The sequence below is a fragment of the Actinokineospora spheciospongiae genome (assembly GCF_000564855.1).
In the GTDB taxonomy this organism is placed as follows: domain Bacteria; phylum Actinomycetota; class Actinomycetes; order Mycobacteriales; family Pseudonocardiaceae; genus Actinokineospora; species Actinokineospora spheciospongiae.
Window position 1 is genome coordinate 1 of sequence record NZ_AYXG01000004.1, and the last position, 57,671, is coordinate 57,671.

The window sequence follows — 57,671 nt, forward strand, 5'->3', positions numbered from 1 at the left end:
GAAAGGTCTGAGTGGGATGACCGGTATGGCGGATCGGCTGATGGACGCGTGGGGTGATTACATCGTCGCCCTGCGGTCGAACGAGGGCTTCAAGGAGGACCTGTACGACAGGTTGGTCTCGGTACTGCGCGACTGCGCACCGGAGTGGCGCGACGCCGAGGCCATTCCCAAGCTGGCTGTGAACGTGCTGGTGGACATCGTGTCCGTGAGCCAGGCCGTGGCCGAGTCCTACTCGGAGCCGGTCCGGCAGCGGGTCTACGAAGCCAATTTCGAGCTCTACGACCTGATCGTCGAATGCGTGGGGGCGGCGCCGAGCTGATGCGCCTGTCGGGGACCGAAGGGGTGAGTACGAGACGAGGGGTGCTGGCCGGGCTGGGGCCCTGCTGACGGCGGCGGCGTCGGTGGTGGTGCCCGCGGGCGTCGGGCACGTCGGGGTTGCCGTTGTCCGGGTTCGGGGATGTGGTGGTCGATGCCGCGCACCGGCAGGTGTTCGTGTCCGGGGGGCCGTCGTCGAACAGTGTCGTGGTGGTCGACTTCAACGGGTTGGCGCGGAGGACGATTCCGAACCAGGCGGGGACCGACGGGCTGGAGTTGAGCGCCGACGACTCCCCGGCTGTTCGTGGCCCTGTCACCCGGCAACGCGCACGTGGTCACCGGCACCTCCGCCACCGACCTCCTGATCTACCCGACAGGCGGCGCCACCCCGACCCGCACGATCACCCTCGACGGCGGCGAGGCACTGCTGCCACGCGGCCTCGCCTGGTCAGCGGACCAGGAGTACCTGGCCGTGGTCAGCCGCTACGGCAACGAAGCGCAGCCGCGCCTGTCGCTCAAGTACCGCCCCCTGGGCTGGCAGGCCGTTCCCGGGACCGTCGCCCGGAGCCCCCGGGCGACGGCCCCCTTTCGCGGTCACCGGGGCTTGGCCGCGATTTCGAGAACCGACAGCGCCTCCGACAGAACTCCCGCTCGGTCACCGTCGTGCACGACGGCAAGCGGGTGTCATCGATTCAGAGTTGCGGCGGGTGCAAGCCTGTTCAACACCAGATCGAGATCTGGCACGACCCCGGCGGCCGGTTCACCACCTGCGACGCGCCGGTGCTGGTGCCGTTCACGAAGAACGTCCGCCGCGACCTGCTCAACGCCCCGTGCATCCTCTGGCCGATCAGCCCTCACGGGTCGAGCCTCTCCGAGGACTTCGTGGGCGAGAAAGCTGTGATCCGCAAGGCGAACGCGCAGCTCAGGACCACCGTGCGCACTGAGGTCGAGCAGCTGATCCCGGTCCAGCTGACCGGGCGGGATTCGCTCACGGTGACCCAGGCGATCATCGCCGCCGGTGGCCTCCCGGCCATGGTCCGGGCCTTTCCGCGCGTCGGGTTGTCGTCGGCGCCATCGCACCCCACTGACGATTGCCGCGGGTCGCACTGTTCGGCGAAGCGGCGTTGTCAACTGGCGAGCAGGGTTGTGGCGGGGAGTTCGTCGCGCAGGATGTGTTCGAAGGCTTCGCGCACGTTCGGGCCCGGTTCCACGCCCAACTCGCTGCCGAGCCTGTCACGCAGTTCGTGATAGACGCCGACGGCGGTGGCCTGTCTCCCGCTGTCGGCCAGGGCGAGCATGAAGCAGATGTGCAGTGTCTCGTCCAGGGGTTCGTGATGGGTGGCGGTCGCCAGGAAGGGGACGGTGGCAGGCAGTTCGCCCTGCAGCGCCGCCACCCTGGTCAGTTCGACGGCGGTGGAACCGAAGCGCAGCCGTATGGGGAGAGTGGGCCAGTGGAGGTCCTCTCCCACTCCGATGTCCGCCGCTACGCCGCCTTCCCACAGGGAGAGGGCAGTTCGCAGTTTCTCCAGTGCGACATGCAGGTCACCTCGGTGCTCGGCGACCAAGCCCTGAGTGCGCAGGTGCTCGAACCGCAGCAGGTCGAGGTGCTCCGAATCGGCGTCGTACTGGTAGCCGCCTCCGGTGGACTGTATGTAGCGGGAGTCGCCGCGACGGCGATGCCCCGGTTCGAGTATTCGCCGCAACCGGGCCACGTAGGTGTGCACGAGGTTCACCGCTGATCGCGGCGGGCTCTGGGGCCACACCATCTCCACCAGTTCATCGCGCAGGACGGTGGAGTTCGCCCGGAGCGCCAAGGCGGCCAGCACGCGGCGCTGCTTGACCGGTCCTGGGTCGAGCGCAACAGGGCCGCGGTACAAGCGCACCGGTCCGAGCACTTTCAGGAAGACCTGGCTGTCGTCGACGGCTCCGCCGACCGATTCGGTCGTCGACGCGTACGGCATCATCGGGCTTCTCCCTGTGTGGTTGTTCTGCGACTGGTACATCACTACAGACATCGGATGATCCTTTCGTGGCCACCGTATGCACCAGCCATCAGGGAGTCAATGGTCCTTTCCGGTGTTCCGTCGTCAGTACCCGTGAACTGTCGGATGGAAACGTCCGAATATTGAGAACTAGGAAAATTTCTCCGAAAACAGATTATTCCGGACCTGCCAGAGATATTCCAGAGCGCATACAGACCGACCTGTCAAGGTGGTGCCGAAGCGCCGCGGCGTCCCGGCAGCTCCTCGGCGGGCCACCCTGAAGCGGTGGCCGCGCACACCTGAGACCGCATATCCAGAACGGTGGGAAACGATGTCCGTGAGCACGAGAACCGGTATGGTCGTGGACCCCGCGCTCAGCGAGGTCCGCGCCACCCGGTACAAAGCGAAGGTCGAGTCGGTATCACCGAAGGCCAACCGGACCGCATTCGAGGACGCCGACGAGTGCTTCCTCGGTGTCAGTCTCGAGAACGACAGCTTCGACGTGCCGAAGCTGGAGGGTATCGTCGAGTGGATCTCGCGGCGGTTTCGCCGCTGCACGGTGCTGGTGGGTGACAGCATCCACCGGTTGACCCTCAGCGCGACGGCGGCGCTGTCGCCGGAACCCGCCCTGGCCAGGGCGCTGGAGCTCGGTCGGGAATTCATCGCCGACCGCCAGCCGGTGTTCGATCTGTTCAGCGACCGCACCGACTTCACCGTCGTCACCTGTGCGGAGGTGCGGTGGTGGGCTGATCACGACGGCTTCCACCGGCGATTGCGCTCCCAGTTCGCCGAGGACCCGGTTTTCCGAGCCTCGGTGGAGTCCTTCGGGCGCAGATACCACTCCCGCGGTGCAACTGACCTGGATGGGCAGGAACTGGCGAAGCGTGTGGCGATCTCGTCGGAATACTTCCTGGAGGAGTTCGCCGTCTTCTGCTGCCTACGGGCCAGAGGTCTGTCGGTGATGGTCTACCCGGGCTCATTCAGCAGTCTGGCCGAGGTGGCCGAGGGCGCGCACCCCGACGCACCACGGGAGCTGCGCGATTTGACCGTGGTTTCCCTGCAACTCAAAGGACGGTGAGATGAGTACTGAAGCGACTCCTGTAGCTCGGGGCCGAATCTACCGCGACGTCTACGCCAAGCGCGTGGACACTGACCCGGTCACCGCCACCGCAGACCTCCGCCGCGCCGAACTGGACGCTGACGGACTGCACTTTGTCTCCGTCGGTGACCGCGCCGCAGCCCTGTCCGACGGCGTCTTCCTGGTGCGGATTCCTGACGGCATTCCGATCCCGGACGGTGACGCATTCGCCTCCGGTTTCCACAGGGGGCCGGAGCACCCGCCCTACGGAAGATTCCGCGACATCACCGCCGGCCGTTTCGGCGACCCTCTGCTGGGCTTCCACCAACGGGTCAATCAGATTGAGCAGTTCTTGCTGGAACGCCGGTTCTGGCCCACCGACTACCCTCAGGAGATCGCCCGCCTCGGCGAACGGCTGACCATGCTGTCCAGGCTGATCCTCGCCTCCGTCCTCGACCACGTCGGTGTCCCGACCGAGGAGCGGCACACGGCCACCGGCGGCTGCTCGGATGGCACCGGTTCCTACCACCTGACCTTCAACCACTACCGGCCCACGATGTCCTCGGTCGGACTGAGCTCGCACAAAGACGACGGTTTCCTGACGATCCTGCGCACCACGACGCCCGGCTTGGAGGTCAATCGGAACAACCGTTGGGAACGGGTACCGGTCGATCCGGACCACTTCGTCATCAACTTCGGGTTGTCGATGGAATTGCTCACCGCCCGGTCGGGCAGCCCAGTGGCGGCCATCATGCACCGCGTCACGCAACAAGGTGAGGACAGGTGTAGTTACGGTCATTTCTCATCGAGCAATTGCCTGCCCGGCAGTGACGACGGAGTGTACCAGTGGAGTCCGACCGAGGGCCTGACCCGCATCTGCGGATCCCGGGAGCTCATCGACCTGAATGACTACGAAATCTACGCCGGGACTGACGTTCCCGAGGAGGAATCCGATGGTTGAGCAACGGGCGCCCGAACCGGTGGTCCTCGAACGGGCGGCGGTTCGCGGCGGCGGGATCGTGTTCGCCGAATCCGATGGACTCGGCCGTGCGCTCGACGCCGGGCTCTTCGCGCTCGCCGTGCCCGAAGGCCTCGACCTGCGGCCCGGGGTTCGGCTGTGCAGGGAGTTCCACCGGCCCCGCACGGGTGCCGACGCCGCGACGAGGCCCTACCGCGGGATGCGCGAACTCGAGGGCGTGTACTTCGACCGCGAGCACTTCCAGACCGAGCACCTGCTGGCCGACGCCGAGGCCCGCGCGCGGCACTTCCCGCCCGAGGTCGTCGCCATGGCCGACCGGATGAACGAGTTGGCACTGTTGGTGCTGCGCACCGCCCTCGACGCGGTCGGCGTGACAGCGCGGTTGTGGTCGCAGGTCACCAGTGGAGCTGTCGACGGCTTCGGCACACACTGGTTCGCGGCCAACCACTACCGCAGCGACCGCGACCAGTTGGGGTGTGCCCCGCACAAGGACACCGGGTTCGTCACACTGCTGTACAACGAGCAGGACGGCTTGGAGGCGTTCTCCGGAGGTCGGTGGTCACCGGTGCCGCCAGTGTCCGGGCACTTCATCGTGAACTTCGGAGGCTCTTTCGAGCTGTTGACGGAGGACCTGGCGCGGTCCGTGCATGCTGTGCTGCACCGGGTGCGGCGGTGCGCGCCTGCCTCTTCCGACGACGAGCGGTTCTCGTTTGCCGCGTTCGTCAACCCCTCACCGGCGGCGTTGCTGCACAAAGTCGACGACGGCGGTGGGCACCGGGTGGTCAGCACGGTGGCGGACTTCCTGCGGGATTTCAACCGTGACACCTGGAATGACCGGCACGACGACTTCGGCATCGCCACGACCCGGGGTGGTGGTACCGCGTGAGCGCACCCGAGGCGATCGCGCGGGGCGCGGTCCTGCCTGGCGTGCTGGCCCACCACGACGGGCCGTGTCCGGTGACCGGCCACCGGGCGTCGTTCCACGAGGCCACGGTGGTGCGAGGCAGGCAGCCGACCGAATACTTCGCCGACACGGGGGTGGCGGAGCTGGCCGCCGCCGCCGGTGGGGTGTGCACGTTCTGGATGGGCGACACCCCCGCCGTCTACCAGATGACCAACGCCCCACTGGTGCCCGATTCCGCCCTGGCTCCCTCCACCGACCTCAATCGGGACATGTTCGGAGACTTCATGGGGTCGCTGAACCACGACGACCCGCGCAGACCCGCCAAGCGGCGGATGATCGAGGCCACGTTGGGCAGCACGCGCTTCGTCGAGTCGCTGGAGCCGCACATCGCCCGGCACGCCGAGGAGTACCTGCGGCCGATGGCCGGGAGGCAGATGCCGATCGATCGTTTCGCCACCGGACTTGTCGCGCACGTCGACAGCCACCTCCCCGGTGTGCTCGACCTGACCCAGCGCCCACTGACGGCGTACCTCACCGACCCGCTGCACCGGCGAGCCGCACTGGAGTTCTTCGAGATCGCCTCGCGGGTGATCGGCACGGTCGACCCGGATGCGATGCGCGAGTTCGACTCCGTCGCCGACTTCATCCGCGATCTGCTGGTGGCCAACGCGGACGCCATCGCCGCCGCTCCCGCCACGAACCTCGTGCGGGGGCACTTCGCACTCTGGGGCCTGCCCTTCGACCGGACCGCCGCCCAAGCACTGGACCCCGTGTTGCTCAAGGAGTTGGGCACTTCGCTCGTGGCCGTCTACGACACCTCGGCGCTGAGCCTGACCTGGGCCCTGACATGTCTGGGAGCGTGTCCGGCCGCGCACCGGGCGGTCGCCGAGTCCGCCTGCGGCGGTGTGGATCCCGGGCCCGTGCCGGTGGTCGACCTCGCCGTGGTGGAGGCGGTGCGCTGGGGCGGGTCGAACCCGACCGCGTTGTGGCGGTGCACCACCGAGCCCGTGGAGATCCGGCACCGCGGACGGGCCGGCGAAGTACCCGCCGGGACGATGCTGTGGCTCGACCGCAGCCGCGCCAACCGGGATCCGGCGGTTTTCCCCGTTCCCGACCGGTTCGACCTGGCCAACCCCGCCGCACTGGTGCGATCGGATCGGGAGACCGTCTCCTCGCTGCTGTCGCGGTCCCGGTACGAGATCAACTCCTTCAGCATGGTCAACACCACCCGCAACCCGCGCAAATGCCCCGGGCGCCTGTTCTCCGTGCGCGTGCAGTCCGTGCTGCTGCGCACCCTGCACGCGAACTACGACGTCGAGGTGAGAGACGCCGACCCCGGCCTGCGCCCGGCGTCGGCGATGCCCCGGCCCGCCGAAGCCGGGTTGATCACGCTCACCCCGCGACCCGTCAACCCCAGAGGAGGACGCGCATGAACCAGTCGATGACCTACCGCGACCGGGTGCCACTGCCCCCCATGCCGGACGAGTACGAGGCCGGTCTGCGCTATCCACCCGCGAACCTCGAACGGGCACAGGTGAGGGCGGGTGAGTTGGTGTTCGACCGCGAGGATGGTCTGCAGCGTGCCTGTGCGCAGGGTTTCTTCCTCGTGGGCATCCCGGAGGGTGTCAACACCGACCCGGGGGACACCCTGGCCGCCGAGTTCCACCGCGACCGCACCGGAGATCACCTCGACCCGTTCCGAGGGTGGCGGGACGTCGAAATCCCCGGCGACTACCAGGGCTACTTCGACCGCGAGCACGATCAGTGGGAGAACCTCTACGTCGAGTCGGCCAACTGGCACCTGCTGCCGCCCGGTGTGGCCCCCCTCGGTCACGCCATGACCGATCTGGGGCTGCTGGTCCTGTGCTCGGTCCTGCGGGGCGTGGGGATCCCCCGCGACGCGTGGGCCACCGTGACCTCGGCCTTGTCGGAGAAGCGAGGTCACCAGATGCTGGCGTTCAACCACTTCCGCTCCACGAAGGACACCCGAGGCTCGAAGTTCCACCGCGACTCCGGCTGGGTCACCGTGCTGCGCTCGACCGAACCGGGGCTGCTGGCACTCATCGATGGTGAGCTGCGTTCCGTGGATCCGGTCCCGGGACACTTCATCGTGAACTTCGGCAGCTCGTTGGAGGTGCTGACCGAGCGCCTACCCGCCCCGGTACGGGCCAACGTACACGGTGTCGCACACACCCGGCGGGCACCCGGGACCCCAGACCGCACCTCTTATGCGATCTTCCTCGACTCCGCGCTCGGCGGAACCATCCACCGTTGGGAGGACAACACCGCTCACCCGGTGCAGAGCGTGGCGGAGTTCGCCGAGCAGGAGGTCAACCGCACTTATGACGACACCACCCACCTGTGATCGAGGAGTCGACGTGACCAGCACTTACTCAGGACACAGCAGCGAAAGCACCGAGCACGTGCGGTTGCCCGTCGCCGGGACCCGGGGTGGTGGGGTGGAGTTCGACCGCCCTGACGGTGCTGCGGAGGCACTGCGGGCCGGGGCCTTCCTGCTGCGCATGCCCGACGACCTCGACCCCGCACCCGGCCTGGACCTGTGCAGGCGGTTCTACCTCCCGCCGGTGCCCGGTGATCGCTACCGCGGTCACCGGGAGCACGGGCACCCGGCCTCGAAGCTGGGCTATGAGGATCGGCCCGATCAGGTGGAGCAGCTGCAGATCGAGGCGCACCTGTGGCAGCGGTACTTCCCCGAAGAGGTGACCTCCCTGCTTGAGCGGATGGAGGAAATCACCGGGACCGCCCTGCACGCCCTGCTCTCCGCCGCCGGGGTACCCGCGGGAGACGCCGACGAAGCGCTGGGTGGGCACCACGGTGGCCTGTGCTACACCACAGTCAACCACTACCGGGGTGATCTCGACCGGCGGGTGGGCATCGTCGAACACACCGACAGCGGGTACATCACCCTCTTCCACGCCGACCAACCCGGCTTCGAAGTACTGGACAACGGCAGGTGGACACCGATCGAACTCCCCGAACGGCACTTCGTCGTCAACCTCGGGGACGCCTTCGACGTGCTGACCCGACACCTACCCCACCCCGGAACAGCGGTGCTGCACCGTGTTGCGGCTGCGGGACCCGGCCAGCCGGACCGTTCCTCCTTCACCATCTACATGGGCCCCAGCTACGGCATGGTCCTGCGCCAGTACACCTCCGACGGGGAGCTGGTCGACTACCAGTCCTTCCGCGACTTCTCCGTCGCCAAGGCGGCGCGAATGGGGTACCAGTTCCACGACCGGATCTGAGAGCAGGAAGGAAATGGCGATGCACCACAGGAACGGCTGGGATTGGCAGCGGGCCCAGGTGCGCGACGGGCGACTGGACTTCCGCGAACCAGACGGGCTGGACCGCGCTCTGCGCGATGGCTTCTTCTTCGTCGACCAACCACCGGACACCGACCTCACCGGTGGCGATCGGTTCGCCCGCAGCTTCTACCTCCCCGCGGACAGTGGCGACCCCTACCGCGGGTTCCGGGGCTGGGACGAACAGCGCCTGGGCAAGCACCAAGGTTACTTCGGCCGAGATGAGGACCAGACCGAGCAGTTCTTCCTTTCCAGTGCGCACTGGAAGGACGTCTACCCGCCCGAGGTCGCTGACCAGGCAGCGCGGATGCGGGACTTCGCCCTGGTGGTGCTGCGGTCCGTGCTGGCGCGGCTCGACCTGCCGGAATCGCAATGGGACACAGCGACCGGCGGGTGCCTCAGCGGCCGGGGAACCTACACACTGACGTTCAACCACTTCCGTCCACAGGTGCGCGCCCGTGGCCTGAACGTGCACAAGGACTCGGGCTGGGTCACCGTCCTGCGCTCGACCGAACCGGGACTGGAGGTGCTGCGCGACGGCGAGTGGCACCCGATCAACCCCACGCCGGGGGCGTTCATCGTGAACTTCGGCTGCGCCATGGAGATCCTGACAGCACAGTCCGCGACGCCGGTCTCGGCGGTGGCTCATCGAGTGGGCGAACAGAACTCCCGCGGCGGGCCGGACCGCTTCTCCTATGCGCTGTTCGTCGACAGCAGCCTGGATGGAGAGGTGAGCCCCGGCATGTTCCGGTACGAACCGGGCAGGGGGCTGGTTCTGGCAGGCCGTTTCGACGAATTCCTGGACCGCATCCTCGGCAACACCTACCGCAAGGACACCACCGGCCTGTACTGATCCACCCTGTGGGTGAGGGCACCGGTTGGCGTCCTCACCCACAGGTGCTATCGTGGGCCTCTCTGGGGTTCTTCCCTGCTTCGGCATCTCATACGCGGCGCGGTGTTCTTGCCTGCGCTTTCGCGTGCCCTCCCCCTGCTGCCCAGCCGACAACTGTGGCGGTCCTGGTCCGCCACCCGCTTGAAAGGTGGTCAGTCGATGAGCGCACACCCCCACCGGTGGTGGGCACTGACTGCGGTGGCTCTCGGGATCTTCTGCATACAGTTGGACTCGTTCGCGTTGAACCTGGCTCTCCCGGCGATCGGGCGGGGCCTGGGGACGAGTTCGGACGACGTGCAGTGGGTGGTCAGCGTCTACTTGCTGACCGTGGGCGCGTTGATGCTCGGCGCGGGTGGGCTTGCCGACCGTGTGGGTCGCAGGCTCGTCCTCGGCGTCGGACTCGGCCTGTTCGGGGTGGCATCACTGGTGTGCGCGGTGGCTCCTGCCCTGCCCGTGCTGGTCGCGGGGCGTGCACTGCAGGGCGCGGGTGGGGCGCTGATCATGCCCGCTGGGCTCGCGCTGCTGTCCACGGTCTTCGCACCCGGGCGGCGTGAACGGGCGATCGGCGCCGCGATCGGACTGGGCGGTGTGGCGACCGCCATCGGTCCCTTCGTCGGTGGGGCGCTGACGGAGGCGCTGGGGTGGCGTGCGGTGTTCTGGCTCAACGTCCCGGTCGCCGCGGTGGCGGTCCTGGCCGCGCTGCGGGCACCGGAGTCCAGGGCTCCCCGGGCGGGCGGGGACTTCGACCTCCCCGGGCTCGCGCTGGGGACGGCCGCGCTGGCAGGCCTGGCGCTGTTCGTCGATCGAGGTCCGGTGTCCGCGACCGGGGTGATGGCCGCCGCCTCGGCGGTGCTCCTCGGGGTGGGTTTCGTGCGGCGGGAGCGGCGGGCGCCTGCGCCGCTGGTGGAGTTGTCGTTGCTGCGCAACGGTCCTTTCGTCGCGTTGACCGGAGCCGGGATGGTCGCCAACGCGGCGACGGTGGTGTTCCTGTTCGTCGTGCCCTGGTCGTTGCAGCGGGTGTGGTCGTTGGACGTCGCCGCCGCGGGCCTGGCGTTCCTGGTGCCCGCTGTCCTGATGGCCGTCGCCGGACCCGTGGCGGGAGCGGTGCGCGCCCCACGGGCGGTGGTCACCATGGCGGTGTGCCTGGTGGCAGCGGCCATCGCTGTCGCCGCGCTGCCGCTTGCGGGTTCGTTGCCGCTCTACCTGGCGTTGAGTGCCGCCGCCGGGGCCGCGTTGGGGGTGGCCAATGCCCTGACACTGGTCGCCACCCAGGCCCTGGTGCGCCCCGAGCGGGCAGGTGAGGGATCCGGGGTCACCAAGACCGCCATCACCGTCGCGGCCGGGATCGGGGTGGTCCTGTCCGGTCCGGTGGCCGACAGCACTCCCGCCGCTCCCACTGCGGACGTGGCCGCGGTGGTGCTGATCACGACCGGGGCCGGTTGCCTGGTGGCAGCGGCAGTCCTGGTGCTCTGGCTTCGCTCGGGCACACGCAGGGCACCGGCCCCCGTGTGATTTCAAGGCGCACTGTCGAGACCTGTTCGGTTCGTGCCGACGGGCGCCGACCTCGCGTAGGCGGGCGAACCCGCTCACCGCTCCTTGGCCACCCTGCCCTTGAAGCGGAGCTGATGTCCGACGGCTTCGTCCCCGACGTCTCCGACATGCCCAAGCACGACGGCGAAGCGACCTCCGGTCTTTCCCGAAGACCTACCTCTACCCGAGAGCTGTCTCGTAATCCGGTGATCGGGTTGTGTGGCAGGTGGTTGTGCAGGTGATCTCGTCGTCGCGTTCGGAGTGGATGGCGCCGTTCACCGGGTTGGAGCCTGTGGGGTGCCAGAACCCCGCACGGGGCTGCTGAACTGCGGGTTCGCAGGCGATGGATCGTAGGAGCATGATCGAGGCGTGGTGTTCGGCTGCTGTATCTGATCTTTGCCCGCCTGCTGCGCGCGCACCGAGTGGTGACACCAGGCACTGTCTTGCGATGGCATAGGTGGATGGTCGCGAGGAAGTGGACCTACCCGAACCGGACAGGGCGCCCACCGCTCGACGACACGGTTGCGGCGTTGATCGAGCGGATGGCTCGAGAGAACGCCGGCTGGGGCTACCTGTGGATCCAGGGCGAACTGCTCAAGCTCGGTTACCGGGTAGCCGCCTCGACCATCCGGCGCGTGCTCAAGCGCCCGCGGATACCACCTGCCCCGATGCGTACCACCGACCTGTCATGGAGGAGATTCCTCCATGACCAGGCTACGAGCATGCTGGCCTGCGACTTCTTCCACGTCGACCGCGCGGTCACCCTCAAACGCGTCTACGTGTTCTTCGTCCTGGAGGTCGCTACACGCCATGTCCATGTCCTGGGCACCACCACCAACCCTGACGGCCCGTGGACGACTCAACAGGCCCGTAACCTCCTCATGAACCTCGGCACCGACATTAAAGGCCGGGCCGACGAGTTCCGGTTCTCGATCCGCGACCGGGCCGGAGAGTTCACCACCGCGTTCGATGCCGTCCTCGCCGACGCCGACATCGACGTTGTGAAGATCCCACCACCGTGTCCGCAGGCGAACGCCTATGCCGAGCGGTTCATCGGCACCGTCAGACGTGAAGTCACCGATTGCCTGCTCATCGTCGGCGAGCGTCACCTGAACTCGGTGCGGGACCGCTACGTCTCGCATCACAACCATCGCCGCCCTCATCGGGGATTGCAGCTCATGCCACCACGACCAGACAGCCCAGTTCCGCAGCCGAACCGCACAGCTGTACATCGCCGACCGGTCCTCGGCGGCCTGATCAACGAGTACGAACCAATAGGGGCTTGACGCAGGTCAAGGCCTGCGCACCGACTTTTGACACCCCACAGGGGCGCCCAGGACGTGGTGACCCGCACCGACACCCGTCTCTACGGCACCGCGACCGCACATGCCTGGAACCGCCTGCATCCACGACTGACCCACCGGGCCGCCTGGATCGATCACGACGGTTCCCTGCCGATCATCGAGGGCACCGTCGTCCGTCTGACCGTCGAACACCTGCCCAGCGGCGGGGTGAACAAACCGGTCTGGCTGTGGTGCTCCGGCACCGACGCCGACGAGGCCCAGGTCGACCGCTATTGGCAGATGTTCCTGCGGCGCTTCGACATCGAGCACACCTTCCGGATGCTCAAACAGACCCTGGGCTGGACCAAGCCCCGACTGCGCGATCCCGAGGCCGCCGACCGCTGGACCTGGCTGCTCCTGGCCGTCCACGCCCAACTCCGCCTGGCCCGCCCGCTGGTCGCCGACCTGCGCCACCCCTGGCAACGACCCGCCGAACCCGCCATGCTCACCCCCGCGCGCGTCCGTCGAGGGTTTCGCAACCTCCACACGAAGATCGCCCGCCCAGCCGGGGCGCTGAAACCCGGTCACCCCGGCCCAGGACGACCGGCCGGATCGAAAATCATGTTGTCGCGCAACGCTTCGACGTCGGACTACTCCTGGTCACCGGCCAAGCGCACACCCAACCGGCCCACCACAAGAAGGGCACCAAACCCCGCCGAAAAGGTTAAAAGACAAGCTTAGAATGAAGAACTCGAGATCGTCAAGCCAGAGTCTGTAGACCTCGCGCGAGATCGTCCTGGGCTACGACGTCGCGTTCGGCCGCAGTCAACCAGGCTGCTGTGGAGCCGGAGGCGTTGCGCTTCACCCACAACACGTCGTCAACCGCCTCGGCGACGACGTGGAGGTGGCTGATCACCAAGACCAAGCGGTCACTGCCCGCTTGTGCGCGCAGGACGTCTAGGGCCGACTCGAGCGCCGTGGTGTCCAACGTTCCGAAGCCCTCGTCGAGGAAAAGGGCTCCCAGTCTCGGCCCGCTGCGGGAGTGCAGTACCGCCAACGCCAGGGAGAGGGCGAGCGATGCCAGGAACTTCTCACCGCCGGACAGGCGGTTGGGGGTGTAGGTCACGTCGGACCCGCGGCTGACGATGTCGAAGTTCTCGGCGAAACCGAACCGCATGTCGGTGAGCCTGCCCAACAGGTCGCTCGCGACACCCAGCAGTGCGCCGGTGTTCAGGGCGGTTAGGTGCCCGAGGAACTTGGCGTCGACGAGGTTGCGGCGCAGCACGTCCAAGGCGTCTCGGCGGGCGGTCCCTGCGGCGATGGCGAAGTCCAGGTCCGCGGCAGGCTTGACTAGCGCCTGCGCCCGGGCCTCCTCTTTGCGCTGGGTCGCCTCCTCCCTCCGCGCCGTCGCCGCCGCAGCGACCAATGGGTGCAGCGCGTTCTGGGCGGTCAGGTCGGCAGTGGAGTCGAAGCCGTCGACATCGCGAAGGGGGGCGGCCAACTCCCGGAGGCGGTCAACCGCGGCACGGGTGCCTGCTGTGTTCACCTCGTGCGCCGTGGTCAGCTCGTTGACGAGTGCGCCGGAGTACGAAGACAGGTCCGCCGCGAACGCCCGGGTCTCGTCGATTCCCCACGCCGAGGGGCGTTCGACTGCCGTGAGGCGTTGATCCGCCCGGCAGTGGGTGCGGGCCCTCGCTGCGGACTCAGCCCACGCCTCGAGCGCGCGGCGCAGGGCGTCGAGCGGTTTGTCGTGTTTCGTGATTGCCTCCCTGTCCAGGGCCGCCTGCTCCACCAACAGGTCGGATCGGGTCGCGCCGAGTGCTTCCTTGGTCTTGATGGTCTGCTTGATCTGCGACAGCAGGTCGGCGAGAGTGACCTGCGCGGCTGACAGGCTTTCAGGGGTGACGTCCGCGAGTTCCCCCGGCAGCACCGATCGAAGCCTCGGCGGCAGACTGTCCAGGTCCGCGGAGCCGTCTGCCATCGTGAGCCGGAGTCGGGCGGCCCCCGCGTCGACTTCGCGGCAACGCCGCTCGTGCGCCTTCTTCCTGGCTTCGAGGACCTTGCTGTCCGCTGCGAGTTCCTCGGTGTGGCGATGTTCGTCGTGGACGAAGCCTGCAGCGCGATCCGATGCTTCCCGGGCACACGACCCGAGAAGCGCCGTGCTGGATTCCACAAACCGCCTGGCCGCCGCTCCGGCAAGCCCGACCTGGTCGGTGCGAAGCTCGGCGAACTCAGTCAGCATCGACAGCGCGGAGTCGACGGCGAAGTCCGATCCTGCTTCCTCGGCGAGACGACACACGAGTTCGTAGTCCTGCCGCAGCGCGGACACGGCTGTCGTGGCATCGCTTCTCGCCTGTGCGAGTCGCGTCGCGCATGCCGCCTCTCGCTTCTGTCCCTGTCCGGCGGCCGCTGTGGCCTCCGCGACCTCGGTGCCCAGGCGGTTACGGGCCGCCGTCGCCTCCTTGACCCGCGTGCGTGCCGTCCGCAACTCGACCGCGCTCGTGTGGGACGCGGGCTCGAACCCAGCCGGTACCGGTCTCCGGCACACCGGGCAGTCGTCGCCTGGATGGGTGGTCGAGGCGAGCGCCGCTGCCCGGTCGCGCGACTCGAGCGCGTCCACCTTCCCACATGCCTCGGCGAGTTCTCGGTCGACTTCGGCGGTGTCGAGTCGGGCGACGAGATCACGGGCGGTCGTCAGCTCGTGGCACGCGGTGGCGTGGTCTTGTTCTGCTTCGGCGCTGTCGGTCATCGCGGTCCCCACGGCGGTGACGAGTGAGCGGGTGCCCGTGAGGTGTGAGTCGAGCGCACTGCTCGCCGCGACCGCGATCCCGGTCGCTGAGCGAAGAGCGGCGCTCCGCTCGGCGCGGGTGACCAGGTCCTGCTCCACTCTCGCGATGCCCTTCTGCTCGTCACCCAGCTCAGTGCCCATCGTCGCCAGTCGGGCCCGTTCGGAGCGGTGTGAATCCGCTCGTGTGCCCAGACCGCGCAGGACCACCTCGGCTTGGATGAGCGCGTCACGGCCCTCACCCACGGTCTCGGCGTCGGTGATCATCGTGTCCAGCGCGCTCTCGCGGGCGTCGACGTCGTTACGGCGCGATGCCAGGGAACGTCGTCGGGCGGTGATGTCGGCGGCGACCGCATCGAGGCCTGCCAGGGTTTCCCCGGTTCCGAGAACCGTCCGCCCTCGCAGGTCCTCCAGTGCTGCGGAGATCACCGTCGCCTGCTTCTGCCTGGTCGCGATCTCCTGTCGCGCGGACGTCATGTCCTCGATCGTTCCGGCCAGGTTCGTTGCCAGGGCCTCGGCGGCGTCAGCCGCCGCGCGCGCCGTCGCGGCTGTATGGGTCGGGTTGTCCGGCATGTGCGCGCGGACGGTCCTCGCCTCGGTGAGCCGCAGGTCGAGCCTGGCCTTGCGCTTCTCGGCCAGGCCCTGCTGATCCGCCAGTGAGTCGGTCGCGAACAGTTCCCGGAGGAGTCCGCTGCGCTCCTTCGGGGTGGCGGTGAGCAGTTTGTCGAACCTGCCCTGGGGCAGGAGTCCCACTCGCAGGAAGGTCTCGTAGCCCATGTGCAGCAGGCCCGCGATCCGATTGTCGACGGCGGTGGCGCCGTCGACCTCCTCCCCGGTGTCCAGGTCGGTCAGGTGATGGCGTCCCGGGGTGGTCTTGGCGTTCATGGTGCGGCGCACTCGCCAGCGGTGCCCGTCGTGCAGGAAGTCCAACTCCACGCTCAGCGAGTCGGCCCCATCCGCGATGAGCGCCCTGGGCTCCCGCGCGTCCCAGGAACTCTTGCGGTACAGCGCGAACGTGATGGCGTCGAGCAGGCTGCTCTTGCCCGCTCCGGTGTCACCGATCACTCCGACCAGGCCCTTGCCGGTCAGGTCGACCCTGACCTCGGCCGAGTAGCTGCGGAGCCCTTTGATCGTGAGTCTCAGCGGTTTCATCGTCGTGCCTCCGTCCCGGTGACCGTGCCGTCGGTGAGCAGCCCGGTGCGGTCGATCCCGTCGAACCCCTTCCCTGCGATGGCTGCGTCCAACAGCTCCTCCTCGCAGCACGGTGTGGTGTCGGCCGGATCCGGTTCGGCCCGCATCCCCGCGAACGTGGACATGGCCTGATCCAACGCGATCCCGTGCGTCCCGTGCTTGGACAGGTAGTCGTGGAGCATGTCGTGGACATCGGGAAGGTCGGTGTCCACCGCGACGCGGTCGAGCACGGCGGTCACGGCGCCGGGGCAGCGCTCCTCGACGTCGACGATCGTTGCTTGGGGAAGCAGTTCCTCCAGCCTTTCGCCCAACAGGGCCATGGGGCTCTCGCTGTCCACCACCGCCTTCACCCAGGCGTCGCCGACGCCCGCCGCACGCTGCGCGATCTGGTCGAGCGTTCCGGTCAGGCGCCGCAGCGGCCTGCCGGAGTCCAAGGGGGCGAGCTCGACCCGAGGCGGCCTTCCCGGGGTGATCTCCACCAGCGCGATGCTCTTGGCGTCGCGCGTTTCGCCGAAGTCCATCTGCAGCGGGCTGCCCGCGTAGTGGGCGGGATACCCCGCGCGGGGGACGAGCTGCGGCTTGTGGATGTGGCCGAGCGCGCCGTAGTCGACCTCCGGCAGGGCGACGGCCTCGACCGCGTAGGCGGAGGACACCGAGATCGTTCGCTCCGAGTAGGACGGTGTCGCGCCCTCGACGAACAGGTGGGCGGCGTACACCAACAGGTCTCGCGGACCGCGGGATGCGGCCAGGCGCCGGTACACCTCCGCTTGCACCTCGCGCATCCGCTCGGCGTAGCTCGCCGTCGCCGAGGCCGGGTCGTCGAACTCGTAGGCGAACCGGTTGGGGTGCAGGTAGGGAAGCGCCCCGACGCGCACCGTCAGCTCCCCGGTTTCGGCGGGGTACTCCGCCAGCAGGAGCCCTCCCGGCCGGGCGTCGGTGGCGAAGCGCACCCGCGCCCGATCACCCGTCCGTGCGCCCAGGTCGCTGAGCATGTAGTCCAGGAACGCCAGGACGTGTCGTGTGTCGTGGTTGCCCGCGACGACGACGACAGGGGCGATGTCCCCGAGTTCGCGCAGGGTCTGGGCGGCCCGACGCATGTCGTCGAGCGAGGGCCTGGGGCTGTCGAAGAGGTCTCCGCTGTGCACGATGAGGTCCGGGGCGAAGTCCTGTGCGACGGAGACGATCTCGCCGAGGACGGCGTCGAATTCCCGATCGCGTCGGTGGCGGCCGATCTGGCGGCCCAGGTGCCAGTCGGAGGTGTGGAGAACACGTGCGGACAAGGCATGCCTCCCGGGGAAGGAGAGGGGTGCCGCGATGGGCGCGCACCCGGGGTCGACGGGTTCAGGGCGCCCACCGTACACCATAGTAGGGAAGACTATGGAAGAGTCTGGATTTCTGGTACGATGAGACCATGAGCGACCCCTTGGACGTGCTCGAGAAGAGCATCGCCGACCTGCGCCGCGCGATCCGTGACGCGTCCGCCGTCGGTGACGCGGAACGCGCGGGCATGCTCCGCGCGCAACTTCGCCGCGCGGAACGGGCCTGGGACACGCTCATCGATGTCGACCCGGCGCCTGTCGCCCCGGCCGTCGAGATCCCGCCCCGGACCGGGGCGACGGGTGCCCTGCTCCCCGCTCGCGAACATGTGCACCGCGCCCTGACGCTCTTGCGGGCCCCGGCCGCGCCGAAGTTGATCGTCAACGTGCACGAGGCGTTCTTCTCCGGTGAGCTGCCGCCCACCAAGCTCTCCAGCCTCCGTCGAGACGAGGAGCGCTCCTACCGCTCAGCGCCCGGCGCCCGGCCCTACTACCTGTGCCCGGCCCTCGCCCACGACCTGCTGGCCCCGGCGCGGGCACTGCTCACCCTCAGCACCTGGCCCCTGGAGCGACGGATCATCGGTCCGCTGTCACCCAGGGTCGATTTCCTCGGTAGCGCGATCCGCGTCGGGGAAGCGGTCTTGGCGGCCACCCCGTCGACCGACAACGCGGGCCACCTGGCCACCCGCCTGCTGCGGCGCTTCGCGACGAACATCCCGAACGCGCTCCCGCACAGCCACGGCTCACGCGCGCAGTCCGACCCGCTGGATCCGGAACGGGTCATCGATGCGGCCCACGCCGAACTCGAGGTCCACCTCGACGCCGACCACCGCACAAGGGTCGAGTCCGCCACCCGCGCGCGCAAGCAACTCCGCGACGACGAACAACTGTTCGGAACCCGGCTGCGGCGCGTCGGGAGCGAGCACCAGGCCTGACCGGACACAGACCACCACACGCGCCACCGCAAGGAACAGAAGCACCGTGACACCAACCACCGACGACCGCCTGGACGCGCTCCGCGGCTCGGCACCGCGCCTGACCTACAGCGCCAGGTCCCTGGCGGCATTGGAGAACAACCCCCGCTGCACGCTCCGGGCCGTGTTGGACGCGTCCGGCTCGGACAAGGCGGCCATCGCCACCCACGCCGGGTTCCCCGCCCCCTTCGGGCAGTCGACCTTTGCGATAACCCGGGGCAACGCGTTCGAGAACATGGTCAAGGACAACGGTTGCGCCGAACTGCTGCGTGTTCTCAGGGAGACCTTGGGACTCACCCTCCCCGAGGTCGGGTACGTCGACCTCAACGACGTGGGCGGCGACGCCAGCCAGCCTGCCCGGTTCGCGCGCACCAGAGGACTGCTGGTCGCCGCCGCACGGGGACAGGGCGACGGCACCCTCTTCGACCACCCCGTGCTCCGCTTGGTCGTAGGCGGGCACGCCGTGTTCCTCGAGCCGGACCTCGTGGCCTTCCGCGTCGACGACCGCTTCCACGTCGTAGAGATCAAGAGCTTCCCGATCGTCGACGAGCAGGCCGACACGGCCAAGGTGCGGGCGGCGACGACGCAGGCCTGCGCCTACATCATCGCGCTGCGAGCCGTGCTGGCGGAGTCGGGCATCGGCCCCGAGGCCGTGTCCGAGACGGTGGTCCTGGTGGCCCCCAAGGACTTCGGCAACCGGCCGACCGGGGCCGTGGTCGACGCCCGCAAGCAGGTCGCCACCCTGACCCGCCAGCTTGCCCGCATCGAGCGCATCGGTGAACTGGTGGGCCTGTTGCCGGACGTGGTCACCTTCGACCTCGACCCGGACGACGCGGGCAGGCCACGACGCCCTGCCGACGCGCTGACCGCCGCCTTGGACCAGGTGCCCGCCACCTACCGGCCCGACTGTCTCAACCACTGCGAGATGTCCTTCTACTGCCGGTCCCGCGCCCGCGCCGAGGGCTCGCTGGACGTCCTCGGTTCCGCGGTGCGCGAGCAGCTTGGTGGCCTGGACACCATCACCATGGCCTTGGGCCTGGCCCAAGGCGAGCTGGCGCCGGGGGCGGACCAGGCCGAGATCGCCGTCGCACTCAGGCACGCCGACCGGCTGCGCTCCGAGCTGACCGGGACCTCGGGGAGCGCGTCGTGACCACGGTGTCCGCGCTGGCCCGCCTGCACGCCGCGCGGAACATGGCCGCGGAGCCGCTCACCCGGTTCCGGCACCGTCACTTGTCCGACCGGCCACTGGTGGTGATCCCGCTGACGATGGCAGGTGAGGCGGGTACCCCGCTGGCGGCGATGGTCGGCAACAACAGGCGCGCGCCGACCTTGTTGGTGGTCGGACAACCACGCAACCGCGACCAGCGGTTCGCGTTCGCGGCGGCGCTGGGCAGGCTGGTGATGGACCACATCGATTCCTGCCGCCAGGATCGCAGGCAACTCACGCCCAAGGTGTCCGGCTACACCCGGACACCGCAACTCCTCGTCCCCAACCCCGGCGGCGTCAAGGCCCTGGCGGACCTCGGGCGCGTGTGCCGCTACCGACAGACCACCGGGGACCACGCCGTGCCCGGGATCGTGCCCGAGCTGGGGAAGTGGTTGACGTTCCTGGCCGAGCAAGCCGAGCAGGCGGGCACCTCCATGCTGTTGGCGGTCACCGACCTGCTCGCCGAGCACTGGGCAACCGGCCAGAGCGCGCTGGAGGACCGCAACCTGGCCTCCATCATGGCCTGGATCGAGCCGCCGTCGGGTCTGACGGTCGCACAGGCGCTGGAGGACGCCGAGAACCCCACGGTGTGGCCCCCGGCGGGACCGACGACCTCACCGGAGTTCGACAACACCTACCTCTCCACAGCGATCAAACGCTTCGACGCGGCCCGCGCGGCGGGCGATCCGGCCGCGATCGCGACGGCCCAGGCCGACCTGCACGACCTCATCGGCGCACAGATCAAGCCCACGTGGCGCATGATGTGGGACGCGATCGCGCTGCTGCGCGGTGTGGCCGAGGCGCCGCGGACGAGTACGCGCTTGGCCCAGGACCGCAAGGCGTTCACCGGCTACTCCGACTACCAGGAGTCCGAGGACCCGCGCCCGCAGCGCAGGCGGGATGACGCCATCGGCGCAGCGAGACGGCTGAGCAGGCTCGAGCGGGCGCAGGCGGATTTCGAGGCCGACATGGCCTTCGACGACCCGTTCGTGCTTGCTGACAGACGCAGCGCGGGCGAGGCCTTCGCGGGCGAGGTCGTGGAAGCAGAACCCGGCCGGGTGGTCGTGAGTGCCGCCAACCGACGGACCCTGCGCCCCAGGGCCACCATCCGCACCCTCGACCCCACCCGGCTGGCCGACGGGACGACGCTGATCAGCCCTACGATGGGCGCGAGCCACAAGGCCGTGGTCATCTCGACGACACCGGACGGCGCCGCCAGCCTGGTCGAGGTCGAGGTGACCGCGGGCATGGGCGGAGTCAAGTCCCCCAACACGGGCAACATCCCCACCGCCGGTCAGAGCATCGCGTACCTGCCGGACCCGGGCTGGCGTCCCTGGCCGGTGTTCCCTGAGCGCGACGATGCCCCCTGGACTCACACCACCGACACCCCGGGGTCCGATGCCCCGGCACCCGACGAGACAGCCGCGGAGGCCTGGGGCGATGACTCCTGACGACAACACCCCCGACCCCGCTCGCGCCGCCGAGGCGGTGACGGCGGCGATCCTGGCGGACCTGGCCTCCACCGACCACCGCGCGGTGGTCGTCGACTCCCCGCCCGGTGCGGGCAAGAGCACCCTCGTGGTCCGGGCGGCGGGCGACCTCGTCGACGGCGGCGAGCGGCCGATCATCATCGCCCAGACCAACAACCAGGTCGACGACCTCGTCATCCGCCTGGCCACCGAACACCCCGACCTCCCGGTCGGCAGGCTCAGCGGCGGCAACTACACGGCACCCGCTGCGATCACCGACCTCGCCAACGCCACCGTGGGCGGGACCCTGGCCGACCTGGCAGGGTGCGGACTGGTCGTGGGGACCTCCGCCAAGGTCGCGACGGTCCGCGACGGCACGTTCGGCTGGGCGATCCTGGACGAGGCCTACCAGATGCGGTCGGACATGCTGCTGCAAGTCGTGCCGCGGTTCGACCGCGGCCTCTTCGTCGGCGACCCGGGACAGTTGGACCCGTTCACTGTCGTGGGAACCGAACGCTGGATCGGGTTGCCGCACGACCCGACCCAGAACGGCGTCACCGTGCTGCTGGAGCACAACGAGGGCACCCCCGTGCACCGCCTCCCGGTGTCGTGGCGGTTGCCCGCCTGTGCCGCGCCGACGATCTCCCAGGCCTTCTACCCGTTCACCGGGTTCTCGGCGGGGACGACGCACGGTGTCCGATCACTGCGCTTCCGCAGCGCCGGGTTCGGTGGGACAGACCTGGACGAGACCCTCGCGATGGCGTTCACCACCGGGTGGGCACTGCACGAACTGCCCCGCCGACACGTCCCGCGCACCGACACCGAGACCCTGCGCACCGCAGCGGGCCTGGCGTGCAGGCTGCTCGAACGCGGCGCGGTCGGCGTGTGCGAACGCCACCCCGGCGAGCGGGACCTGAGCGCCTCCGACATCGCCATCGGAGTCGCCCACCGCGACCAGGCCGGCCTGGTCCGGTCCGTGCTCGCCCAAGCGCCCAACCCGACGGCCCGGCAGGTGGCGGTCGACACCGCCAACCGCCTGCAGGGCCGCGAGTTCGAGGTCGTGATCGTGGTGCACCCCCTCTCCGGTCGCCGCGACGCCACCGCGTTCCACCTTGAGGCCGGGCGGTTGTGCGTCCTCACCTCCCGCCACCGGCAGGCGTGCATCGTCGTCGCCCGCGAGGGGATCGTCGACATCCTGGACAGCCACCCCTCGACCGACCCGGTGCACCTGTCGGTGCCCGCGAAGTTCCCCGACGGCTGGGAGGCCAACCAGGTCGTCATGGCCAAGCTCGTCGATCACCGGGTCGCGGCGTGAACCCGGAAACCGCTGTCACACCGGACCGGCCCCGTCCGATGTCCCCGCCGACAAGAGCCCGTCCCGCGCGCAGGTGCCCGATCATCGTCGTCCGAGGAGTCCACCTATGAGCAGCACGCCGGAACAGCCCCGAAGTTGGTGGCGCGGTGTCGTCGCCAGTGACTGGACCGTGTTCTCCCTGCCCGAGGACATCGTGCGGGATCGCTACTCGGCCTTGCTGGCCGCCCTGGAGGAACTGAGCACCCGGGGTCCTCGGTCGACCGTGGCGGAGATCGTAGATCGGCTGCGCGCGGTCGGCTTCCACGACCCGTTGACCGACGCCGACCTGCGCGCCCTGCTCGACCAGCTCGCCACCTGGGGTTTCGCGGAGCCGTTCCGGGATTTCGCCGCACCAGTGCGCAACTACCGCGGTGTCGTGGCCAGGCAGGAGGCGTGGGCGCTGACCCGTCGCGGCCGGGCCGTGGTCAGCGCCGTCCGCACCGCGGTCGCCTCGGCCGACCGCGCGCTGCAACTGCCCAGCAAGCTCCTCGACAGCGTCGAACAGACGGTCCGGACGCTGTTGGCCCACGCGGACGACAAGGAGGCCCACGGCCTGCTCGGGGCCGACCTCGGCAACGTGGGCACGCGGATTGCCGAACTGCAGCGGGTCACCGCTGACTTCTACGACGCGCTCGGCAGGCTCGTGCAGTCCGACGTGACCCGCGACGAGGTCTTCGGCAGCAACCGCGACCGGGTCGTCGAGGCGCTGCGGCAATTTGCGCGGGAGTACGACCGGGGCTTGGTCCGGGTCTGTGCCGCGCTGGACGCGCTGCGGCGCGTGGGTCACCAGCACGTGGTCCAGTGCGCTGTCGAGCACGCCGGGCTGCTCGACTCCTCCGCGCAGCAGCAGTGGGTGACCGAGCAGGTGTCGCTCCTGTCGGCACTGGAAGCCTGGTTCACCCCGGAGGGGAGCATCCCGGCACTGGTCGAATCCGCCCACGGAGCCGTGAACACCCTGCTCAACGCGATCGACCGACGCTACAACGCACGCCTGCGCGGTGCCGACCTGTCCGTCGACTTCCGACTGCTGGCGCACTCGCTGCACCGGCAAGCTGACGACGAACAGGCCCGCCGGGTCTACGCCGCCGCGTTCGGTGACTGGCCCGCCTGGCACGTCCTGGCAGGTCCCGCGCGCGAAGACGTCGACCACTCCTCCACAGCGGCCGCCGGGACCACTCCCTTCGTCGTGGAGCTGACCTTGCGCGAGCACGAGCGGCACGGGCCACCCAGCGGCCGCCCGAGGAAGGTGGCCGACGCGTCGACTGAACGAAGCCGTGCCCTGGCGGAGGCCAGGGAACAGGCACAGCGCCGCGGGCGCCGCGCGGCGGCGTTGCTCACCCCAGGCGAAGTGGGGCTTGAGCACTTCACCGATCTCGACGCCGACTCCGCCGCCGTGCTCTTCGACGCCATCCAGTCGGCACTGGACGCGGTCGACCCCGCGACCGGTGTCGGTCAGGTCGACGCGGACGAGGCCGGGGTGCTCGTCGCGGTGCGGGTCCCCGTCGGTGCCGAGCGGAGCCTCGTGCGGCTGGCGGAGGGCGACCTGGATGCACCCCGGCTGCGCGTCACGGTGACCGCGGCGGAGTCGGCCCTGCCCGATCCCGACACGATCGGCACCGGATCGAAGGCTTCCCGGAGCGTCGCATGAGACAGGACACACTCCTGCCCCCGGACCTCGCCGACTGCGCCAGGCAGTTGGCCGCCCGGGGCAGGCTGCTGGCGGAGCGGGACCCGGAGCTGTACCGGACCGCGGTCCTCGGGCAGGAGCAACTCGGGAAGTTCTTCGCCACGGAGTTGGGGTGGCGGGTGGACGTCGTCGAACACGCGGACATGGTCCGGCTGCACAAGCGCAGGCAGGACGTACCGGGAACGCGCGGTCCTCGACTGCGGCGCGAGAGCCGGGACCGGCCGCTGGCACCCCGTCTGGTGCTGATCGTCGTGGCTCTGGTCTGCGAACAGTTGTGGAGACGACCTCGGATCACGGTCAACGACCTCATGCAGGCCGTCTCCCAGGTGTGCGCGGCCGACAGCGCGGACGGGTTGCTGCCGAGGTTCCGCATCGTCCCCGATGAGGAGGTCGGCAAGCGCGAGGCGCGGGAGAACCGGCAGAGCATCGTGGACGCGTTGCGCCTCCTGGACGCCGACGGCACCATCGTGTTCGAGGGCGACCTGGACCACGCGGTGGACGAGGACGGCGCGGACGGAGTCGTCGCGGCGTCCCGCGACCGGCTGTCCGCCCGGTTCTCATCGTTGTCGCCCTCCCTGCTCAAGCTCTCGCAACTGCCCCCTGACCGACACGTCGAGGCGCTCGCCTCGGACCGGGTGCCGGACGACGCGGACGTGGACGACGGAGGCGCAGAGGATGGAGGCGAGGAGGACTGGGACACCGCGGCGCCAGGCGAGCACAACGCCCGCACCGCGACGACCGTGCGCCGTCATCGGGCGGTCCGCAGGCTCGTCGACGACCCCGGCACCGACCCGGTGGCCGATGACTACCTGCAGAGCTCGACCGGGCGCAACAGGGCACTCAACGTCCTGCACGCGCTCGGACTCGTCGGGACTGTGCGCCGGGACTGGTGGCAGGTGGGCGATCCGACCGGCCTCGGCAGCACGATGGACTTCCCCCACGGCAGACGCATGGAGAGGCAGGCGGCGCTCGCCCTGCTGCGGCACCTAGGGACCCGCCCGATGCTCGACGGCGGGGAGGCCCCGGTGACCTCCGCGGAGATCGAGTCGCTGTTCGAGCGGATCCGGGAACGGTTGCCGCGCTGGGCCGCCGCGTACGACCGGCAGCAGGCCGCCCTGGCCCGTGCCGCGGCGTCGGAACTCGTCGACGCGGGCTTCCTCGTCGACGTCGCCGAGCCCCCCGACCAGGCGACCGCCACTCCCGAGCCCCACTGGCGGCCCACCCCCGCCGCGCGGATGTGGCAGGTCAAGGTCACCGAACCCGATACATCCGACAGCCACCACAGGTCTGGTGGCCACCACACATCCGGTGGCCACCAGACATCCGACGGCACAGTGCCGAAGCGACCAGTTGTGCCCGACGACTCGGAAGGAGGCCTGTGGTGACGGCTCTCATCACCGGTGCGGAGACGGCCGGATCGGCTGCGCGGCAAGGCCTTCCCGCCGTGGAAGGACGGTGGCAGCCGACCCGCGCCGGTGTCCTGAACAGTTGGAAGTGGACCGACGAGCGGTTCCACTTCGCGAACGGGTGGTTGGCCTTCATCGGGAGCAACGGATCCGGGAAGTCCCTGACGGCGTCCGGGCTCGTCACCGTCCTGCTGGACGGTGACACGTCCCAGGCCGCGCTCAACGTGTCGGGCAGCGCGGCGGGCACCCTGTTGAGCAGGCACACCGACAACAGGGAGAAGGAGGACAAGACCGGGGTGTGGTGGCTGGAGTACGGCCGGACCGACCCCGACACCGCGACCACCGAATACGTGACCACCGGCCTGTGGCTGCGCTCCTCGGGACCCACCCTGCTGAGGGCGTTCTTCCTCGTGTCCGGCCGGGTCGGCCACGAGATCGAGCTGCAGCAGGATCGGAACCCGGTGGGCATCGAACGCATCAGCGAGCAGTTGGCGGCCCACGGCGGTGAGCTGTTCACCGACGCTGCCCGCCTGCGGACGAAAGCCGGGGCGGTGCTGCGGACGGTCAGCCCCCAGGGCGCCTATCGCGCGGCGGTGCGCCTGCGCCTCTTCGCGCCGCTCGATGAGGTCCAGTACGACGCCCTGCTCAGCGTCCTGCGGACGCTGCGCAGCGTCCGGACGGCCGAGAAGATCTCCGCCAAGGACATGCTCAGCGTGCTCACCGACGCCCTTCCCGCGCTGGACCAGGTCAAGCTGGCGGAGATCGCGACGGCGATGCAGCGCATCGCCACCCAGGAGGCGCGCCTGGTCGCCACAAGGGACCAGGCGAGGAAGCTCACGAGGACCGACCGTGCCTACGACCGGTACCGGCAGGCGGTCGCGCTGGCCACCGCAGCGTCACTCCGGTCGGCCAACACCGAGTTCGACAACCTGACCCGATCCGAGACGGCGGCGGAGAACGACCTCGCCCGGGCGACCGCCCGCGCGGACGACGGCAGGGAGGCGCTCATCCAGCGCAAGCAGGAACGCTCCCAGTGGGAAGGCAAAGCGGGCGCCGCTGAGACCCTGCTCCGCAAGCACGCTGGGGCCGAACTCCCTTTCCGGGAACAACGCGCCCGAGAGCTGGATGAGGCCGCCGAAGCGGCCGAACGCCGCGCGCGGACCGCGATCGACCAGGCCAGGGCCGGGGGAGCCAAGGCGGCCGAGACCGCCCGGGTGGCGGCGGAAGCGCAGCAGAGCGCGTCCGGCATCGCACACGAACTCGCCACGACCGGGAGACCGCTCGGAGCGGCGGGCGCGTTGGAGAACATGCTGGCCGCCACAGCGGGGCTGACACTCCCCGAGGCGCTGCTGCCGGACGCACCTGACGTGGAACTGGCCGTCGACGAGCTGGCAGTGGTCCCCCTGGTCTGGGTCGAGGCGCGCGAGGAGGCTGTGGAGAACGTGGTGACGGCGCTCGGCAAAGTCGGAACCGCCAACCAGTCGGCGGTCGACGCAGGCGAACGACTGCGCCTTTCGCAGGACATCGCGGCCCAACGAGCCGACCAGCTCACCCGGCACACCGCGGATCGGGCCAAGGCCGAGCAGCACTTGACGGCCACGATCGCCGAGTGGCACCGGGGATGCGACCACTACCCACCGGTTCCGGACGACCTGCTCGCGCCGGATCTGGTCGACAACCGGGTCGACCCCGCCGGGCTCGCACACTGGCTGGCCCAGCAGACCGACCGGATCAGGCAGGACATCGACGTCCCCGGGCACCGTGGGAGCAAACAGAGCGCCGACCGCGCCGCCGAGCAGGCGGTCGTGTTCGCCCAACAGCAGAAAGACAAAGCCAACACGGCCGCCGACGCCGTGACCGGGGCCCGACGGACCCTGGACGACCAAGTCCGTGAAGCCGATGACGAGGCGGACAGGGATGCCGCGGCGCTGGCGGACGCGGAGGCAGCGCACGGCCGTCGGGTCGAGGCCGCGCTGTCGAAGCGCCACGACCACTTCCTCGCGCTGCTCGACGACACCGGTGCCGCACTGGAGGCCCTCCGGCACTGGGAGCGAGAGGCCGAGCGCTGGCGGACCGGACTGCGCCACCTGAACGGGTCTGCTCTGACCATCCCGATCTCAGCGGCCACCCGCCTGTCGCGGGAACTTCGCGATGCCCGCCGCAGCGTCGCACAACCGGAACTGGAACAGTCCTCACCTGCGGTCCGCGTCGCGGGCAGCGCCCTGGAGATGCTCGCCGGGCACGACGACACCGCCCTGCGGTCGGCCGTGGCCAGCGCCGCCCAACAGACCGCGCGGCGCCTGCACGGGAAGGTCGTCGACGCCGACAACGTCGTCAGGCGGCTTGGCCAGGAATCGGCCGCGGTGGAAGCCGACTTGGCCGAGGCACGGAAGGCGCCGTCCCCACCCCCCGCACCAGCGTGGCGGACCAGGTCGGACGGGCACCCCCTGTGGTCATTGGTCGATTTCCACGACGACGTGCCCACCGAGTTGCGCGATTACTGCGAGGGGGCCCTGCTCGCCGCCGGCATCCTCGACGCGGTGGTCACCGCCGACGGCCGGGCGCGCGTCGGCGACACGGTACTGGCAACCGACCGTCCAGCGGCAGACCGTTCACTCGCCGAGGTCCTGTTCCCCGAGCGCGATGCCGCAATCGAACCCGGTCGGATACAGGCCCTGCTGCGCGCGGTCGACCTCGTCGACGTCGAGGCGGGTGTGGAGGTGCGTTCCGGAGTCATCACCGCCGTCGCACCACCCGGCCACACGTCGCGCTTCATCGGCACGACGGCTCGGGAACGAGCCCGAGCAGCGCGGGTCGTCGAGCTGCAAACCCAGCTCGCTGTCCTCGAGGGTGCACTGGAAACAGCCACCACCGTTCTCCGACGATGCCAGGACGACGAGACCGAGGCCGCTGAGGAGCAGGCCACCCTGCCCGGCTCCGCCCTGTGGCAACCGGCCCACGCAACAGCTCGGGCCACGAACGGTGTCGCCCAACGAGCAGACCGTGACGCCACCACGGAACAACAGCGGGCCGGAGCGGAACTCGACTCCGCACGCGAAGCGGCTTCGACCGCCCTGCGGCTCAGGGAGCGGAAGCTGTCAGCGGCCCACACCGCCTTCGACAAGGTGGTGGCCGCCGCCGAGAACGCGGCGAACGCCGCACAGGTGGCGTCGGACAAGGCAGAGGAGGTCAGGGCGACGGCGGCCGAGGCCGCCGCCGCCCTGCGGAACACGGTCGAGGAACAAGCCGGTGCCGACGAGGAGCGGCAGCGGTTTCCCTCGTCTCAGGCATTGACCGAGGCCAGGGCAGCGGAGGACGACGCGGAGCGCCGCTCGACCGACGCGCAGGCACAGGTCGTCGAGGCCACTGAGCGGTCCCGGCTCGCCAAGGACAGGTCGAGGCAGGAGATCACCGCCCTCAACCGGCTCGCCGACCTCGGCGGCGGGCGGATGCTGCCGACCGGGCACCCCGAGATCAAGAAGTTCCGAGACGACCTCCAGCGGCTGTCCCACATGGTCCGGTCCTGGCAACGGGTCGCCGAGCGGACCCTGCGCCTCTGCGAACAGGCCCGGGTGGCGACCGCCGCGTCGCTGGAGTGGGCAGAACACGCCGAGACGGAAAGGGCCTCGGCGGCCGAGGCCCGGGCCACCGCTGTGTCCGAGGCCGCCGCTGTCGCGGACCTGCGCAGGATGCATGGTGCCGACTACGAGCTGCTGCGCGAGAACCACGACAAGGCCAGGCGGGCATTGGAGGCCGCTGTCAAGGCGGTGGAGGACACCACCAACGACATCCATGGGGCAGAACTCGCAGAGGAAAGAGCCCGCGCCACTCTGGACGGGATCGCCCCTCGCCGCGCCGACGCCGAGCAGGAACGGGGACGGTGCCTGGACCGCGTGCACCTGCTGGTCGAGGAATCCTTCGCGAAGGTGGAGGACGGCGTCCCGGTCGACGACTCCGGCAGACCCGCCAACCTCACCGCCGCGTTGACCTGGAGCACACGGTTGCTGGACGACCAGCCGCGTGGGCAGTCCCGCGAGGACCTGGCCCGAGCGGTCGAGGCCCACCGGTCCCGCTTGGAGGCGGAGGCGAAGCGGGTCAGCGCCGAACTCACCCGCTACGACCGGCAGGTGACGCTGCAGACGATCCCCCGCACGGACTGGCGTCGAGCCGTCGTCGCCGCGCCGGAGGCCCTCGTCGGCGAGGACCTGCACACGACGGTCACCACCTTGGAGCAGACCGCGGAGCAACTCGAGTCCGACCTGCGCGACGATGTCAAGATCACGCTGAAGACCAGCATGTTCACCGCGCTGCGGCGGGACATCGCCACGCGACGCGCCGCCGCACAGGAGCTCGTCCGACAGATCAGCTCCACCTTGGAGGGAGTTCGGACGGGAGTGGCCAGGGTGGGCGTCAAGGTCGAGTGGGCTGTGCGCGACGATCCAGACGCGAAGCGAATGGTCGGCCTCATCAACGCCATACCCTCCGACGACACCTTCCAACAGATGTATGACGTGCTGCGGCAGCGCTTGGAAGACGCCACCGGGGACACATGGGAAGCGCGCGTCGCGCACACCTTCGACTACCGCATGTGGCACGAGTGGCGCATCGACGTCACCCACGCGTCCTTCAGCGACGGCACCACCGAGGTCTTCCGCAGGCTCAAACCGCGTTCCAACCCGCTCGCCATGTTCAGCACCGGCGAGATGCGCCTGGCCACGATGCTCCCGCTGCTCGCCGCGGCGTGGTCGACCTACGAGGCACCCGGCTACCAGGGGCCGCGCCTGCTGTTCGTCGACGAGGTCAACGCCGCGTTCGACCCGCAGAACGTCCGCAAGCTCCTGGCCCTCCTGCGCGAATGGGAGTTCGACGTTCTGGCCACCGCGCCGGAGATGAGCGCCATGCTCAAGGCGGAGGCGGAACAGGTGATGATCGCGCAGGTGACCCAGATGGGCCGCATGCGGGTGTCGGTGCCCTGGCTGTGGAGCGGATCGGGCCAGCCCGTTCTGGTGGAGGGCACCGCATGACCGACGCCGTGCCGGAGGTGGTCCGGGTGCTCGCCGAGGACGCGGACCTCGTGCCGCTGTGGCAGGCGGTCCACAGGAGACTGTGCGCGGGAGACGCCCCGGACAGACTCGCAACCGTGAAGGTCGACGGCATGTCCTCGGCGGGCATCGCGGTGCTGCGCGGACTCCTGGACACCACCACCCGCCGGACTCGGGGCAGCTCGGCCGTCCAGAGCGTCGGTGGAGTCACTCGCGTACCGCTGCGGGAGTTCCTCACCACAGTGGGAGTCGCGGCCGCCCAGCTCCAGCTCCTCGTGGAGGTGGCCGTGGGCCGTGCGGTGGTGAACCGGGCACACGAACGCGCGGCAGGCACTACCGCCCGCCGGGCACTGTGGGCGACCGTGGAGACGAACCTGGCCGCTGTCCCCTCGTTGGCCCGGCGGATCAGGGCGGCAGGTGTCTCCGAACCCGACATCCCGCTGATCGAGGCGCAGTCCGAGCAGCTCGGCGCGGCCCTGGCACGCATCGCCACCCTGCGAGCACCCGTGTCCTTGGCCAAGTTGGCGCACGATTGCGCGGGCACTCCCCACGCCTTCGACCTCGGTACCCTCACAGGCAGACGCCTCGTGGAGGCGATCGCGGAAGTGCGCGCCGAAGCAGTACCGGAACGTCCGGACGCCGTGCGCGCCATGCTGGCCCGAGCCCGTGTCCTGGCCGACCGACTCTCAACCTCCGTGCTGTTGCTCAACGTCTGGGCCACTGGGCCCGGAGTGGTCGACCAGCGACTGCGACTGGGCGGCGGTCCCGTTCCGGTGACGCTGTACGACCTCACCGTGAACCCGCCAATCCTCGGCTCCGCCCCCCTGCTGGTCGTCGAGAATCCCTCGGTCCTCGAAGCGGCAATGGCGGCTGGCCACACCGCTCCGCTGGCATGCACTAGTGGACATCTGGGCGCCGTCGATCATACGTTTCTGCAGCGAGCCGTCGAATGCGGAGTACCTTTGTCCTACGCTGGTGACATTGATCGAGACGGGCTAATCATTGCTCGCCAAGTGCACCAGTTCTATGGAGCCGCCATCATGGGCATGGACGCGGACATTGTTCGACGAGCGGGCAGGCACGCGTCGGTAACACCGTTGGGGCCTCTGCCCGACGGAGTGTCACCCGGCTTGGCGTCCGCGCTGGCGGTCACAAGAAGGGCTGTTTTTCAGGAGAATGATGTGGTGCTGGATCGTCTATTGGCGCGAAAACAACCAAAGCAACAATGATCCACTATCCTGGATAGGTTGCGCTAACAGAAATGAGTTGTCGCTGATCGCGGGTTGGCGCACTTGATTTGGTGAATATCCCGACAAGCGATCTCACCGTCTTAATGTGAGGCGCTGCGTCAGGGGCCTTACCCGTCACCCCGAGGTAGGTGACGAGTTCCCTGATTCAGCGCTGGTAGACGACCCTACTTTTTGCTGTCGTCGAAGTTCAGCAAGGCGGCGTTCACCAGACTAATCCGGGTAGGTCGCGTGGCGCTCGGCCACGTACTCCGGACTCAGTGATTTCAGCAAGGAACCGAGGACGATTCCCCGGTGCCCTTGGTGCGACGGCTGAATAGCCCTCAGGTTACCGGCCCGTCAGGTTCGCGCCCTGTCTCGGGCCATCATCAGGCGAGACACCTGACAGACGCACAAATGCCCCTGCTCTGACCAGGGCAAACGGTCGCTGTGGTCGCGGTGTGGTCGCATGGCGCGCACGCTCGGTGCGGGCGGCCTGTCGTGGGCCGCCGACAGGACCATTCGAGCCGAGGAGTGCGTGATGAAGAGTCCGACACGGGGAAGGGTCTACCGCCGGTGTGCCTGCCGGGGTTCTGATGGGCGGCAGCGGGGTGCGAGATGTCCGAAGTTGGGGACCAGGGGGCATGGCCGTTGGTCGTTCGCGGTGGACTTGGCGACGGTGGACACTGCCCGGAAGACGATGCGTCGCGGCGGGTTCGCGACGCGTCGGGATGCGGAGTCCGCTTTGGGGAAGGTGTTGGAGTACGAGCGCAGCGGTCTGCATGTGGATGACCGGGAGACGGTGGCCGAGTACCTGCGCCGGTGGTTGCAGGTCAAGGCATTGGAGCTCAAGCCGACCACGATGGCCGGGTACGAGGACTACGTGGCCAAGGACCTGGTCCCGGCGCTCGGGGCGCTGCGGTTAGAGGAACTCAGCCATCGGCACATCGCGTTGTACATCCGCGACCAGCTCGGACGCGACCGCGGTGCGACCACCTTGCGCCGGTGCGTGGCCACCCTGTCCAGCGCGTTGGGCGACGCGGTCCGTCAGCACCGCCTGTCTCACAACCCGGCCCGGTACGCGACGGTGCCCCGGTCGCCGAAGTACGAGCCGGTGTGCTGGACACCGGCCGAGGCGGCCCGTTTCCTGCGCTACTGCGCCGACCAGGGCGACAGGCTGACGAACCTCTTCGAGGTGCTCGTCGGCACCGGCCTGCGCAAGGGAGAGGCTCTGGCCCTGCACTGGGAGGACGTGAACCTCGACGACGGTGTACTCCTGGTCCGCCACACCCTGTCGAACATCAACAACACCACCCCGGTCTTTACCGCCCCGAAGACCAAGTCCAGTCACGCGTGGGTCTGCCTCTCACCCCGCGTCACCGCCGCCTTCCGGGACCAAGCGACCCGACAACCCGGCCGGGACCTGGTTTTCACCCGCGAGAATGGCCAGCCACTGCGCCCCGAGTACGTGCTGCGCCACTTCCACGCCCTCACCGCCGAGACGGGTCTGCCCAGGATCCGGGTCCACGACCTCCGCCACTTCGCCGCGACAACCATGATCAGTGCCAACGTTCCGCTGGCCATGGTCTCGAAGACACTGCGACACTCCACGGTCTCGACCACCACGCAGGTCTACACCCACCTGCTGCTGCCCGCAGCCCAACAAGCCGTCGGGGCCATCGCCGACGCCCTCGACAATGCCGGGCAGGAATCAGGCGACCACACTGCGACCACAAACCCGTAAAATGAGACCAGCGGGCTTGTCCGTGAGGACAAACCCGCTGGTCACGGCCGTCGGGCTGACAGGATTCGAACCTGCGACCCCTTGACCCCCACCTGCGTAAATGCGAATTCGGCCATCCGCTTCGTGGTGGTTGGCGTCGCCTGGGCGCACTTTGCGCCTCTTGGGATAAGCTCAGATCTCCCATTTGCTTCTTCTCATCGGCATAGTCGGCTTTGCTGTTGTCCAGCGCTTGGACCGTACATACCGAGTCGACTTCGTCAACCTTCACTCGGCACCGCTCATCGCTCTGCGGCAGTGCGGAGGCTCTGGGGCGCCGCGACGGGTCGGCCTTGACCGCTCGGCCCAGGCAGGTGCGGTAGTCATCTGCAACGGTGGGTTGGGTCATGACCACCGTTGCCGTCGAGACCGGTTGACACTGTGACAGTAGGACGAGCAGGGCACCTCCGCCTGTCGGCGAACTCCATGGACACCGCTGCTAACGCTGTGGTGAGACTTGAGTCACACGTTGTGTGGTTTCGACGGTGTCGACGAGATGAACAGTGCAATAGGCCCGAGAGGCGCACCATGGATATGAAGGAGAACCCGTGCAAGCCGACCCCGCTGGCGGCAGGGACCCCCTCGTAATTGACGCAAGCGGCCGCGGCCGCCTTGCCCGGCTCGTCGACGCCGTGATCACCGCCCGTACCGGGCTGCATCAGGCTCGCGACCGCGGCGACACTGCCATCGGTTTGGCCGACACGGTTGGCCAGCACGGCGGCCGGTTTGAGGCCACATTCACCGAACCGGACGGGGCGTGCTGGTCGATGTCCTACGACGTCCCCGGCGCCCCGCAGACCGCGACCGCGCAGACCCTGCCCGTCCCGCGGCCCGGCCTTGGAGCCGAGATTGGGTCCGAGCTGCGAGAGATCGAGTCGGGGGACGCTCTCCGGTGAGCCAGTTGCCCATCCCCGGCCAGCAGAAAGGGGGCACATACACCCAAGCGCTGGAGGCCGTCCTCGCGAAGATCCCCGCCGTCTACTTCCGCCACACCATGCGCAGCATCGGCTACGACAATGCCGCCGCCGACGACATCTGCCAGCAGACCGCGCTCGACCTGTACCTGTACTGGCACCGCGAGGGTGGGTTCGACGAGCAACGCATCGCCAAGACCTTCTGGACGATCCTCAACCGCCGGATCTCCGACCATCTCGACAACACCCGAAAGGAGGTCGGACGTCGCCACCTCCGCGGCCTCGACGGCGCCCACCACGACGGCGTGCGGCCACTGGCCGAGTGCTTGGCCGATCCCGGTGCTGAACACGCCTTCGCTGAGGTTGTGGATGCCCTCGACCGTCCCGGCGTGTTCGCCCAACTCCTCGACGGCATCCCCGACCCGCAGCGCCAAGCCCTGTTGCTCGTCCATGTTGACAAGCTCGACCAAGCCGCCGCAGCGGCCAGTCTCGGCCTCAGCGTCCGCGGGCTGCAGGCCCGGCTCCACGCGGGTCGCACCCGCCTGAGAGCCAACTACCGCCGACACCGTGACAAGACCCCGGAGGAGGACAACCGATGATCCCAGAGACCAACGCATACAGCATCGAGGCCCTAGCCACCGCCGCCGCCATGCTCACCCCCCAGGAGCAGGCCGATCGACTGGCAGCCGTCGACTCGGCGCTCATCGGTGCGGACGCCTCCGACCTCACCGCCGACCACCTCGCCCACGGCAATCTGCACGCCGCTGCCCGCTGGTACCGCACCGCCCTTCATCACCACGCCGACGGCGCTCGACGCGCACTCGACGATATCGAGGTTCTTGTCCAAACTCCGCACACCCCCGATGCCGAGCACATCATCGAAGGCATTCCATTTAAGCCCCGCGACGCCGAACAACGCCGTGAGGCCGCCCTCGCGAACGCAGCCGACGCCGTCCGCGACGCCCACTGTGCCGCTGACCGTATCCGCGCCGACGCCCAACAGGTCGCACTGCACGCCGAGGACCAGGCTCGACACTTGGTCGACGATGCCCGTGCCGAAGCTGAACGTCTCATCGCTGAGGCTCGCCACAACATCCGCCGCCCGCGTGAGGGGCACCAGCCTGCAGCCGACGACCGGACAACCGTCGAGAACGATTCCCCAGACATACATCGCTTCGATCAAGCGTGGGGCGTCCTTGCGCGCTTGGCACCCAGCAAGACAGGCACGCCAACCGGGCCTCTCCTGCTCCAAGAACTGCGCGAACTCGTCATGCTGCTGAGGGCAACCAGCCACGAAGCGGAGGCAGCGTGGGCGCGAAGCGCAGTCACGCTTCAAGAGGACGTGGAACGCGCGATTGCAAGGCCCGGCGGCCTCAAGCCCGACGAACTCGTCGACATGTTGGCCAGGATGCACATGCTGCTGACGACCTCCCCCGATGCGGCAAACACCCACGACATGCAGCAGTCTGCTTCTGACCACCTCGCGGAAGACGCCCCCGAGTTGCTCTTCGACGACACCTCACACTCACCGGATGTTGCCGTGCAACCGTCCCAGGCCCCAGCAGACGACGTCGCCGCGGCCAGTCGCACGCCAGTGCCCAGCCGAGAGGTCGAACCGGGCGTACGCAGGTCGACGACGCCGTTTGCGCGTAGCCGCCAGCAAGCCGTGGCGCAGGTGCGCGCCGTGCTCAGCACACGCCCACAGCGGCCGCTAGAACTGCGCGAGGAGGAATGGGAGCGACCGGCACTGCCGCGATGGCGTCCGTGCGCTGTGGTGAATGATCTCGATGAGGTTTTCCGCGCCCGGTTCGACAAGCTCTCGGCAAGGCCTGTGCAGCGTGCCGCGGTCGAAGAGGCCGTCAGGCTAGCCGAGTCGGGAATCGTGGTGATCGAAGCGCCAATGGGGTCGGGTAAGACCGAAGCCGCATTGCTGGCCGCCGAGGTGCTGGCCCACCGCAGTGGGGCGGATGGGTACTTCATCGCGTTGCCCACCCAGGCTACGGCTGACGCGATGCTCTCGCGTGTACGCCACTGGTTTGATCGGCTGCCGGGGGATGAGACTGTGTCGACCACCCTCGCACACAGGAAGGCACACCTCGACGACGAGTACTCCGATTTGGCCCGCCGCAATCTGCATCTCGGCGTCGGAGAGATTAATGACAATCGGGCAATTTTGCGCCAGTGGATCAACGGTAGCAAGAAAGGCAGGTTGGCCTATTTCGTGGTTGGTGCCATCAACCAAGTTCTATTCGCCGGGTTGAAGAGCAGGCACCTGATGCTGCAGCACCTCGCGCTTGCAGGCAAGGTCGTCATCATCGACGAGGTGCATGCCTACGATGTCTACATGTCGCGTTACCTGCACCATGTCCTGCATTGGCTCGGGTCATACGGTGCGCCTGTGGTGCTGTTGTCGACTACATTGCCCGACGCTTACCGGGCGGAGTTGGTCCGCGCCTATGCCGAAGGCAAGGGTGCTATGGCGACGATCACCGACGGGCACCTGGGGTACCCGGCCATCACATCCATGGGGGGGTCGACGATGATCGAGGCGGTGGCTGAGTCCACATTGGTTAAGGTAGATCGCCTAGCCGATGACCTCGATACCCTTGTCCGTTACCTCAGGGAAAACCTTGCCGACGGCGGCTGCGTCGTGGTGGTGCGCAACACGGTCGCCCGGGTGCAGGAGGCCGCCGCAAGGCTCGTGAAAGAGTTCGGTGTCAAGGTGGTGACCATCGCGCACTCGCGGTTCTTGGCGTGTGACCGGGCAGCGATCGACCGGTCCCTAGCCCAACGGTTCGGTCCGTTCGGTGATCACCGGCCCGGATTGCACATCGTTGTAGCCTCCCAAGTGGTCGAGCATTCCCTGGATCTTGATTTCGATCTCATGGTTACCGACCTCGCGCCCGTTGACCTGATCCTGCAACGGTTGGGCAGACTGCACCGGCATGACCACATCCGTCCCACCGGAATGCGAACCTCGCGGTGTGCCGTGGTCGGCGTCGAGGATTGGGCCGCCGCGCCGGTGGTTTCGGTGGCGGGGTCACGCCGGGTTTTCGATGACCACACGCTGCTGCGGTCCGCCGCCTTGCTGGCCGACCGGGACACCATCGTGCTTCCCGATGACATCGCCCCGCTCGTGCAGTCCGCATACGGTCCCACAGCGCTAGGTCCGGACTCCTGGCAGCCTGCGATGCGCGCCGCCGCTACGCAGACGGAGGCATTGTCACAATGGCGAACCGACTCGGCCGCCACCTTTCTGGCCGACCGGGCAACCAACCGCGGCACGCCCATGGGCTGGTTGATCGCGAGTGAGGGGAACGCCAAGGGCGAGGCGAAGGGCGCCGCCCAGACTCGTGACGGCAAAAAACCACTGGAAGTGCTGGTCGTGCAGCGCGATGCCGACGGTAGGTTGCTGCTGCCCGACTGGATCAAGGGTGGCAGGGAGCAGATCCCAGAGTATGAAAGGGTTCCCTGGACACAAGCTAAAATTATCTCCACCTGTTCGTTGCGACTGCCGATGGCGTTGAGTCACGGTGGAGTCATCGCCGAACTGGAGAAGACTCGGATCGCCAGCTTCGACCTCACCCCATTGCTTGCCGGTCAGCTCATATTGGTGCTCGATGACAACCGCAAGGCCGTCCTGTATGGCCACCACCTCACCTACGACCCGCACAGAGGACTGCTGCATGAACGAGCCCGACCCATCCTTTGACTCGACCGCACAACTCTGAGCAACGGCAGGCCGGGCGTCAGCCGTACGGTCGAAAGCCACCTAAACCGCAGCTCAAGAAGTATCTTCCCCGCGCGAGCGGGGCTATTCCCAATTCCTTGGCTGTGGAGACCGAGGTCTTCAGCGGCATCGGTCTGAGACTGGCCCGCCAGTTCGCCGGCTATGACATCCCGTGATGCTGGTTGCGGACGAGAACCGAGTCCATACCGAGGCTGCGATGCTCTTGGGAATTACTCGATCCGGTGCGCCTGTACTTACCGGAAGGTCTGGACGGATCGCTGAAGCAGGTCCTCGTTCAGGCGTTGTTGGAGTCGAACCTGGCGTTGGCTGAGCAGGTACTGGCCGCTGACAGCGACCTCGACGAGCGGCGTGACCGGTGTGAGGAGCAGGGCCAACACTTTGTTGGCCCTGCAGGCCTCAGTGGCCGAGGACCTGCGCGATGTTGGCCGCCTACTACGGTGCCGAGCGCATGGGCGACCTGGCTGTCCGCATCGCCCATGTCCGCATCGCCCACCCCACCCGGGGCGTCCCAACTGAGCTGCCTCCGGTGCCCAGTCGCGTGGGCAAACGGCTGCGGACATGACCGATCGGGTCGGCGAACTGGTCGGCGGCCCCGCGCAGGGCGGGCACACCGAGTTCGTGGCCGCCGACGAAGTCCTCGACGGCCTGCACGGTGAGGTCTTGGCCCACGTCACCGTGTCATCTTGGGGCATGGCCTCGCCGCTGCGGTCACCTTGGCGTTGATCGCCCGTTGCTACGGGCGCTTCGACGACCAAGCGTTGTCGGTCGTCAAACAGTTGGAGTTCACCGCCACTGAGGCTGACCGGTTCACAGCGAGCACGCGGGCATACCGACGGGTACGTGCCGGACCCGCCGCCGAGCAAGTTGGGCGGAAAGGATTCGGTCATGGACCTGGCCGCCAACCCGGTGACACTAATGGCCATGCGGTACGTGCGCGCCGCTCCCAGTCCTGGCCCCCTGCCCGACCCCGGTCAGAATCGGTACCCGGGGTACCCGCCGACCCCAAGCTGCTGGAACGGGCTGCCCGGCTGGCTGGAGGTGCTAGCCGTGGGCGCCGACGGACCCCCGCGGCCGCAGCGCTGTCGGTGGCGCTGCACTCCCATGTCCCCGACGGGGTCGTCGCCGAGGCTAACGCCGAGTCCGTCCGGCTGGCAGACCAGTGGTGCACCCCGAAAGCGTCGGGCCCCGGGACGTCATTGAGCACACCGCGGGCCTGGCTGTGCCAACGGCACACGAAGCACACCGCTGAGTTGGACCGGCATCCGGATGATGACGGTCACCACGCCATATCCCGACGACCATGTGCTGGTGGCTTCGACGAACCCGTCCGCGCATCAGGTGCGGCCCTTGGCTGCGACATTCGAGAAGTGGCCCGAGCCACATGCTCGAACCCAGTCGAACCAGGCGGAAGCGGACTGCCTAACGACCTCGTGCATGGTTGGTATCGGGGCGCGTTGAGCTGGGGAAACGACTGTTGGTGATCACAATCCGGTTGCCGGGTTGAGGGCTGCGACTGGCCGACGGTGCAGTCGGCTTTCGTGCTGGAAGTCGAACGGCAGCCTGGCGACGGCACGGAGGTTAGGGTCGAGGGTTTCGCGGTGGCCGAGGTGGCGGGCGAGGCTGCGCCAGTTCTTCAGGTGGGCGATGCCATGCTCGACCCGAACCCGCCGGGAAGCGTGCTCCCTTCTTTTCGCTGCGCGGAGTCCGGCGATGCCCGGCATGCGTTCGAGGGCCTTCTTGTGATGCTTCCGGGTGGGTGTGACGACCTGTTACCCAGGTCTGGGCACCGAGTCCCTGGTATCCGGCATCGGCGAGGATCTCCACCCCGCGATACTCGAGCAACGGCACGATCCCGGCGTTGCGGGCCTGGGTGATGCCACTCGTGCTGCCCCGGCACGTGGCGCCGCAGAACAACAACCGCCCCTGCGCATCGGCGATGATCAACGCCTTCATGGCGTTCTGGCGCGACTCGCCGGAGATGAACCGATGCCGCCCCGCCCGCTTCACGCTCGGACGGCGAACCTCGATTTCGATCGCATCCATCAACCCCGTCAACCCCGTGTGATCGAGATGGGCGACGACGTCGGCCAGGGTGCGCAACCGGACACCACCCTCGACACGACAACCCCGTTGAGCCAACAGCGGGCGGATCTCGTTCACCGCACGGGTGATGGTCGAGCGATCCACCCGGAACCACGCCGCCACCACGTCATGGGTGGCGTTGAGACGCAGACACGCCAGCGTCGCCAGCAGTCGGTCGACGAACACCAACCGGTACTCCGTGCCCGCACCCGGTGCCCGCCGCCGCGGCCTGTCTGTCAACCGGGCGGCCTGACGCGCCTGCCACATCGGGCCGATCTCGGCCACCATATCCGCGATCACCCCCCGCCGACAGTCCGGTCACCCGACGATTCGACACCACAGCCACATGACCCGCACTAAGATCATCCCAGTCGATGTCCGCAACCATGCACGAGGTAGTTAGGGCGGGGCAACGGACCATCCTTAACTGGCTGAAGCGCCACTAGGCGTGGTGGCGGATGGGCGGAAGGATCGGGGGCGTATCAGCGGCGAACCTGTCTCGGGGAGCAGTCATGGACATCATTTCCGTACAGCAGAAGGCGTGGCAGAACAAGGTGTTGAAGGGATTCAACACCACCGATGTGCCCATGGAGTTCTGCATGCTGCAAGAGAAGGTGGCCGCCGCGTTCACGGCGTGGCGACGCAAGGACATGATCCTCGCCGAGGAGTTGGCCGACGTGGTGCTCTACGCGTCGAGCATCGCGGAGATGGTTGGTCTGGACCTGGGACGCGAGGTGCAGGTCAAGGTCGACAAGAACGCCGCGCGGTCCGACTGAAGGGGCGGCCATGCCGGAGAGCACGTCACGGGGGTTGGCGTTCGGGGAAATCGCCGAGCGTTATGACCGGTTTCGGCCGGGGGTGCCCGCGGCGGCGTTGGACTGGTTACTCCCTGCGGGGTGCGCGGCGGTGGTGGACCTCGGCGCGGGGACCGGTGCGATGACGCGGTCGCTGGTCGAACGGGTGCCTCGGGTCGTCGCGGTGGAGCCGGATCCGAGGATGCGCGAGGCGTTGGCGCGCGGGTGCCCGGATGCCGAGCTGGTGGCCGGGACCGGTGAGGACGTGCCCCTGCCGGACGGGGTGGCGGACGCCGTTGTGATCGCCATGGCCTGGCACTGGATGGACCCCGCACGGGCCATGCCCGAGATCGCGCGGGTGCTGCGGGTCGGCGGCGTCCTCGGCGTTCTGTGGAACCACCGCGACCTATCCGTCCCCTGGGTTGCGGACCTCGACCGCTTCACCCGCGCCACGCGCGCCGAGGCGCTTGGGGGAGTCGGCGCAGCGGCACCCACCGAGGACGTCGTCGACCCGCGGCCGGACCCGTGGTTCGCCCCTGTGGCAGAGCGCAGGTTGTCCTGGTCCATGACTCTGACCGTCGCGGAGCTGGTCGGTCACCTCGGTACGGACGCCAGTGCAGTCGCGTTGCCCGCTGAGGCGCGGACGGAAGTGGACGAGCAGGTGGCCTGGTACGTGCGCGACCAGCTCGGCCTGGCCAGCAACCAGGCGGTCGACCTGCCGATGGCCTGCCGCTGCTTGCGAACCGTGAAGACCGGGGACTGAGAATCCCCATCCAACCAGCACGCTACCGCTTGGAGGAGAGACGTGGTCAGTCCAGCGCCGCGCGAAGTGCGGGACCTCCCGCCCCACAGCGGCAACCTGATGTCGGCGGGGCAGCGGCGGCGCATCCTGCTGCGGGAAGTCGACGTGGTGATCGACGGCGGCGCCAATGGCGGGCAGTACGCAAAGTGGATGCGCAAATGCGGTTTTCGAGGGCGGATTCACTCGTTCGAGCCCGCGTCATCGACCTTCGCGGTGCTGGCGGACGAGGCGGCGTCCGATGTCGATTGGTACTGCCACAACACGGCTCTGGGGGTCGCGGACGGCGAGGCGACGCTGCACCTGACGCGCACGTCACTCGGGTCGTCGATGTTCCAGCGCACCGAACTGCACTCCCGGATGTGGCCCCGGGACGTCGAAGCCGGTGTGGAGACCGTCCCGGTGCGCTCGTTGCGCTCGCTGTGGCCGGAGCTGGGCTGTGCGGGCCAGCGCGTCCACCTCAAGCTGGACGTGGAGGGCGCCGAGCTGTCCGTCCTCGAAGGGGCGGGACCGCACTTGGACGACCTCGCGCTGCTCGAACTCGAACTGCCCCTGGTCGCTGTGCACCGGGGCGCGCCCTCGTTCTGCGACATCTTGGACTTCCTCACCGAGCGCGGCTTCGACATCATCGCGCTGGAGCAGAACCATCGCGGCGACGAGACCACCGGGCAGATGTTGATGCTCGACGGCCTCTTCCGGTCGTCAGGTGCCCGGCCGGAAGGCTGTCGGTGAGGCGCGTCGTCATCACCGTGGACGGTGTGGTGCACGAGTCGGAGGTGGAGCCCCGGCTGCTCCTCGTCCACTTCCTGCGCGACGTGCTGAACCTGACTGCGACCACGATCGGCTGCGACACCGGCAACTGCGGGGCGTGCACGGTCGACCTGGATGGGGCGAGCGCCAAGAGCTGCTCTGTCCTCGCCGTGCAGGCCGACGGCAGCACGGTGACCACGATCCAGGGGATCGCCATACGGGGCGAGCGCCACCCGTTGCAACGGGCCTTTCACGAGCGGCACGCGCTGCAGTGCGGTTACTGCACCCCCGGGATGATTATGGCCGCCCGCGACCTGCTGGGCCGGGTGCCCTGCCCGCGGCCCGAGGAGGTTCGGGAGGCGTTGCAGGGTAACCTCTGCCGCTGCACGGGGTATCAGAACATCATTGCGGCGGTGATCGCCGCAGGGCGGGAGCAGGGCGGTCCGGCGTGATCCCCGCACCGTTCGACTACACGCGTCCCACGACCGTCGAAGACGCTGTCACCGCCCTGCGAGCCGGCGGCGCGGGCGCGAAGGTGATTGCAGGCGGTCAGAGTCTGGTGCGGATGCTGCAGCGCAGGCTCGTGAGGCCCACGCTGTTGGTGGATGTGGGCTGCCTGTCCCGGATGCGCGAGGTCGTCGAGGAACCCGATCACCTGGTCATCGGCGCGACAACGACCCAGCACGAGCTGCTGCACGACGCCCGGGTCCGGGCACACGCCCCGCTGCTGTCCCTCGTCGCGCGGCATGTCGGCGACCCGGCGGTGCGCCACCGCGGCACGCTGGGCGGGTCTGTCGCGCACGCCGATCCGGCCGGGGACCCGCCCGCCGCTGTGCTTGCCCTGGACGGGGAGATCATCGTGGAGGGACCGCGCGGCGAGCGGGTCATCCCGAGCGCCGAGTTCTTCGTCGGTCCCTTCCGGACGGCTCTGGAGCCTGACGAGCTGCTCGTCGGGGTCAGGGTGCCCAAGATGGGCGAGGGCTGGACCGTGCACTACGAGAAGTTCCGCCTGTCCGCGCAAAAGCCGACGTTGCTCGGCGTCGCCGTCATGGTGCGCCGCGTGGGCGATTGCTTCACCGACGCGCACATCGCCCTGGCGAACAGCGGCAGCACACCTGTTAGAGCCACAGCGGTGGAGGTGGCGCTGGTCGGAGCCGACGTCACCGAGGAGGCGGTCACGAAGGCAGCTGACCTGCTGGACGGGACAATGGAACCGTTCGCCCGCCAGGGCGTCTCGCAGGCCTACTTGGCCCACCTGGCGCGCGTGCTGACCCGTCGGGCTGTGGTCGCCGCGCTCAGCTGGTGAGGCGGCGCAGGGCCGCGCTCGCGGGCGGGCCCCAACTGGGCTTGCCGCCTGGTCGGCCGTGGACCCCATTGTCGCCGATGATCAGACAGGCCAGGGCCTTGGTCACCGCCCACCCCCGGGCCCGCAGCAGGGACGCCGCGTCGGCGCCGGGGGTGTAGCCGCGGTGGAAGAGGTCAAGCCCCCCGTCGGGCAGCACGTGCCAGGCGGCGGCAAGGTCGCAGGCGGGGTCGCCCGCGCAGGTGTCGCCGAAGTCGATCACACCGCAAAGGTCGCCGTCGCGGGTCAGCAGGTTGGCCGGGTGCAAGTCGCCGTGCAGCCACACCGGGGGGCCGGTCCACTTCGGCGCGGTCACCGCCTCGTCCCAGACCGCGCGGACGGCGCCCGGGTTGGGGAGCAGCCCGCGCTTGACCGCGTCTTCGAAGAAGAAATCGAAGCCCTCGCTGGTGTCGGCGAGGTCGCCGCCGCGCTTGTGCCTCCCGGCGGGTACCCCGTCGGCAGCGGTTCCGTGCAGGGTGGAGAGAAATGCGGACAGGGTGCTGGCGGCCTCGAGCCGGGTGACGGGGTCGCGGTCGGCGGGTGTGCCGGGAACCCAGGTGGTGATCAGCCACGGGTGCGGGAACCGGTCGGACGGCTCGCCCAACCGCAGCGGGGTCGGAATCGGCAGCGGCAGCCGCGGCGCCAGGGCGGGGAGCAGGGCGTGCTCCTTGCGCAGCAGTTCGTCGGCGTCGGTGGTCGCCCAGGGGAGCCGGACGGCGAGGTCGTCGCCCAAGCGCCACAACTGGTTGTCCCATCCGCGGGCGCCGAAGGCCAGCGGCAGGCCTGCCAGGTCAGGGTGCTGGTCGCGGAGCAGCGCCGCGACGAAGTCCGCGGAGATCTCAGTTTCCGTCTCAGCCACAAGGCGAACCCTACTCGAACCATCCCCCGGGAACGCCTGGGGGACCGGGGTCTGGTCAGGCATCGCGGAACCACCCGGTCGCCATCTTAGCGGCCCGGTCACGGACGCGGGTCGCGGCCTCTGCGGCGGTGGCCGGGTCCACGCGGGCGCGATCGTGCTCGAACACACCGACAAGGCCTCCGTCGGCCGAGGACTCGACCGACAGCGCCGTCAGGAACAGGCTGTCGACGGGGCTGTCGAACTCCAGGATCGGGGCTGCGGCGGGCAAACCGGGTGACTCGGGGACCGACCGGCGGGTGCCGACCAACTCTGCGGTGCCCGGCGAGCTGTTCTGGAGCGCGAACAGGGCGGTTGCCCGGGGAAGCTCCGGGACCAGCTCGACCAAGTCGTTGCGCGGTACGTCCTGGCGGTCCAGCGCGTCGATGCACCCGCTCCGCAGCGCGCCGACCGAGGCCCCACCGTCGGGGGAGTGCTCGACCGAGCCGAAGACCGGGACGAGGTTCATGAAGATGCCCACGCTGCGGCCCCACGAACCGGACAGCCTGCCGGACATGGGTGTCCACACAGGAGCGTGCTGTGCGAGCAGGCCGTATTCCTCGACGGCACAGCGGTAGGACGCCAGCAGAAGCATGTGCAGGGTGAGCCCCTGTTCGTCCGCGCCTCGCACCAGCGACTCCCGCTCCTCGCGGCTCCAGCGCAGGGTGACCGCGCCGAGGTCCGCGCTTGCCGGGCGCGGTGGCGCGGCGGCCCCGCCCAACGCCTCGAAGTGCCGCGACCGGATGGCGTCGGCGACCTCGACCGCCCTGGCTCGGCGGGACACCGCCTGGCGCACGGCGAAGTCGCTCTGCTGGATCGGTGCGGGCCCGGCCGCTGCGGTGTCGTACAACCGGCACAGGTCGTCCCACAGCACCCCGAGGGAGTAGCCATCGACGACGATGTGATGCCACGACAGGACCAGGACGTGCGCGTCGCCCGCGCCGACGATGAGTTCCGCGTGTGCCAGCGGCCCGTCAGCCAGTTTGAACCCCGCCGCTCGATGCCGGTCGACGGCCTCGACCGCGGTCCGGGCGTCGACCACGCCGCTGCGGATGGCAAGGTCGCTCGTACGCGTCCCCACCCGCTGGCGCCAGCGTCCGCCGACCTCGACGAACGTGGTCCGCAATGCGTCGTGTCGTTGCTGCAGTGCGGTCCACGCGTTCCGCAGCCGCGTGGGATCCACCTGGCCCGTAAGGGTGAAGACCTGGTGCAGGCCCGCGCTCCGGGTGTACGGCCGATCGCGCGCGATCTCGAGGACCTCCTCTTGGAAGGCGATGGTGGGGAAGGTCTGACCACTTTCCGCCGCGGTCTCCTGGTGGTCTGGTCGGGTCCGGCCCGGCGCCAGGGGCAGCGCGTGGTCGATCCGCACGGCGAGGCTGCGGATGGTCGGGTTCTGGAAGAAGTCGGTGACGCTCAGACGCACGCCAAAAACCTCCCTGATCCCGCCCAGAACCTGGGTGGCCTGCAGGGAGTTGCCGCCAAGCTCGAAGAAACCGGCTTCGGGGTCCGGGGCGGGTGTGCCGAGCACGGGACCGACCAACTCGACGGCCAGCAGATGCTCGGTGGGGGAGAGGTCGTGCCGGATGTGGCTCGCGTCCGGCCTGTCGTGCTCGACCAGCAGCCGCTCCAACGCGTGCCGGTCAACCTTGCCGTGCGCGGTGAGCGGGATTTCCGGCAGCGCTACGAACCGACGGGGGACGGCGTACTCGGGCAACCGCGTCCGCGCATGCCGGCGCAGCGCCGCCGTGGTTGGCGCCGTTCGACCCGGAACGGGGACCACGAACGCGGTCAGCACCCGGCCGATGGAGGGGTGGTCGAACAGCTCCACCCGCACCGCCGCCACACCCTCCGCCCCGCCCAACCCCTGTTCGACGTCGGACGGCTCGACTCGGAAACCGTTGATCTGCACCTGGCGGTCGTTGCGTCCGTGAAACTGGAGGTTGCCGTCGGGGCGCCACCGCGCCAGGTCACCGGTTCGGTAGACGCGCTCGCCGACGGCGTCGACGAAGCAGAAACCGCTGTCGGGGCGGTCGAGGTAACCGTCGGCCAGGCTCGGTCCCGCGACGCACAGCTCGCCCAGTGCCATTGGCGGCTGGAGTTGGCCGCGGTCGTCCAGGACGTGGGTCCGCAGACCCGGCAGGGGCCGTCCGATAGGCGGCGGCGTCGACCACCGCCCGTCGCAGCGCATCAAGGTCACCGCGACGGTGGTCTCGGTCGGCCCGTAGCCGTTCCAGAACTCCCGGCCGTCCCGCGCCCACTCCTCGACCAATGACCCCGGGAACGCCTCGCCCCCGACCGACACCAGCCGGAGGTCGGGGTAGTCCCCGCGCAGCTGCGGCATGAGCGCGGGTGGCAGCTCAGCGACCGTGACCCGTTCGCCGCGCATGAAGTCGCGCAGCAGCATGGGATCTCGGCGCTGCTCGACCGTGGCGACGCAGACCGTGGCGCCCGCGTACAACGTCGCCAGGACCTCAAACACCGAGACATCGAAGCTCGGGCGGGCGAAGGCCAGCACCCGATCACCCGGCGCCATCTTGTAGGCGGCCACGATCTCGTGGGCGAAGTGCGCGAGGGCGCGCTGCCCCACCACGACTCCCTTCGGCGTCCCGGTGCTGCCCGAGGTGAAGATCACGTAGGCTGGATCGTCGGGGTTGGCGGAGCGGGCGGTGGGCCGAGCCGCGCTGCCGCGCGGCCTGCCTGCCCCGATGTCGAGGACCGGGATGGAGCCGTCTGCGAGGTCATGGGCGTGATGGGCGCCCGCGCCGACGATCAGCACCGAGGCGCCTGCCCCCGCGGTGATCGCCGCCAGCCGCTCGACCGGGGCCTCGACGTCGAGCGGGACGTAGGCGGCGCCCACCGCGGCCGTCGCCAGGACCGCGCTGATGGCCTCGGGGCCTTGGCTGCTCAGCAGCAGGGTCCGTGACCCAGGTCCGACGCCGAGGGCGGCCAGGTCAGCGGCTATGGCCTCGGCGACGGCGAGGACGTCGCGGTAGGTATGTGCGCGACCGTCGTGGCGGACGGCCACGCAGTCCGGCTGCTCCGCGGCGTGGCGGCGCACCGCGTCGAGCACGGTCGCGGCGGAACCGGTGGTTGGCGGGCCGCCGTCAGCGATCCGCCGGAGCACGGCAGCCTGACGGTCACTGACGATGCCGAGTTGCCCGACGGGGGTGCGGCCTCCGCGGCACGCGACGCGGACCAAGTGGCCGAATGACTCGACGAAGCTCTCGACGCCCACGCGGTCGCCGCGGTGGTGCGCCAGCAGCTCCAGACCGCTGCCGCACTGCCGGATCGCGAACGCGACGTCGACGTCCAGCGCGCCGGGAACCACCTCCTCGAGGCTCACCTGGCAGCCGTCGAGGACGGCGTCGCGCATGAGCGATCGGACGTCGTCGAACGTGTACGCGACAGCTGGTCGATGGTCCGGCACTCCGCGTTCGCCCACTGCGGAGGCGCTGGTCCCCACCGCGGTGAGGAAGGCCGACAAGTCGAGGTCGAGGTCGACTGCGGTGGTGACGGCCCCGCCCCAGGCGATCGTCACCTCGTCCAAGCGGTCCCACCGGGCCACCAGAAGGATGAGGAGGCCGAACACCGCCGTCGGCAGGTCGACGCCGACCGCGCCCGCGAGGTCGGTGAGCGCGGTGGCCTCATCCCGTGTGCAAAGCGCCACATCGCTGTGCGCCGGGGCTGACTCGTCCGCGCGGCGTGGCCGGTCCCAGTGGCCGGGGTCGAGGCGGGCGGGATCCGGTGCAGTGGTGGCCGCGTAGCAGGCCGCTACCTCCCGCATGAAGGCCGCGACTGAGGTCGAGCCCCACTTTCCCCTGTGGACGGTCCAGAGGAGGGAGTGGCTGATGGGGGAGTGGTGGACGAGCGTCGCGCGGGCGGGTACCGGGTCCGCCGACGTCAAGGGGATCGCGGCCTCATCCAGCAGGACTTCGCGCGCCGGTGTGTCCGCGGCGCGTACGACGCGCACCGGCAGGTCGCCTGCCCACATGCGCAGGGCGGGAAGCTTCCAGGCCGCCGCCCGCAGCGCGGCGAACAGCCTGTCGTCATCCACCCCGCCGCGCAGAGCGAACCGGTGGACGGTGGTGAGGTCGGACATGTCAGCCTCCGCGTTGCTCGTCATCGGCGGTCGCGATCGCCGCCCAGACGCGGTCGGGGGTCAGCGGCATGTCGAGGTGCCGGACACCGAGGTGGGCGAGCGCGTCGACGACCGCGTTGTGCACGGCCGGGGTGGAACCGATGGTGCCCGCCTCGCCGATCCCCTTGACCCCGAGTGGGTTGACGTCAGTGGGCGTCTGGCTGACCTCCAGCTCGAAGTCGGGCAGGTCGGGGGCGGCCACGGCCCCGTAGGCGGCGAGCGCAGCGGTGAGCGGGGTGCCTTGGTCGTCGTGGCGCACCTCTTCGAACAGCGCTTGGGCGATGCCCTGCGCGATACCGCCCTGCCGCTGCCCCTCGGCCAGGACCGGGTTGAGGATCGGCCCCGCATCGTCGGCGCTGATGTGGCGCAGCACGGTGGTCTTGCCCGTCTCGGTGTCGACCTCGACCACCGCGAGGTGCGCGCCGAAGGGGAACGTCGGGTGCTCCGCGGTGAACTCGACCTCGGCGCTGATCGGGCCCCCGGCGTGCGCGACGACCTCGCACCACGCCGCACCGCGGTCGGGCTGGGCGACGGGGTGCCACCGCCCGGAACAGGTGTCGAGCACGACATCGTCCTCGGCGACACCGAGGAGCGCTGCAGCGTGCGGTCGGGCCCGATCGCGCACCGCGGCGGCGGCTTGGTGGACCGCTGAGCCGCCCAGTTGCAGCGAACGACTGGAGTATGTGCCGACGGCCTCTGGGATGAGGTCGGTGTCCCCGTGCGTGACGGTGGTGTCGGCAATCGCGACGCCGAGCGCGTCCGCGACCAGCATCGACCACGACGTCTGGTGACCCTGCCCCTGTGCTGAGCTGCCGGTCAGCACCGCGACCCGCCCCCGGGCATCCACGGTCACCTTCGCCGTCTCCCCGCCGCCGCCGGTCATCTCGACGAACACGGCGATGCCGATGCCAAGCGCGACCCGGTGCTTGCTGGCGCGGCGCGCGGCCTGCTCGGTCCGCAGGCGTCGGTAGTCGGCGACGCGGAGGACCTGGTCAAGCACGGCGGCGTAGTCCCCCGAGTCGTAGCGCACCCCGGTCGCGGTGCGGTGCGGAAATGCCTCCGGCGGGATGAAGTTGCGGCGGCGGACCTCTACCGGGTCCAACCCGATCTCGGCGGCGAACAGGTCCACCGCGCGCTCGATGGCGGCGGTGGCTTCCGGCCGCCCGGCTCCCCGGTACTTGTTCACCGGGGTCGTGGTGGTGACTACCACCCGGAATCCGGTCTGCACCTCGGGGATGGCGTATACGCCGGGGGCCATCCGGCACGTCACCGGGGCCAGGGTGCTGGTGCGGGGGTAGGCCCCCGCGTCCTGGACGACGTCCAAGCGGTAGGCGGTGATCCGCCCCTGGAGGGTGCCCGCGAGGGTGACATGGTTGAGCTGGGCCCGGCCCTGGGTCATAGCCAGGAGGTTCTCGGTACGGGTCTCCGCCCAGCGCACCGCGCCGCGGCTGCGCCACGCCGCCCAGGCGACGGCGATCGCGTCCCGGTCGATGCCGATCTTCGCACCGAACCCGCCGCCCACGTCGGGGATCACCACCCGGATCGCCTCGACGGGTACGCCCAAGGCAGCGGCCAGGGAGCTGCGGCAGCGCTGGGCATTCTGGCTGCTGTGCCAGACGGTGAGTCGCCGCCCGTCGGAGACCGCGGCGGTGGCGCGACCCTCGATCGGCACGCACGCCACGCGGTGGTTGGTGATCTCCTGCTCGACGACGACCTCCGCGTCGGCGAAGGGGGCGTCGTCGTAGGTGTCGCGGTCGCGCTGGTCGGCGACGTTGGTCCCGGTGCCCTCGAACAGCAGCGTGGAGCCCCGCAGCGCCTGTGCGGGGCCGACGACGGCGGGCAGCCGCTGAAAATCGACCTTGACCAAGGCGGCGACGTCCGGGCCCGCGTACCGCGAGGTGGTCAGAACCAGGGCCACCGGCTCGCCGACGTGCCGCACCCGCTGCCCACACCCGGTGAGCAGCGGTTCGGCGAACAGGGACGTACCGTCCTCCGCGCGCTGGAACGGTGGGGGCGCGGGAAGGTCGGCCAGGTCCGTCGCGGTGTAGACGGCGACAACGCCAGGGTGGGCCAGTGCCGCAGCGGTGTCGACCCGGGTGACGATCGCGTGCGCCCACGGCGACCGCACGAAGGTCACGTGCGCGGCGTGCGCGAGATCGGGCACGCGCAGGTCGTCGACGTAGGTCCCGCCCGAGGTGAGTAACGTCTCGTCCTCGACCCGATGCACCCGGGTGCCGAAGGACGGTCCTCGCGTCCCCTGCGCGGCGTTGGTGATCATGTCCTTGATGCTTCCGCTGCGCTCCCGGCTGGGCTAGTGGCCCTTTCGCCAAGGCAAAGCGGCCGACGGTGGGCCACCGGGAGGGGTCAGCCGGGCTCATGCCGGTCGGCGGCCTCCGCCCGAGGCAGCAGATCGCGTCTGGTGGCCATGACGGCCACCTCCACCCGGGACCCGGCCCCGAGCTTGAGCATGATGCGGGCGATGTGCTCGCGCGCGGTCCGCTCGGTGATGCCCAGGGCCGAACCGATGCCCCGATTGGTCATCCCGGTGGTGACCAGGTCGAGCACTTCGCTTTCCCGGTCGCTCAAGGTGGCCATCCTGGAGTGGAGTTCTCCGATCTCGACCACCTGCTTGGCAGTCTTTCCCAACGCATTGCTCCATCTACACCGAGGTCGTGCTGTGGAAGTCTGGTCGCTTGTCAACCGGAACATGGGTGATCGTGGAAGCAGCCTCCGTCCCCCTGGTCAGCGCGATGCGCTGCACTCGGTTGCCTGCGATCAGAATGATCCCATCATCCTTTTCGGCTGTCAAACTCGCAGGTGGATTATTCCGGGTTCTTCGGGTCCGATGTGGAATGCGGAACTTCCGCATCGTGAAATGGATTGCGCCGATTGTGTGATCTGTGCGAGGGGTTGACGATGCTCCTCTCGTGCACGTTTTCGGCGTTATCGCAGCGTTGGCTGACCAGCCGGCGTCGAAGAGCCAGTAGTCAGGGATTCCCCACACCGCCAAGAATTGAAGTCGTTCGGAGGAATGGTGCGTGGTTGCGCTCCGCGACCCGCAGGCTGGGCACAGCACTCTGGGGGCCAGGCGATGACAGACATCCGGCAGTTGCGCGAGCTGGCAGCGGGGTTCCGCGCGCAGCGGGAAGCCGCTGACGCCGCCGTCAACCTCGTGCCCAGCGAGAACAGGCTGTCCCCGTTGGCGCAGCTGCCGCTGGCCACCGACTACTACAACCGCTACTTCTTTAACGAAGCGTTCGACCCGGGGTTCTGGCAGTTTCGCGGCGGGCAGGAGGCGGCCGGGGTCGAGGTGGACTTGGCCTTGGGCCACCTCAGCGAGTTGGCCCGCGCCCCGCACGTCAACGCGCGCCCCATCTCCGGCCTGTCGGCGATGATGATCGCCATGGCCGGGCTCGGCGGCGAGCCGGGCGGCACGGTGGTCTCCGTCGACGTGGCCTCCGGCGGGCACTACGCCACCGCGGACCTCGCCCGCAGGCTCGGCTTCCGCTCGGCGACCGTCCCCGTGCTGCGCGGCCAAGTCGACGAGCGGCGCCTGGAAGCGGTCCTGCGCGCCCACTCACCGCGGCTGGTATACCTGGACTTGCAGAACAGCCGCCACGAGCTGCAGTTGTCCGGCGTGGCGGACCTCATCAGGGCCGTCTCTCCACAGACGCTGCTGCACGTCGACTGCAGCCACACCATGGGCTTGATTCTCGGCGGCGTCCTAAGCAACCCGCTGGATCTGGGCGCGAACTCGATGGGCGGGTCGACGCACAAGAGCTTCCCCGGGCCGCACAAGGGCGCCCTGTTCACCCGGGACCCGGACCTGCACCAGCGGGTGAAGGCCGCGCAGTTCACGCTGCTCAGTAGCCACCACTTCGCCGAGACCCTCGCGCTGGGGCTGGCCGCTGCGGAGTTCCGCCACTTCGGCCAGGCCTACGCCGAGCAGGTCGTCGACAACGCCCGCCTGTTCAGCAAGTTGCTGGCCGCCGACGGGTTCGACGTCGCCGCCGACGAAGACGGTCATACCACGAGTACCCACCAGGTCTGGGTCACGCTCGGCGACGCCGAGCGCACCGACGAGTTCTCCGAACGCCTGTACCGCAGCGGGATCCGGGTCAACGTTCAGGTGGACCTACCGGGACTTGCGGGTCCGGTGCTGCGTCTAGGCCTCAACGAGTTGACCTTCGCGGGCGGGCGCGAACCCGCCGTGCACGCCCTCGTCAAGGAGTTCGCCCACGCACGTTCCGGCGCTCCGGACGGCGGGGGAGGCGGCAGACGGGTCCGCGAGCAGTGCGGACCGCCGTTCTACTTCGCCGAGTTCGCGTGACCCCGAAGCCGAACCCCGATTGGAGGTGCGCGTAGACCGATGGCCCCTTCCCACACCATCGTCGTTGACGCCGGATCGTACTCCTTGTCCGAGACCGCCATCGCGGGCGCGGGACAGCGCCTCGTCGAGATCACCCAGGCCCTCGGCGACCGGCATGCAGTGCGCGTGATTGCCCGCCCTGCCCCCGACATCGTCGACCTTGGCGCTGCCGACCTTGTCCCGCCGAGCGCCGCGGAGCCGGCCATCGCCGCCGCTGACGCCGTGCTGTTCTTCGACACCCCGGACCGTGAACGCATCGAGCTTGCCGTCGCCCATCGCAAGGTGATCGTCGGGGAGTGCCGCGCGCCCCTTGAGCACATGGGCTACCCGTCCGTGCTTGCCTGTCCTGACCCGACCGGCGAGCACCAGCGATTCCTCGGCGCCTACCGACGGCTGTTGCAGGTGGCCCACCACTTCCTATGCCGCTCGCAGGTCGAGCGCGCGGCACTGCTGTCGACCCTGTGCGCGTTCGGCCGGATCACCCCACCGGACATGGTCCGCTCCTGGACCCTCGACCACCTGGTCACCACCGTGCCGGTCGGGTTCAGCAGGCGCGGGCTTGCGGCGGCGGACGCCGCCGTGCCGCGCCACCTGGCGGACTTCTTGTGGACCGGTGGCATCTGGGCATTCTTCCAGCCGCTCATGCTCGTCGAGGCCATGGCGGTCCTCCGTGACCGGGGAGTGGACGCCACCGCCGCCTACCTGCACGCGGCGCCCACCGAGGACACTCGGGCCACCATTGATTCGGTCGCCAAGGCCATCGCCGACGCGGCCCTCGCCGACCGCGTGTACTTGCGCACCGAGGCTTTGCCGCTTTCCGAGCGCGACCAGTATGTCAAGGCGGCCCAGGCCTACGTCTGCGTTGCCAAACCCGGGGTCGAGAACGAGACCGGCACCCGGCTGCGCCTGCGCGACACCTGGCTGCACGGGATCCCCACGGTCATAGACCCGTACGGCATCTCCGGCGACTTGGTCGCCAGCGAGGGACTGGGCGTCGTCCTGCGCGACCCCAGCCCTGAGAGCTTGGCGGACGCGCTGCAGGCAGTGAAGACCGGTGCGGTCGCCGCGCCGGGCAGGCGGCTTGAGCGGCTCTATGAAACCAGCACCGCCGCCTTCGCCGACTGGCTGGACGAGGAACTGCGCCGGGGCTGAGTCCGCACCATCCGGATGTCAACAGTAAGGAAATGGAGCCGCATGTTGGAGTACGGGGACCTTGGCGTCCCACCCGTTGTCAGCGCGCAGGCCAACTCGACTCCCCTCGGCGGTTGCACGCTCAGCGACGGCGTCATTGCGGCGATGCGCAACGCCGCCCGGTCCCACATCGACCTGAATCGGTTCTGGCGGGCCGCAGGCGACTTCCTGGCCGGGGTCACCGGCAGCCAGGACGCGTGCCCGGTGACCGGGGCCGCCGCGGGCATGGCGATCGCGGTGGCCGCCTGCGTGGCGGGCACGGACCTTACCCGCGTCCAGCGTCTGCCAGACCCGGGTGACCGACCCAACGAGGTCGTGCTGCAGAAGGGTCACTCCATCAGCTATGGCGGCGCGCCGATCGCGCAGATGATCGCCCTCGGCGGCGGCGGCGTCGTCGAGGTGGGGGCGGTCAACGGGACCTCGCGTGACCACGTGGCGGGCGCCATCACCCCGAGGACCGCCGCGCTCGTCTACGTCACCTCCACCACCCACGCCGTGCACCGCAAGGGCCTTTCCCTGGTGGAGCTGGTCGAACTGGGACGCGAGCACGGCGTGCCGGTGATCGTCGACGCCGCGGGCGAGAGCGATCTGCGGCGCTGGGTGGCCAGCGGGGCCGACCTGGTCATCTACAGCGGGCCCAAGACGCTGGGCGCCCCGACCTCCGGGTTCATCTGCGGCGGGGCCGACCTCGTGCGGGCTTGCCGGATGCAGTACGCGGGCATCGCTCGACCGATGAAGGTCGGCAAGGAGAACCTGCTTGGCCTGCTCCAGGCGGTCCGGGAGTACATCGCCGTCCCCGAGCGCGAACGCGCGGCAGCGCAGCGGGAGCGGATGACCAAGCTCGCCGCGCGCCTCGATGGGCTCCCTGGCCTGTCGGCCAGCATCGTCCAGGACGACTCCGGCCGCATGATCCACCGCGTTCTGCTTGAAATCGACCCGGTCGCCGCCGGGCGGAGCCCCGAGCGGCTCGTCGAAGAGATGGTCTCGGGCGAGCCCGCCATCCACCTGCGCGACTTCAAGCTTCACGTCGGACTGCTGGAGGTCGACCCGCGCGCGCTCAGCGCCGACGGCGAGGAGGAGTTGGTTCGCCGGTTCACCGAGCTGCTGAGCGGTGACGCCCCGCGCGTGGGCCTGGAGGCGAGCCGGTGAGGCGGATCGCGGTGATTGGCGCGGGGTTCCTCGGCAGCGCGCTGACCGCGGGCGCAGCACGGCGTGGTTGGGACGCCACGGCCATTAGCCGGTCGGACCCCTACGACACCCAGCGGGCCGACCCCGGGATGGGCGTGCTCCGCGTGCTCGACGGCGACGGCGTCAAACGGCTGCCCGAGGCTCTGGACCACGGCGTCGAGGCCGTCGTCATCGCTGCGGGCGGGCACTTCCCGCTGCCTTCAGCCGCCGCGCCCGCCGCCGACGCGATGGGCACGCTGTCACTGGTGATCGGACTCTGCGAGGCGGTCCGCGCGCGCAAGCCTGACACCAGGGTCGTCTTCCTCTCCTCAGCGGGCGCGGTGTACGCCCCCGGCGACGGTCTCAAGAGTGAGTCCGACCCCGGCGAGCCCACCTCCCCCTATGGCATGTCGCGGCGCGTCGGCGAGGAGTACATGGCCTACTACGCGCGGGTGCACGGACTGTCGACGCTTTCCTTGCGTTGCGCGAACATCTACGGCAGGTTGCTGCCCCGCTCGCGCGGGCAGGGCGTCGTGTCGGCGGCTTTCTGGAGCGCGTTGACCGGGGCCCCGTTCACCCTCCACGGCACCGGGCGGCAGCGGCGGGACTTCCTGCACATCGACGACTTCGTGGCCGCAGTGCTCGACCTGCTCGACGGCGACCCGCCTGCGACGGTCAACGTGGGCAGCGGTGAGGGCAGCTCCATCACCGACGTGCTGGCCGCAGTCGAGGTCGCCACCGGATCGACCATCACCACCACCCCTGGTCCCAACGCACGCACCGACACCGGTCAGCTGGTGGTCGACCTGTCGCTGCTGCGGAAGGTCGTCGACTTCACTCCGCTGGACCTCGCCGCCGGGATCGAGCGGATGGCCCGCGCAACCGCGGCGGGTGGGCTCCCCGACCACCAGTGACCCCCGTCCCGCCGCAGCGCCGATTCGGAAGAGAGCCGCCCATGCCCGCCAAGGCACCCCGGTCCGACGGATTTCTGGCGTCGTCGTTGACCCCGACCACTGAGCAAACACCGGACCCCGATGAGTTCCTGGAGAAGCGGTCGGCGTCCTCGGACTACCGCATCGAGGAAGTGCCGCTCGACGCGCTGCCCAACTGGCGGATGGGCGACCGCCTCGCCCATGCGTCCGGGCGGTTCTTCGCCGTCGAGGGCCTGTCGATCCGCACGGACTTCGGACCCCGGCGGCACTGGTGCCAGCCGATCATCATCCAACCGGAGATCGGCATTCTCGGCATCCTCGTCAAGCGCATCAACGGTGTGCAGCACTTCCTGATGCAGGCCAAGATGGAGCCCGGCAACAGCGAACTGGTCCAGTACGCCGCGACGGTGCAGGCCACCCCGAGCAACTACCAGCGCGTGCACGGCGGCCGGGAGACCCCGTACCTCCACTACTTCCGCGAGCACGCCGGGCGCCGCGTCGTGTTCGACCAGCTGCTGTCGGAGCACGCCTCCTGGTACCTGCACAAGCGCAACCGCAACATGATCATCGAGATTCCCGAGGACGAGGACGTCGAGGTCGCCGACGACTTCGCCTGGCTGACCCTTGGGCAGCTGCGGCGCCAGCTCGAACGCGGCAACCGCGTCAACATGAACGCGCGCACAGTGCTGTCCGGGATCTCCTATGCCCCCGACGACGACCCAGGCGCGCACGGGGATGTCGAGGACGCCTTCCGCCACCAAGTCGTCGAGTCATACGGCAGCGGCCGCTCCGACGAGGACCTGGCCGCAGCCATGACCTGGCTG

The 57,671-nt window shown here is 69.2% G+C and carries 42 protein-coding genes (1 of these 42 running past the window's edge); 34 read left to right on the forward strand and 8 right to left on the reverse strand.

All coding sequences use genetic code 11. The features are described from left to right. On the forward strand, window positions 1-319 hold a 319-nt coding region (locus UO65_RS00215), incomplete at its 5' end, for a hypothetical protein (protein WP_233427378.1). A 1,123-nt stretch (window positions 320-1,442) separates the two neighbouring features. Here UO65_RS00215 and UO65_RS00225 read toward each other — a convergent pair. After that, the gene (locus UO65_RS00225) at window positions 1,443-2,330 is read right to left on the reverse strand and encodes an AfsR/SARP family transcriptional regulator (RefSeq protein ID WP_035277585.1); all 888 of its coding nucleotides are present in this window, start codon (window positions 2,328-2,330) and stop codon (window positions 1,443-1,445) included. A 304-nt stretch (window positions 2,331-2,634) separates the two neighbouring features. Between UO65_RS00225 and UO65_RS00230 the strand changes: the two genes are divergently transcribed. From UO65_RS00230 to UO65_RS00275, 10 genes are all read left to right on the forward strand, one after another. After that, window positions 2,635-3,375: a tRNA-dependent cyclodipeptide synthase gene (locus UO65_RS00230; RefSeq protein WP_161784394.1), complete on the forward strand. Its 741-nt coding sequence runs from the start codon at window positions 2,635-2,637 to the stop codon at window positions 3,373-3,375. Between the two features lie 64 nt (window positions 3,376-3,439). Beyond that, window positions 3,440-4,336, forward strand: a complete 897-nt coding sequence (locus tag UO65_RS00235) for a 2OG-Fe(II) oxygenase family protein (RefSeq protein ID WP_181400063.1) — start codon at window positions 3,440-3,442, stop codon at window positions 4,334-4,336. Then, entirely contained in the window at window positions 4,329-5,240 is a 912-nt protein-coding gene (locus tag UO65_RS00240) for a 2OG-Fe(II) oxygenase family protein (protein WP_052020297.1), read from the forward strand. Before UO65_RS00235 ends, UO65_RS00240 begins: the two co-directional genes overlap by 8 nt. Beyond that, entirely contained in the window at window positions 5,237-6,691 is a 1,455-nt protein-coding gene (locus UO65_RS00245; protein WP_084175177.1) for a cytochrome P450, read from the forward strand. Before UO65_RS00240 ends, UO65_RS00245 begins: the two co-directional genes overlap by 4 nt. Continuing rightward, window positions 6,688-7,623: a 2OG-Fe(II) oxygenase family protein gene (locus UO65_RS37125; RefSeq protein ID WP_035277589.1), complete on the forward strand. Its 936-nt coding sequence runs from the start codon at window positions 6,688-6,690 to the stop codon at window positions 7,621-7,623. The genes UO65_RS00245 and UO65_RS37125 overlap by 4 nt, the downstream gene beginning before the upstream one ends. Window positions 7,624-7,636: 13 nt before the next feature. After that, window positions 7,637-8,524 (forward strand): 2OG-Fe(II) oxygenase family protein, encoded by an 888-nt coding sequence (locus UO65_RS00255; protein ID WP_161784395.1) that lies wholly within the window; start codon window positions 7,637-7,639, stop codon window positions 8,522-8,524. 13 nt (window positions 8,525-8,537) lie between these two features. Beyond that, window positions 8,538-9,434, forward strand: a complete 897-nt coding sequence (locus UO65_RS00260) for a 2OG-Fe(II) oxygenase family protein (RefSeq protein ID WP_181400061.1) — start codon at window positions 8,538-8,540, stop codon at window positions 9,432-9,434. A 198-nt stretch (window positions 9,435-9,632) separates the two neighbouring features. After that, a complete protein-coding gene (locus UO65_RS00265) occupies window positions 9,633-10,985 on the forward strand; it encodes an MFS transporter (RefSeq protein WP_035277592.1) in 1,353 nt (450 codons plus the stop codon). A gap of 479 nt (window positions 10,986-11,464) precedes the next feature. Beyond that, window positions 11,465-12,289 (forward strand): integrase core domain-containing protein, encoded by an 825-nt coding sequence (locus tag UO65_RS37130; protein ID WP_233427380.1) that lies wholly within the window; start codon window positions 11,465-11,467, stop codon window positions 12,287-12,289. Between the two features lie 57 nt (window positions 12,290-12,346). Then, window positions 12,347-13,027 (forward strand): hypothetical protein, encoded by a 681-nt coding sequence (locus UO65_RS00275; protein WP_200873260.1) that lies wholly within the window; start codon window positions 12,347-12,349, stop codon window positions 13,025-13,027. A gap of 19 nt (window positions 13,028-13,046) precedes the next feature. Here UO65_RS00275 and UO65_RS00280 read toward each other — a convergent pair whose 3' ends face one another. Both UO65_RS00280 and UO65_RS00285 read right to left on the reverse strand, forming a co-directional pair. Further along, complete coding sequence (locus tag UO65_RS00280) at window positions 13,047-16,223, reverse strand: AAA family ATPase (protein ID WP_035277595.1); 3,177 nt, start codon at window positions 16,221-16,223, stop codon at window positions 13,047-13,049. Further along, the gene (locus UO65_RS00285; protein ID WP_035277596.1) at window positions 16,220-17,542 is read right to left on the reverse strand and encodes a metallophosphoesterase family protein; all 1,323 of its coding nucleotides are present in this window, start codon (window positions 17,540-17,542) and stop codon (window positions 16,220-16,222) included. Before UO65_RS00285 ends, UO65_RS00280 begins: the two co-directional genes overlap by 4 nt. Window positions 17,543-17,673: 131 nt before the next feature. Here UO65_RS00285 and UO65_RS00290 point away from each other — a divergent pair, with 131 nt between their 5' ends. From UO65_RS00290 to UO65_RS36460, 13 genes are all read left to right on the forward strand, one after another. After that, window positions 17,674-18,513, forward strand: coding sequence for a hypothetical protein (locus UO65_RS00290; protein ID WP_035277598.1), 840 nt, complete (start codon window positions 17,674-17,676; stop codon window positions 18,511-18,513). Between the two features lie 46 nt (window positions 18,514-18,559). Continuing rightward, window positions 18,560-19,702 carry a hypothetical protein gene (locus UO65_RS00295; protein WP_035277600.1) on the forward strand — a complete coding sequence of 381 codons (1,143 nt, stop codon included), beginning with the start codon at window positions 18,560-18,562 and terminating at the stop codon, window positions 19,700-19,702. Then, window positions 19,699-21,210, forward strand: coding sequence for a hypothetical protein (locus tag UO65_RS00300; protein ID WP_035277602.1), 1,512 nt, complete (start codon window positions 19,699-19,701; stop codon window positions 21,208-21,210). The genes UO65_RS00295 and UO65_RS00300 overlap by 4 nt, the downstream gene beginning before the upstream one ends. Further along, on the forward strand, window positions 21,200-22,543 hold the full coding sequence (locus UO65_RS00305; protein WP_035277603.1) for an AAA domain-containing protein: 1,344 nt from the start codon (window positions 21,200-21,202) through the stop codon (window positions 22,541-22,543). The genes UO65_RS00300 and UO65_RS00305 overlap by 11 nt, the downstream gene beginning before the upstream one ends. Before the next feature lie 106 nt (window positions 22,544-22,649). After that, complete coding sequence (locus tag UO65_RS00310; protein WP_035277604.1) at window positions 22,650-24,230, forward strand: DUF2397 family protein; 1,581 nt, start codon at window positions 22,650-22,652, stop codon at window positions 24,228-24,230. After that, complete coding sequence (locus UO65_RS00315) at window positions 24,227-25,654, forward strand: DUF2398 family protein (RefSeq protein WP_052020299.1); 1,428 nt, start codon at window positions 24,227-24,229, stop codon at window positions 25,652-25,654. Before UO65_RS00310 ends, UO65_RS00315 begins: the two co-directional genes overlap by 4 nt. After that, window positions 25,651-30,699: an SbcC/MukB-like Walker B domain-containing protein gene (locus UO65_RS00320; RefSeq protein ID WP_152551899.1), complete on the forward strand. Its 5,049-nt coding sequence runs from the start codon at window positions 25,651-25,653 to the stop codon at window positions 30,697-30,699. The genes UO65_RS00315 and UO65_RS00320 overlap by 4 nt, the downstream gene beginning before the upstream one ends. Next, the gene (locus UO65_RS00325; protein WP_035277605.1) at window positions 30,696-31,946 is read left to right on the forward strand and encodes a TIGR02679 domain-containing protein; all 1,251 of its coding nucleotides are present in this window, start codon (window positions 30,696-30,698) and stop codon (window positions 31,944-31,946) included. The genes UO65_RS00320 and UO65_RS00325 overlap by 4 nt, the downstream gene beginning before the upstream one ends. Window positions 31,947-32,607: 661 nt before the next feature. Further along, window positions 32,608-33,687 carry a tyrosine-type recombinase/integrase gene (locus UO65_RS00330; protein ID WP_233427381.1) on the forward strand — a complete coding sequence of 360 codons (1,080 nt, stop codon included), beginning with the start codon at window positions 32,608-32,610 and terminating at the stop codon, window positions 33,685-33,687. A 584-nt stretch (window positions 33,688-34,271) separates the two neighbouring features. Further along, window positions 34,272-34,619, forward strand: coding sequence for a hypothetical protein (locus UO65_RS00335; protein ID WP_035277606.1), 348 nt, complete (start codon window positions 34,272-34,274; stop codon window positions 34,617-34,619). Then, window positions 34,616-35,236 carry an RNA polymerase sigma factor gene (locus tag UO65_RS00340; protein WP_035277608.1) on the forward strand — a complete coding sequence of 207 codons (621 nt, stop codon included), beginning with the start codon at window positions 34,616-34,618 and terminating at the stop codon, window positions 35,234-35,236. The genes UO65_RS00335 and UO65_RS00340 overlap by 4 nt, the downstream gene beginning before the upstream one ends. Further along, a complete protein-coding gene (gene cas3, locus UO65_RS00350; RefSeq protein ID WP_084175179.1) occupies window positions 35,233-38,349 on the forward strand; it encodes a CRISPR-associated helicase Cas3' in 3,117 nt (1,038 codons plus the stop codon). The genes UO65_RS00340 and cas3 overlap by 4 nt, the downstream gene beginning before the upstream one ends. 597 nt (window positions 38,350-38,946) lie before the next feature. Continuing rightward, on the forward strand, window positions 38,947-39,111 hold the full coding sequence (locus UO65_RS36460) for a hypothetical protein (RefSeq protein ID WP_161784396.1): 165 nt from the start codon (window positions 38,947-38,949) through the stop codon (window positions 39,109-39,111). A gap of 855 nt (window positions 39,112-39,966) precedes the next feature. Here UO65_RS36460 and UO65_RS34120 read toward each other — a convergent pair. Beyond that, on the reverse strand, window positions 39,967-40,758 hold the full coding sequence (locus UO65_RS34120) for a transposase family protein (protein WP_200873261.1): 792 nt from the start codon (window positions 40,756-40,758) through the stop codon (window positions 39,967-39,969). A gap of 224 nt (window positions 40,759-40,982) precedes the next feature. On the opposite strand from UO65_RS34120, the gene UO65_RS00360 reads away from it, so the two are divergent. The 5 genes from UO65_RS00360 to UO65_RS00380 are packed head-to-tail and all read left to right on the forward strand — an operon-like array spanning window position 40,983 to window position 44,119. Beyond that, on the forward strand, window positions 40,983-41,246 hold the full coding sequence (locus UO65_RS00360; protein ID WP_035277615.1) for a nucleoside triphosphate pyrophosphohydrolase family protein: 264 nt from the start codon (window positions 40,983-40,985) through the stop codon (window positions 41,244-41,246). A 10-nt stretch (window positions 41,247-41,256) separates the two neighbouring features. After that, window positions 41,257-42,027 (forward strand): class I SAM-dependent methyltransferase, encoded by a 771-nt coding sequence (locus UO65_RS00365; protein WP_035277617.1) that lies wholly within the window; start codon window positions 41,257-41,259, stop codon window positions 42,025-42,027. 42 nt (window positions 42,028-42,069) lie between these two features. Continuing rightward, window positions 42,070-42,795, forward strand: a complete 726-nt coding sequence (locus tag UO65_RS00370) for an FkbM family methyltransferase (RefSeq protein WP_152551900.1) — start codon at window positions 42,070-42,072, stop codon at window positions 42,793-42,795. Beyond that, complete coding sequence (locus UO65_RS00375; protein ID WP_035277619.1) at window positions 42,792-43,265, forward strand: (2Fe-2S)-binding protein; 474 nt, start codon at window positions 42,792-42,794, stop codon at window positions 43,263-43,265. The genes UO65_RS00370 and UO65_RS00375 overlap by 4 nt, the downstream gene beginning before the upstream one ends. Then, the gene (locus UO65_RS00380) at window positions 43,262-44,119 is read left to right on the forward strand and encodes an FAD binding domain-containing protein (RefSeq protein ID WP_035277620.1); all 858 of its coding nucleotides are present in this window, start codon (window positions 43,262-43,264) and stop codon (window positions 44,117-44,119) included. Before UO65_RS00375 ends, UO65_RS00380 begins: the two co-directional genes overlap by 4 nt. Here the strand turns inward: UO65_RS00380 and UO65_RS00385 are convergent. From UO65_RS00385 to UO65_RS38795, 4 genes are all read right to left on the reverse strand, one after another. After that, window positions 44,109-45,014, reverse strand: coding sequence for an aminoglycoside phosphotransferase family protein (locus UO65_RS00385; protein ID WP_035277622.1), 906 nt, complete (start codon window positions 45,012-45,014; stop codon window positions 44,109-44,111). The genes UO65_RS00380 and UO65_RS00385 overlap by 11 nt on opposite strands. 55 nt (window positions 45,015-45,069) lie before the next feature. Next, on the reverse strand, window positions 45,070-49,149 hold the full coding sequence (locus tag UO65_RS00390; RefSeq protein WP_035277623.1) for a non-ribosomal peptide synthetase: 4,080 nt from the start codon (window positions 49,147-49,149) through the stop codon (window positions 45,070-45,072). A 1-nt stretch (window position 49,150) separates the two neighbouring features. Beyond that, window positions 49,151-51,466 (reverse strand): xanthine dehydrogenase family protein molybdopterin-binding subunit, encoded by a 2,316-nt coding sequence (locus UO65_RS00395; protein WP_052020305.1) that lies wholly within the window; start codon window positions 51,464-51,466, stop codon window positions 49,151-49,153. A gap of 86 nt (window positions 51,467-51,552) precedes the next feature. Further along, entirely contained in the window at window positions 51,553-51,897 is a 345-nt protein-coding gene (locus UO65_RS38795; protein WP_084175181.1) for a response regulator transcription factor, read from the reverse strand. A 382-nt stretch (window positions 51,898-52,279) separates the two neighbouring features. On the opposite strand from UO65_RS38795, the gene UO65_RS00405 reads away from it, so the two are divergent. The 5 genes in view from UO65_RS00405 to UO65_RS00425 are tightly spaced (at most 42 nt apart) and all read left to right on the forward strand, a layout consistent with a single transcriptional unit that may run on beyond the window. Beyond that, a complete protein-coding gene (locus UO65_RS00405; protein ID WP_052020307.1) occupies window positions 52,280-53,518 on the forward strand; it encodes a PLP-dependent aminotransferase family protein in 1,239 nt (412 codons plus the stop codon). Between the two features lie 39 nt (window positions 53,519-53,557). After that, window positions 53,558-54,709 (forward strand): glycosyltransferase family protein, encoded by a 1,152-nt coding sequence (locus UO65_RS00410; RefSeq protein ID WP_035277625.1) that lies wholly within the window; start codon window positions 53,558-53,560, stop codon window positions 54,707-54,709. A 42-nt stretch (window positions 54,710-54,751) separates the two neighbouring features. Further along, on the forward strand, window positions 54,752-55,897 hold the full coding sequence (locus UO65_RS00415) for a PLP-dependent aminotransferase family protein (protein ID WP_035277627.1): 1,146 nt from the start codon (window positions 54,752-54,754) through the stop codon (window positions 55,895-55,897). Beyond that, on the forward strand, window positions 55,894-56,829 hold the full coding sequence (locus tag UO65_RS00420) for an NAD-dependent epimerase/dehydratase family protein (protein ID WP_035277629.1): 936 nt from the start codon (window positions 55,894-55,896) through the stop codon (window positions 56,827-56,829). The genes UO65_RS00415 and UO65_RS00420 overlap by 4 nt, the downstream gene beginning before the upstream one ends. A gap of 41 nt (window positions 56,830-56,870) precedes the next feature. Then, a protein-coding gene (locus UO65_RS00425; protein ID WP_063935841.1) for an NDP-hexose 2,3-dehydratase family protein crosses the window boundary here: on the forward strand, window positions 56,871-57,671 show its 5' portion. It continues 582 nt past the right edge of the window; the window shows 801 of its 1,383 coding nt (coding positions 1-801); the start codon lies at window positions 56,871-56,873; its stop codon lies off the right edge, out of view.

Excerpts from the sequence above, each read along its gene's own strand:
- UO65_RS00225 (WP_035277585.1), bottom strand. The coding sequence starts at position 2,330 with ATGTCTGTAGTGATGTACCAGTCGCAGAACAACCACACAGGGAGAAGC.
- UO65_RS00240 (WP_052020297.1), top strand. The coding sequence starts at position 4,329 with ATGGTTGAGCAACGGGCGCCCGAACCGGTGGTCCTCGAACGGGCGGCG.
- UO65_RS37125 (WP_035277589.1), top strand. The coding sequence starts at position 6,688 with ATGAACCAGTCGATGACCTACCGCGACCGGGTGCCACTGCCCCCCATG.
- UO65_RS00260 (WP_181400061.1), top strand. The coding sequence starts at position 8,538 with ATGGCGATGCACCACAGGAACGGCTGGGATTGGCAGCGGGCCCAGGTG.
- UO65_RS00265 (WP_035277592.1), top strand. The coding sequence starts at position 9,633 with ATGAGCGCACACCCCCACCGGTGGTGGGCACTGACTGCGGTGGCTCTC.
- UO65_RS37130 (WP_233427380.1), top strand. The coding sequence starts at position 11,465 with ATGGTCGCGAGGAAGTGGACCTACCCGAACCGGACAGGGCGCCCACCG.
- UO65_RS00280 (WP_035277595.1), bottom strand. The coding sequence starts at position 16,223 with ATGAAACCGCTGAGACTCACGATCAAAGGGCTCCGCAGCTACTCGGCC.
- UO65_RS00290 (WP_035277598.1), top strand. The coding sequence starts at position 17,674 with ATGAGCGACCCCTTGGACGTGCTCGAGAAGAGCATCGCCGACCTGCGC.
- UO65_RS00305 (WP_035277603.1), top strand. The coding sequence starts at position 21,200 with ATGACTCCTGACGACAACACCCCCGACCCCGCTCGCGCCGCCGAGGCG.
- UO65_RS00310 (WP_035277604.1), top strand. The coding sequence starts at position 22,650 with ATGAGCAGCACGCCGGAACAGCCCCGAAGTTGGTGGCGCGGTGTCGTC.
- UO65_RS00315 (WP_052020299.1), top strand. The coding sequence starts at position 24,227 with ATGAGACAGGACACACTCCTGCCCCCGGACCTCGCCGACTGCGCCAGG.
- UO65_RS00325 (WP_035277605.1), top strand. The coding sequence starts at position 30,696 with ATGACCGACGCCGTGCCGGAGGTGGTCCGGGTGCTCGCCGAGGACGCG.
- cas3 (WP_084175179.1), top strand. The coding sequence starts at position 35,233 with ATGATCCCAGAGACCAACGCATACAGCATCGAGGCCCTAGCCACCGCC.
- UO65_RS36460 (WP_161784396.1), top strand. The coding sequence starts at position 38,947 with ATGACCGATCGGGTCGGCGAACTGGTCGGCGGCCCCGCGCAGGGCGGG.
- UO65_RS34120 (WP_200873261.1), bottom strand. The coding sequence starts at position 40,758 with ATGGTGGCCGAGATCGGCCCGATGTGGCAGGCGCGTCAGGCCGCCCGG.
- UO65_RS00360 (WP_035277615.1), top strand. The coding sequence starts at position 40,983 with ATGGACATCATTTCCGTACAGCAGAAGGCGTGGCAGAACAAGGTGTTG.
- UO65_RS00365 (WP_035277617.1), top strand. The coding sequence starts at position 41,257 with ATGCCGGAGAGCACGTCACGGGGGTTGGCGTTCGGGGAAATCGCCGAG.
- UO65_RS00390 (WP_035277623.1), bottom strand. The coding sequence starts at position 49,149 with ATGTCCGACCTCACCACCGTCCACCGGTTCGCTCTGCGCGGCGGGGTG.
- UO65_RS00395 (WP_052020305.1), bottom strand. The coding sequence starts at position 51,466 with ATGATCACCAACGCCGCGCAGGGGACGCGAGGACCGTCCTTCGGCACC.
- UO65_RS38795 (WP_084175181.1), bottom strand. The coding sequence starts at position 51,897 with ATGTTCCGGTTGACAAGCGACCAGACTTCCACAGCACGACCTCGGTGT.
- UO65_RS00405 (WP_052020307.1), top strand. The coding sequence starts at position 52,280 with ATGACAGACATCCGGCAGTTGCGCGAGCTGGCAGCGGGGTTCCGCGCG.
- UO65_RS00410 (WP_035277625.1), top strand. The coding sequence starts at position 53,558 with ATGGCCCCTTCCCACACCATCGTCGTTGACGCCGGATCGTACTCCTTG.
- UO65_RS00415 (WP_035277627.1), top strand. The coding sequence starts at position 54,752 with ATGTTGGAGTACGGGGACCTTGGCGTCCCACCCGTTGTCAGCGCGCAG.